Genomic DNA, 56616 nt, shown 5'->3' with positions numbered 1-56616 from the left:
GTCCTACTGGGTGCTGCTGGGCGAGGACTTCCCCGTCGGCCGGGACGACCTGCTGGCCGCGCTCTCCGGAGCCGGAGTCTCCGCCCGGCGCGGGATCATGGCGGCGCACCTGGAACCCGCCTACGCCGACCACCCCCGCGCGCCGCTTCCGGTCACCGAGCGGATCAGCCGTGACTCGCTGATCCTGCCGCTGTTCCACACGATGACCGAGGCCCAGCAGGACCGCGTCGTGACGGCGCTGCGCGAGCAGGCCCGAGGATGAACGGACTGCTGATCATCGGCGCCGGCGGCTTCGCCCGGGAGACCGCGCAGGCCGTACGGGACGCGGGCGGCACCGACCTGCTCGGGCACCTCGATGACGACGCCGCCCTGCACGGCACCGAAGTGGACGGCGTCCCCGTCCTCGGCGGCTGCGACCTGGTCCACGACCTGTCCCGGGCCCGCGTGGTCGTCTGCGTGGGCAACCCGAGGGACTACGCGGCCCGCGCCCGGCTGGTCCGCAGGCTCGGCCTGCCCGCGGACCGCTACGCCACCGTGGTCCACCCGACGGCCACGGTGTCGCGGACGTCCGAGATCGGCCCCGGCTCGGTCCTGCTGGCGCACTGCGCGCTGACCGCCGCCGTGCGGGTGGGCGCGCACGTCGCGGTGATGCCGCAGGTCGTCCTCACCCACGACGACGTGGTCGAGGACTGCGCCACCATCGCCTCGGGCGTCCGCCTGGGCGGGGGCGTACGGGTGGGGCGGGGCGCCTATCTGGGCTCCGGCGCCTTGATCAGAGAAGGCACGACGGTCGGCGCCTGGTCGCTGATCGGGATGGGGAGCGCCGTGCTCGGGGATGTGCCGCCGGGCGAGGTCTGGGTGGGGAGCCCGGCCCGGCGGCTGCGCGCGGCGGATGCGCCCGCGCTCGACCAACTCGCGTCGCGAGAGGACGACTTCGCGACGCACGCACTGGGGGGACCAGTCACATGAACCAGATTCCGCTCGTGGACCTCAAGGCGGCCCACGAGGAGGTCGCCGACGAGGTACGGGCCGGCTTCGAACGTGTCCTGGCGGGCACCGCGTTCATCGGCGGCGAGGAGGTCCGCCTGTTCGAGCGCGAGTACGCGGACTTCGGCGGCGTCGCGCACTGCGTGGGTGTCGCCAACGGCACGGACGCCGTCGAACTCGCCCTGCGCGCATGCGGGGTGGGGCCGGGCGACGAGGTCGTGGTGCCCGCCAACACCTTCATCGCCACCGCGGGCGCGGTGGCCCGCACCGGCGCCCGGCCGGTCCTCGCCGACTGCCTGCCCGACACCTACCTGCTCGACCCGCAGGCCGCGCTGGACGCGGTCGGCCCGGCCACCCGCGCGGTCGTACCGGTCCACCTCTACGGCCAGATGGCCGACGTGACGGCACTGACCGGCCAGCTGCCCGAACACGTGCCGGTGGTCGAGGACGCCGCACAGTGCCAGGGCGCCACCCGCGACGGCCGGTCGCCGGGCAGCGGCGGCATCGCGGCGACCAGCTTCTACCCGGGCAAGAACCTGGGTGCCTACGGTGACGCGGGCGCGGTGCTCACCGACGACGAGGAGCGGGCCGGCCTGGTGCGCGCCATCGCGAACCACGGCGGTGTCGCCAAGTACCGCCATGACGTGCCCGGTTTCAACAGCCGGCTGGACGGGCTGCAGGCCGTCGTCCTGCGCGCGAAGCTGAAGCGCCTCGCGGCCGGCAACGCGGCCCGGCGGGCGGCCGCGGCCCGCTACGACGAGCTGCTCGCCGGCCTCGCGGCGGCCGGACGGGTCGTGCTCCCGGTGACGGCACATGGCAACGTCCACGTATGGCACCTCTACGTCGTCCAGGTCGACGGGGCCGACCGCGACGACATCGTCGGCAAGCTCAACGCGGAAGGCATCGGCGCCGGGGTGCACTATCCGGCACCGGTCCACCTGACCCCGGCCTACCGCCATCTCAGCCACTCCCGGGGCGACTTCCCGAACGCGGAGCGGACGGCGGAGCGGATCCTGTCGCTCCCGCTCCACCCGCACATCACCCCCGACCAGCAGCAGCGCGTAGTGGACGCACTCGCCCACGCCCTGCGCGGCTGACCGGTCACGGCTTCACGGCTCCACCCCGACCGCACGGGTCGATCCTGCACAGCACCGTGAGAGGTACACATGAGCAAATGGAGCAGACGGATCCGGGGCAGCCGCCTCGCCGTCGTAGCAGCGTTGATCTGGGCGGTGCTCCCGCAGGCGGGGACCGCCCTGGCAGCCTCCGATCCGTGCGGAACGGGTTCGAACCCCGTCGTCTGCGAGAACTCCAAGCCGGGCAGCCCGAAGTCCGACTGGTTCTCGCCCAACGCCTACGGTGACATCAAGGGCTTCTCCACCAAGGAGAGCGTCCAGGCCGGTGACACCGTGCAGTTCAAGGTGCAGTCGAAGGTTTCGTACCACATCGAGATCTACCGTCTCGGCTGGTACGGCGGCGACGGCGCGCGCGAGATGTCCACCGCGGCCCAGGCCGCCGTCACCTACCCGGCCAACTACCTCACCAACCCCGCCGGCTGCACCAAGAAGAGCGGCACCGGCCTGGTCGACTGCGGCAACTGGCCGGTGACCGCCAACTGGACGGTGCCCAGCGACGCCGTCTCCGGCCTGTACATCGCGAACCTGACCCAGACGGACGGCGACGGCCTGATGCCGTACCCGTTCGTGGTCCGCAACGACTCCAGCACCTCCGACATCGTCGTGCAGACCAGCGACCAGACCTGGCAGGCCTACAACGACTACGGCGGCCAGGACCTCTACGGAGGCACCGGACCCGCTCCGGACGGCCGCGCCTACGAGGTCAGCTACAACCGTCCGCTGGACATCGGCGGCGACAACGGCATCTACGGCTCCGAGTACATGATGCTGTCCTGGCTGGAACGCAACGGCTACGACATCAGTTATCTGTCCGGCGTGGACGTGTCGGTCAACGGCGCCACCCTGCTGAAGAAGCACAAGGTGTACCTGTCCTCCGGCCATGACGAGTACTGGACGCAGAGCCAGTACTCCAACGTCCTCGCGGCCCGGAAGGCCGGCGTCCGGCAGGCCTTCTTCAGCGGCAACGAGGTCTTCTGGAAGACGCGGCTCACCCCGAGCATCGACGGCGCGAACACGGCCAACCGCACCATGGTCTGCTACAAGATGACCAAGATGGTGCAGAACAACGGCGTCGCCGACCCCAGCGGCACCTGGACCGGCACCTGGATGGACCCCGCCAGTACCCAGTACGGGCAGGACTACCAGCCGCCGAACATCCTCACCGGCTCCATGTTCACGGTGAACGGCTACCGCAGCGACGCCATCACCGTCCCAGGCGCGTACGGGAAGAACCGGATCTGGCGCAACACCTCCATCGCGAACCTGACGTCCAGCCAGACCGCCACCTTCCCGACGGGCACCCTCGGTTACGAGTGGGACAGCGACATCGACAACAGCACCCGGCCCGCCGGGGCGATCGACGTGTCGTCCACGACGGTGGACATCAACGACGCCAAGCTCCGCATGGACTGGGGCAACGTCTACGGCAACGGCACGGCGACCCACAACCTCGTCGAGTTCCGCGACCAGGACTCCGGCGCGCTGGTGTTCGGCGCGGCGACCGTGCAGTGGTCGTGGGGACTGACCAACATCCCGACGTACAACCCCGACGACACCGTGGTCACCGAGGACGCCCGCATGCAGCAGGCGACCGTGAACATCCTCGCCGACATGGGCGTCCAGCCACTGACCCGGCAGAGCAACCTCGTCGCCGCGACGGCCACCACCGACACCACCGGCCCGGCCGTCACCGTGACGGCCCCGGCCTCCGGAGTCACCGTCCCGGCGCTGAAGCCGGTCACCATCACGGGCACCGCCACCGACTCCGGCGGCGGCGTGGTGGCCCGGGTGGAGGTGTCCACGGACGGCGGCAAGACCTGGAACGCCGCCACCGGCCTCGCGTCCTGGAAGTACACCTGGACCCCGACCACCCCCGGCGCCGCTTCCGTCAAGGTCCGCGCGGTGGACGACAGCGTCAACATCGGCGCCGTCAACACCGTCCCGCTCACCGTCGGCCCGCAGGCCTGCCCCTGCACCGTCTGGCCGGCCTCGGCCGTGCCCGGCACCGTCAACGGCGGTGACGGCAGCTCGGTGGAGCTCGGCGTCAAGATCCGCACCACGGTGGCCGGTTCGATCACCGGTGTCCGCTTCTACAAGTCGCCCTTCAACACCGGCACCCACACCGGAAGCCTGTGGAGCGCCTCCGGCACCCGCCTGGCCACCGGCACCTTCACCGGCGAGACGGCCTCCGGCTGGCAGCAGCTGAACTTCTCCACCCCGGTCAGCGTCAAGGCCAACACCACATACGTCGCCTCGTACTTCGCCCCCAACGGCGGATACTCCTACGACGGCGGCTACCTCTCCGGCGGCGACGCGGGCCTCGCCCCGCTCACGGCCCTGAAGTCCGGTACCGACGGCGGCAACGGCGTCTACCACTACGGCTCGACCAGCGCCTTCCCGTCCTCGCAGTCCTCGGGCAGCAACTACTGGGTCGACGTGGTGCTGGACACCTCGACGGCCAGCACCACCCCGCCGACCGTCACCTCGACCTCTCCGACGTCCGGGGCGACCGGCGTGTCGATCACGTCACCGGTGTCGGCCGTCTTCAGCTCGGCCGTCGACGCCGACAGTCTGACCTTCACCCTCAAGGACCCGGACGGAGACACCGTGCCGGGTACCTGGACGCTTCCCGCGTCCAACAAGGCGACCTTCACCCCGTCGACGGAACTGGCGCTGCACACCACGTACACCGCCTCCGTCCAGGCCTCCGACCTGTGGGGCAATGCCATGGCGGACCCGGTGACCTGGGCCTTCGGTACCAGCACCACCCCGCCGGCGGTCACCTGCCCCTGCACGCTGTGGAGTTCCTCGGCCGTACCCGCCACCACCGACATGACCGGCGACACCAACTCCGTGGAGCTGGGAACCCGGTTCACGTCCTCGACGAGCGGCTGGGTCACCGGTGTCACCTTCTACAAGGGCACCGGCAACACCGGCACCCACACCGGCAGCCTGTGGTCCGACGACGGCACGCTGCTCGCCACCGGCACCTTCACCGGCGAGACTGCCTCGGGCTGGCAGCGGATGACCTTCGCCACTCCGGTGGCCATCAGCGCCGACACTTCGTACGTCGTCTCCTACCACGCGCCGAACGGCCACTACGCGGTCGACGGCGGCTACTTCGCCGCGGCCCACCAGTCCTATCCGCTGACCGGCACCGCCGACACCACCGCGCACCACAACGGGCTCTTCCGGTACGGCGCCGACCCGGCCTTCCCCAACGGTTCCTACGGATCCGCGAACTACTGGGTGGGCCCTGTCTTCACCGCCGACAACCCGAGCGGGTCCCTGGCGGCGCCCGGCGCCTCCGAGGACAACGCGTCCACGCTGACGCACACCGCCGACGCGGGCAGCCCGCTCGTCACCACCCTGCCCGCCAGGACCGCGGTGTCGTCCGTCAGGGCGACCGTGACCGTCCTGTCCGGCCCCCGGGCGGCCGCGGCCAGGAAGCTGCATGTCACGGCCGTCACCTCCTACGCCCGGGCGGGCCACAAGGTGTCCGTCCACCTGTCCGGCCCACTGCCGGACGGCACCCGGTTCAAGGTCACGGTCACGGCCCGGGACAAGCACCGCCACGCGGTGAAGTCCCACAGCTGGACCCTGACGGCCAAGACCGTCCACAAGAAGAAGAACTGACCCGTCACAGCGCACCGGTGGTGGCCCCCGGCGAACCCGGGGGCCGCCACCGGGGATTGGCATTCCCACCGATGAGCAGCGTCAGTGTTGTGATCCCCTGCTACAAGTACGGCCACTTCCTCGCCGACTGCGTGAGCAGCGTCCTGGACGAGCAGGACGGCGTCGACGTCCGGGTCCTCATCATCGACGACGCCTCGCCCGACGACTCGGCGGAGATCGCGCACAAGCTGGCCGCCTCCGACCCGCGGATCGAGGTCCGCGTCCACGAGACCAACAAGGGCCACATCGCCACCTACAACGAGGGCCTGCTGGAATGGGCCGACGGCACTTACGTCGCCCTGCTCTCCGCCGACGACCGGCTGGTCCCGGGCGCCCTGGTCCGGGCCGCCGCGCTCCTGGACGCCCACCCCGAGGCGGGGTTCGCCTACGGGCGCCCCCTGCGCTTCCAGCACGGCGGGCCGCTGCCGCCGGCCCGGACCCGCGGCACCGGCTCGGCCGTCTATCCCGGGCAGTGGTGGCTGGAGCGGCGCTTCCGTGAGGGCACCGGCTGCATCACCTCGCCGGAGGTCGTCGTCCGCACCAGCCTCCAGCGCGAGGTCGGCGGCTACGACCCGGCGCTGCCGCACGCCGGCGACATCGAGATGTGGATGCGGCTCGCGGCGCACGCCGACGTCGGCTACATACGCGGTGCCGACCAGGCCTTCTACCGTGTCCACGGCAAGAACATGTCCACGACGGACTTCGGCGGTCAGCTCGACGACCTGCGCCAGCGCCTCGTGGCCTTCGACTCGGTGCTCGCCAAATGCGCCGACCGGCTGCCCCACGCCGACCGCCTCGCCGACGAGGTCCACACCCGGCTGGCCCGCTTCGCGCTGCGCCGGGCCTACCGTGCCTACGACCGGGGACGCACGGAGGCCGTTCCGGTCGACGAGTGCGTGGCCTTCGCCGAGGAATGCCTGCCGGGGTACGCGGCGCTGCCGGAGTACCGCGCGCTGCGGCTCAGACGGCGGATCGGCCCGAAGGCGATGCCGTACCTCCAGCCGCTGGTGTGGTCGGCCGTGGCCGAACGCGGCCGGGAGTGGCTGTGGTGGGAGTCGTGGAAGCGCCGCGGTATCTGATGGGCGATCAGTTCGGTTCAGCCGGCCGTGGGGACGGGTCCGGCGTGCCGGCCGGGCGCGGCCTCACGACGGCTGATCACGTACCGGTCGAGCCACAGCGCGCCGAGAACGCCGCCGGCCAGGCCCAGCAGACCCGTGCCGGCCAGGCCCCGGCTCCGGTCGCCCCGCACCTCGGCGGCGCTCGGCGAGGTCAGTACGGAGGCGGTGATCCGCGAACCGGCGGGCACCCGCTGGGCCGTCTGCATCTCCTCGACGTGCCTGGTGTAGACGTCGATGACGCGGCGCACCGCCGTCACGGCGGCATCCGGCCCGGAGGCCTGCGACTGGATCTGCAGGGAGGGGATCAGATAGCGGGGCGTCGCGCTGGTGCCGCTGTTGCGGGGGACGAGATGGTAGGTCCCCTGGACTCCCGCCGCCTTCAACTCCCGTGCCCCGGCCGGGGATTCGAGCTGCTGCACGACCCCGTAGGAGACCAGGGCGAGCGGCGGCTGCAGATTGGTGTACTGGTTGGGCTGGTTCCGGGTCACCGGCGGTTTCAGGACGACGACCGCGGAGCCGGTGTACTGCGGCGCGGGACGCACCACCTGGTACGCCGCGGCGGCCGTCAGCAGCAGCGCGACCAGCACCACGTACCAGCGGCGGAGCAGTGCGTCGGCGACGTTCCCGGGCGACATACGAGATCCTTCCGTCAGCCCCGATACTGGCAGGACGCGTGGCGGGATGCCACCGAATGGGGGGATGGTTCATGAGTCTTGGTGAGATCTGGGCCATTCTGCGCAGACGTTGGTACTTCGTGGTGCCCCTCACCCTGCTCAGCCTGGTCTGCGGCGGATACCTGTACGTGACCGTCCCCGTCTCCTACCAGTCGCAGAGCTCGGTCACGCTGCTGGACTCCTCGGCGGTCTCCCGGCTGCCCCCCACCTTCGGCAACCCCATCTCGAACGCGGGCGGTTCGCTCATCGTCACGGCCGACGTGCTGATCAGGACCCTGGAGTCGAACGACGCCGCGAAGGAGCTGCGCGGCCGGGGCGTCACGGACCCCTACACGGCCGGCTTCGCGCCGACGGCCGACAGCCCGCTGCTCACGCTCAGCGTGACCGGGACCGACCGGGCGAAGGTGCTGGAGGAGACCAACACCCTGACCGAGTTCGCCGGCGAGCAACTCAAGGCCCTGCAGGCCGCGGCCAAGGTCCCGCCCGCGTACTTCGTGCAGACGGCGCCCGTCGTCCTGCCGCAGACCCCGGTGGCGAAGTCGAAGAACCGCTACCAGGACATCGCCGCCGTCGTCATCCTCGGTGTCGTCAGCGCCTTCCTGCTGTCGATCCTGATGGAGGGCGTCGCGGTGGTCCGCCGCCGGCGGCACGCCGCGAAGAGCGCCGCCCCGCCGGCCAGGGACACCCGCGTTCCCGGACGGGTCCGCGCAGGACTGCTCGGCCGGCGGGTCGACGCCACGGCGATCCTCACCGTCTACCTGGTGCTGGCCTTCTTCATCCCGTCGAACCTGGCCCTGCCCGCGCTCGGCGGCGTCGGCACCCCCGCCAACGTCTTCGCCCTGCTCGGCCTGCTGTGGTACCTCGCGACCTGGCTCGGCGGACGCGTCCTGCCCGCGCCGGCAACCAGGCTCGCGCGTGTCGCGATGTGCGTGCTGGGGCTGGCCGTCCTGGCGGCGTACATCTCGGACGCGGCGCGGGAGAGCTCGCACGCGGAGGTCCTCGGCGCCGATCGCGGGCTCATCGGGTTCCTGGTGTGGGTGTCGCTGGTCGTCCTGACCTCGGCGGGCGTGCAGGAGCGCGGCCGGCTCGACGTCCTGATGCGCCGGCTGGTGGTGATGGGCTCCGTCGTGGCCGCGATCGGCTTCTACGACTTCTTCTCGGGCACCAACATCGCCGACTCCATCCACATCCCCGGCCTGCAGACCAGCGTCGCCCAGGTGAGCGTCATGGACCGCGGTGCCTTCACCCGGCCCCGGGCCACCACCGCCCAGCCGCTCGAGTTCGGCGGCATGCTGGCGATCCTGCTGCCCTTCGCCATCCAGCAGGCCTTCGATCCGGTGCGCCGCCACCTCCACTGGACGCGCCGCTGGGGTCCGGTGCTGCTCATCGCCGGCGCGCTGCCCCTGACGGTGTCGCGGACCTCGATCATCGGCCTGCTGCTGGTCGCCGCGGTGATGGTGCCGCGCTGGAAGCCGGCCCGGCGATGGGCCGCGATCGGCGTGATGACGGCCTCCGTGGCCGTCTTCAAGGTGCTCGTCCCCGGGCTGATCGGCACGATCACCGGCCTGTTCGCGTCGTTCCTGTCCAACTCCGACAGCAGCACCCAGGCCCGCACGGTCAAGTACAGCGCGATCGTGCCCTATCTGAAGGAACATCCGCTGTTCGGGCGGGGCTTCGGCACCTTCACCCCGGACCGGTACTTCTTCACGGACAACCAGTACATGCTGACCCTGGCCGAGATGGGCGCGCTCGGAATCCTCGCGATGCTCGTCCTGTTCATCGCCGGCATCCACCAGGGCGGTGCCGTCCGGCGGCTGGCCCGTACCGAGGCCGACCGCGAACTGGGGCAGGCGTTCTTCGCCTCGTCGCTGGTCGCGCTCGTCGTCAGCGCCACCTTCGACTCGCTCAGCTTCCCGATGTTCGCCGGCCTGTTCTTCCTGCTGCTGGGGGCGGGGGCCAGCCTGCTGGGCTTCGTCCGGGGCGAGGCGGCCACCGCCGCCGTGCCGGCTCCCGTCAAGACGTCAGAACCCCAGCACCCTCAACTCGTGGAGTCCCGATGAGCCCCGTCGCCGTCATCGTCGTCACCTGGAACAGCGCGTCGGTGCTGCCCGGGTTCCTCGCCGCGCTGCCCGAGGGCATGGCCGGACTCGACTGGCGGCTCGTCGTCGCCGACAACGACTCCGCCGACGACACCGTCGAGGTGCTCCGGTCGCTGGCGCCCGACGCCACGGTCGTCCAGACCGGCCGCAACGCCGGGTACGCCGCCGGGGTCAACGCGGCACTGAAGGCCGCCGGTGAGTGGGAGGGCGGTTACCGGGCCGCGCTGGTCTGCAACCCGGACATCCGGATGCGGCAGGGCTGCGCCGAACGCCTCGTCGACACGCTCGGTGCGCGAGTGGGCATCGCCGTCCCCCTCCTGTACGAGGACGGCCGGGAGGCGCCCCTGCACTCGCTGCGCCGTGAGTCGAGCGTGACCCGGGCCCTCGGCGAGGCCCTCATCGGCAACCGCCGGGCCGGGCGCTTCCCGCGCCTGAGTGAACTGGTCACCGACCCCGCCGCCTACGCGCGGCCCACGCGCCCGGACTGGGCGACCGGCGCGCTCATGGCCCTCTCGGCCGACTGCCTGGCCGCCTGCGGGCCGTGGGACGAGTCCTTCTTCCTCTACTCGGAGGAGACCGAGTACTGCCTGCGCGCGCGGGATCACGGCTACGCCACCCAGCTCGAGCCGACGGCCGAGGCCGTTCACCTGGGCGGTGACTCCCGGGTCTCGGCCCGTCTGTGGACCCTGCTCACGCTCAACCGCGTGCGCCTGTACGGGCGGCGCCACGGGCCCGGCGCGACGGTGTGCTTCCGGGGCGCCGTGTTCCTGCGCGAGGCCTCCCGCGCGGTCCTCGGCAGGAGGGCCAGCCGGGCCGCGGCGGTCGCGCTGCTCAGGCCGGGCGCGCTGCGGGTCACGCCCGGGCCGTGAGGCGCGGCCGCCGGCACGCGCTCAGCCGGACCAAGTGGTGTAGAAACTCTCCGGGTTCACCAGGTACCGCACGGTCGCGTGCGGCACGTGGCGCACGGTGTGGCCACGGCTGTAGCGGTGGACCAGCTCCCAGTCCTCACGGGGCAGCACCTTCGGGGTCCGGCGCAGCCGGCTGAAGTGCAGGGTCCTGTCGCGCCGCGCGACGAAGGCGTTGGTGTCCAGGAAGGACTCGCGGGCGGCCCGGCGGCGGTCGAACGGCACGGACAGGACGTCCCGTTCGGTCCCGTCCGGCAGGACGCGGCGCAGCGCCGTGTAGACGCCGTCCGGCCCGCCGGGGGCCTCCAGCACCGCCAGCGCCCGTTCCAGATGGTCGGGCTCCCAGAGGTTGTCGTCGTCCAGGAAGGCCACGTACCGCGAGCGGGTCAGGCGGATGCCCACGTTGCGCACCACGCCGGCCACTTTGGTGTTGCGCGCCAGCGAGACGGCGAACAGCCGTGGGTCGTCGGGGAGTCCGGGGAGGCCGGCGCCGTCGTCGACGACGATGACGACCTGGTCGCGGACGGTCTGGTCCAGCGCCGAACGGACGGCCGCCCGCAGTTCGTCGGGGCGGCGGTGGGTGGCGATCACCGTCGCGACGAGGGCGGCGGGCGGGGGAGCGGTGGCGGCCGCGAGGCGGCGGGTCTCGGCGGTCTCGACGCGACGCAGCCGCAGCGCGGTGGGGGCGAGGAGGACCTTGTTGCGGAGCTCGAACAGGACGAGCCAGCCGAAGGCGCGCTTGAGCAGTTCCCAGGGGGCGCGGGCGATACGTCTCATGATCCTCTTCCTCAGCCGGCCGGCTCGGGGGCGATCGAGTGCCCGTGGGTGAACCGGTTGCCGCGCCAGACGTTGCCCGAACCGCCGGCGTTCCAGGCGGTGACGGCGCCGTAGTGGCCGGAGTTGCGGTGGTACCGGGTGGAGAAGACGTTGTCCGTGACCTTGATCCCGGTGGCGCCCTCACCGCCCCCGTACAGGGCGTAGGCGCCGCCGGCCAGCAGATTGCCGTCGATGACGGTGTTGGAGACGGGGCCGGTGTCGGCGAACAGGCCGATGGCGGCCGAGGCCCCCCGGTCGACGGGGACGGCGTTGAGCAGGGTGTTGTGCCGGATGATCAGGCTGCCCTTGTTGCTCCCGCCGCTGATCACCGCGTCGGTGTGCTGCCACTCGCCGCCGGCGTTGTGGAAGGGCACCAGGTCGTGGACGTAGTTGTCGTGGAGGTTGCCCTGTCCCATGGAGAGGGCGTTGCCGAAGACGGAGACGTCGCACCAGCCGACCTCGATGGAGCTGGTGCCCATGTTGGAGACGGCGTAGTCCACGCCCCCGTTGTCGGGGCCCTTGCCGGGGACGGCGGTGATGGTGCTGTGCAGGATCCTCAGACCACTGTGCCCTGGACGCAGGTTGACCCCCCACCAGTTGGTGGAGGTGATCCTCGAGTCGATGATGGTCACGTCGTTCGCGTAGACGTCGAGTGAGCCGGTGATGTCCCACCCTCTGATGACGGTGCCGTCGGTCTTGACGCTCATGTTCCCGGTGGAGTGCGGCTTGAGCGGGATGCGCGGGCCGGTGGAGCGGGTGTCGGGGAAACCCGCTTCGGCGCGTGCCGCCGGTGCCGCGGGCGGCGAGGATGCCCTGCGCGGCGAGGGGCTCCCGGGCGACGACCCGGCCGGGGACGGTGCGAGGACTTCCGGCGACGAGGGGGTCCCGGACGCCGGGGGAGGCGGGTGGGCCGTGCCGCGGGAGGGGCCCGGGGCGGACGGTGCGGCGTCGGCACCCGAGGAGCACGCGGCGCAGAGTAACAGGGCGAGTACGGCGAGCAGTCGGTGGAGCCTGGTCACGCGGCCTCCGGGATTCGGGCGCCGAGCAGGAAGCGGCGGCTGGGCAGGACGCACACCACATAACAGGCCAGGGCGGTGGCGCCGATGACGAAGAGGGCGACGGTGCCGTCGCCGAGGAGCCGCTTCGCGGCGAGCGTCACCAAGGTCATCACGGCTCCCCCCAGGAAGGGCCAGGTGCAGGCCCTGACGATGTGGGCGAGGCCGATCCCGGCCCGGCCGAGGGCGTACAGAAAAGCGGGGACGACAAGACCGGCCGCGACGATGACGTGTCCCTGGGAGACGCCGACGATGCCGCCCAGGCGGGCGCCGGCGATGAGGACGGGGACGAGGGCGACGACCCACAGGCCCTGGACGAGGATGAGGGAGCGCCGCTGTCCGGCGGCGACGAGGCAGTCGTAGGCGAGTTCGCAGCCGATGCGGACCAGGCCCAGGGCCATCAGCCAGGGCAGCGCCGAGGCGGCGGGCACCCACGTGCTCCCGTAGACGAGGTGGACGACCGGCGCCGCCAGCCCGCCGAGCAGCACGCACAGCGGGACGGTGCCGGTGACCAGCACGCCCAGGGCACGGCTGAAACCCTGCGCGAGGGCCTCCGGGGAGCCGGCCAAGCGGGAGAAGCCGGCGAAGGAGACGCGGCGGGCCGCCTCGGAGATGATGCGCACCGGCCAGCCCGACATGTTGAACGCCAGGACGTAGAAGCCGAGGGCGACCGAGCCGAGGGAGGAGCCGACGACCATGGTGTCCACGTTGACGACGGCGAGCGCGAGAAGGCTCGCGCCGGCCAGCGGAAGCCCGAACCTCAGCAGGGCGCGGGCCTGTTGGGAGTCCCAGCCGAACCGCAGCATGCCGGGGGCGGCGAGCGCGCAGCCGGCGAGCGCGGCGACGTTGCCGGCCACCGCTCCCCAGGCGAAGCTCATCGCGCCCCAGCCGGCGAAGGCCAGCACCAGCGTCACGGTGGTGCTGAGGACAAAGTTGAGCGCGTCGATCACCATCCGCCTGCCCTGGGCGAACTCCCGGGTCAGGAAGCCGGCGGGCACCTGGGCCACCCCGTCCAGCACCAGGCACAGGCACATCACCCGCAGCACGCCCGAGGCCCCGGGCGAGTCCAGCAGGCCGGCCACCGTCGGCGCCGAGACGAAGATGGCGGCGTACAGCAGGACGCTGGACGCGGTGCCCAGGGTCAGCACGGTCGGCGCGAAGCGGCGCGGGTCGCCGTCCCAGCGGACGATGGCCAGGCCGACACCCAGCTCGTTCGCGGAGAGCAGGACCAGGAGCACGGTCTGGGCGATGCCGTAGACGCCCCATTCGGCGGGGCCGAGGGCGAAGCGCGCCAGCAGGATGCCGGTGGCGAAGTTGCCGAGGCGCATGACCACGGTGTTGATCAGACTCCAGCGGGCCGCGGAACGGACCTTGCGCCCGAGGGAGGGGGAAGCGGGGGTGTCGCTCGGCTCAGCGGTCTCGCTGTCCGGTGTGCGAACGCTGTCCATGAGTCGACTCCTCGTCGAGCGGCTCGGCGGCGGGCGCCACGGCCACGGCGGGCCGTCCGGCCCCCGGCTCCGCGGCGGGCCTGTTCTCGGCGGACCGCGACCAGCTGGGCGGCGTCCTGAGGGCGATCGTCCGTTCCACGGCCGATTCCCCTGCTGATTCCCCGGTCGCGGGGTCGGCTGCGGGCGGCCCGGAGACGGCGGCAGGCCGCGCGGGTTCCTCCGCGCGAACCGGCGGGCGCGGCCGGCGGCGCGCCTCCACGTAGAAGGCGGCGACCAGGCTCAGCACCAGGCCCAGGCCCCCGGCCATGACCAGGTACTCCAGCCTGGTCTTGGTCTGCGCCACCGGGTTCTGCGGGGGCACGATCGTGGTCATGCGGATCATGGCCTTCGGGGCGACCGACTGCTGCTTCTGGAACTGGTCCAGCCGCTCCTTGGCGTACGCGGTCAGGATGCGGTCCGAGGCCAGGACGGCGGCCTTGTCGGTGCCGGTGACGGTGAGCCACATCAGCGGCCCCTGCGCGTTGTCGGCGAGCTTGGCCTCGAACGTGCCCTTGACGCCACGGGACTTGAGTTCCCGCAGGGAGCCGTCGGAGCTGAGGTTGCGGGCCAGGCTGTCGGCCATGCCGGTGAGCGAGGTCTGGGTGCTGAGGAACGGATTGCCGTCATAGGCCACGGTGGCCTTCTGAGAGTTCAGAAGGGCCACCGTGCTCTGCGACTGGTAGGTGACCGGAACCACCAGCGCCACGCCGACCGCCAGCGCGGCGGTCAGCAGCAGTCCGGGCAGCAGGACGTACCAGCGCCTGCGCATGACCCGGAAGATCTCAGCGAGATCCATGGTGGTCCCCCCTCACGCCCCGACCCCCGATGAGCATATGTTGCAAGCGGATCATATGGTGGATGTTTGGTCGGTGGGCCTCGGCCGGCTGCTCGCGGTCCCTCCCTCCAGCAGCACGCCGGCGATGCGGTCGCTCGCCCGGCCGTCCCACAGCTCGGGCAGGCGCGGCGCGGGCGGATCGTCCAGCACCCGGTTCACGGTGGACACGATGCGCGCCGGATCCCGGCCCGCCAGCACATTGGTGCCCTGCTCCACCGTGACGGGCCGCTCGGTGTTGTCCCGCAGGGTCACGCAGGGCACGCCGAGCGCGGTGGTCTCCTCCTGCACGCCGCCCGAGTCGGTCAGCACGAGGCGGGCGGAGTCCTGCAGCGCGATGAAGTCCAGGTACCCGGCGGGCGGCACCAGCCGGATGCCTCCTGGGACGCCGATGCCGGCCAGCCGTTCGGCGGCGCGCGGGTGCACGGGCAGCAGCAGCGGGCAGCGGCCGGCGATCTCGCCCAGGGCCTTCAGGAGCCCGGCGAGGACCTCGGGATCGTCCACGTTGGCGGGGCGGTGCAGGGTGACCAGACCGTACTCCCCCCTGGTCAGGCCGTACCGGTGGAGGACGTCCGAGGCGCGGGCCCGTTCCAGGTTGGCCAGCAGCGTGTCGATCATGACGTTGCCGACCAGGTGGATCTGGTCGTCCCGGTACCCCTCGGCGCGCAGGTTCCCGGCGGCGTCGGGGGAGGGGGCCAGCAGATAGTCGCTGACGCGGTCGGTGGCGACCCGGTTGACCTCCTCCGGCATGCTCCAGTCACGGCTGCGCAGTCCGGCCTCGACATGGGCCAGCAGCGGGCCCGCCTTGGCGGTGACCAGGGCGCAGGCCAGGGTGGAGTTGATGTCGCCGACCACCACGACGACGTCCGGGGACAGTTCGCCGAGCAGTGGCTCGAACGCGGTCATCACCCGTCCGGTCTGCTCGGCGTGGGTGCCGGAGCCGACCCCGAGGAAGTGGTCGGGCGGCCGGATGCCGAGGTCGGTGAAGAACACCTCGTTCATGGCCGGGTCGTAGTGCTGACCGGTGTGGACGAGGATCACCTCGGCGCCCCGGCGTTCCAGCGCGTCCATCACCGGTTTGATCTTCATGTAGTTGGGTCGCGCACCGGCGACGCAGACGATGCGGGGCATGGTTCAGAGCACCTCGATCGTGGGCCCGGCCGACAGCCGGCGGCGGCAGTCGAGGACGAAGCGGGCGTGTTCGGCGATGAGTTCGTAGTCGAAGCTGTCGTGGTCGGTGAGCAGGACCACCACGTCGGCGGCGGCCAGCTCGTCCGGCACCGGTTCGACCCGCACCAGCCGGGTGTCCACCGGGAGGCTCTCGACCACGTGCGGGTCCGCCGCCTTGACCTGGGCCCCCATGTCGAGCAGCAGCTGGGAGATGCGCAGGGCGGGCGACTCGCGGGCGTCACCGGTGTTCTTCTTGTACGCCAGGCCCAGCAGCAGGATGTTCGAGCCGTTCACGGACCGGCGTCTTTCGTTGAACAGGTCGCTGATGCGCCGTGCCACGTACTCGGGCATGTGGTTGTTGATGTCGTTGGCCAGCTCCACGAAGCGGAAGCTCTGCCCGAGTTCGCGCTGCACCCGCCAGGACAGGTACGAGGGGTCGATCGGCAGGCAGTGGCCGCCGACGCCCGGTCCGGGCGTGAACTTCATGAAGCCGAAGGGCTTGGTGGAGGCGGCGTCGATGGCCTGCCAGACGTCGATGTCCAGGTGGTGGGCGAACATCGCGATCTCGTTGACCAGCGCGATGTTGACGTGCCGGAAGGTGTTCTCCAGCAGCTTGGCGAGCTCGGCCTCCTTGGGCGAACGCACCGGCACGGTGGTGTCGACGAGCTGCCCGTAGAAGTCCCGCACGGCCTCCAGCGAAGCCGCGTCGACGCCGGACACGACCTTCGGGGTCTCCTTGAAGCCCCAGACGGCGTTTCCGGGGTCGATCCGCTCCGGGCTGTAGCCGAGGTGGAAGTCGGGGCCCGCGGCCAGACCCGAGCCGTCCTCCAGGATCGGGGCGAACAGCTCCTGGGTGGTGCCGGGATAGGTGGTCGACTCGAGGACGACGGTGGCGCCGGGGCGCAGATAGCGGGCGAGGGTGACCGCCGACTCCCTGATGTACCGCAGGTCGGGGGTGCCCTCGTGCAGCGGCGTCGGCACGGTCACCACGGCGACGTCGAAGCCGCCGCAGTCCCGGGCCGCGTCGCTGGGGCGGTAGCTGCCGTTGTCCAGTGCGGCGCGGATCCGCTCCGAGGAGACGTCCTCGACGAACGACTCCCCGGCGGCGAGGCTCTTGATCCGCCGGGAGTCCACGTCATAGCCGATCACCTCGTGACCGACCTCGGCGGCCCGGATGGCCAGTGGCAGGCCGACATATCCCTGTCCGACCACGACGACGCGCATCAGTGACTCCTGTTCGCGGAGGCGGGCGACGGGGTGAGCCGGATGAACTCGCGCGCCGTCATGAGGACGAAGGCAGCATTGGTGGTGAGGTAGCGCCGGCCCAGTCGGCGCGGCTCCTGCAGCGCCCGGTAGAGCCACTCGACGCCCCACCGCTGCCAGGACACCGGGGCCCGTCTGGTGACCCCGGCCAGGATGTCGAAGGAGCCGCCGACCCCGTGCACCACGCGGGCGCCGGTGCGCTCGCCGTACGCGGCGGTGAAGATCTCCTTCTTGGGCGAGGTCATGCCGAGGAACAGCATCTGGGCGCCGCTGCGGGCGATCGCGTCCGCGACGGCCTCCTGTTCAAAGTCGTCGAAGTAGCCGTTCCGGCTGCCGGCCAGCTTCAGGCCGGGGAAGCGGTCGGCCACCTCGCCCAGCATCCGCTCCAGCACCTCCTGCCGGGCGCCGAGGAAGTACACGGACATGCCCGCCGACTCCGCCTCCGCCAGCAGCCGCAGGAACAGGTCGATACCGGCCACCCGTTCCGGCAGCGGGGCGCGCAGGAGCCGGCCGGCCCAGACCACGGCCTGTCCGTCGGCGAGGACGAGATCACAGCCGGCCACGGCCTCGGCGAGCCGCTTGTCCCGCCGCATGTTCACCAGCTTCGCGGCGTTGACCACCCCGATCTCGAGCTGCCGGCCCTCCCGGACCGCGGCCAGGCAGCGCCGTACGGTCTCGTCCATGGTCAGTGGGTCCAGTTCGACCCCGAAAAGGGACTGACGCCCGCTCATACGTGGCCTCCCTGCCAGGCGTGGAGCATCCAGCCGAACTCGTACGGCCGGCATTCGCGGTCCACGGAGACCGGGCGGTACACCCGGTCCAGGGGCTTCAGCCGGAGGTTCGGAGCGACCCGGGTGCCCAGGCCCCGGGCGGCGCGTACGGCCTTCTTCGGGTCGCCCCGGAAGACCTTGCGCCAGGTGACGCCGAGCTCGTCGAGGATCAACGACTCCTGTTTCCGCGGGTGTTCCGCCAGTTCGGGTACGTCCGTCATCCAGCCGAGGCCCTTGCGGACCGACGCCGCGAAGTCGGTGCCGCCGGCGTCGGCGAGGTCGAACAGGGCGGTCGGTGCCATCGCGTGCTGGTGGACGCTGTAGACCGGGTAGCCCTCCACGACGCCGCCGGTGCGCGCGTCGTAGTGCCACCACCACTGCCCGCCGTCGCCCTGCAGCTCGCAGATGCGCGCGGCGCAGGCCTCGGCCGCGGCCAGTGCCTCCGGATCGCCGTCCCCGTCACCGCAGGCGTGCGCCCGGGCCAGGGCCTGGAGCGGGTACGTCTGGTCGGCGAAGCAGCTCACATGGGCCCGGTACCAGGGCACCAGGCCGGGGCCCGTGGCGTGCGGGAACAGCGGGCTGTTCCCGATCCGGGCCCGCAGCAGACGGTCGCGGGCCGAGCTGAGACGCCCCTCCACGTCGACCGTGCCGTGCGACGCCGCGAGGGCGGACAGCACCCACGCCGCCTCGACGGTGTACTGCGGCCGGCCCTCCTCGTCCAGGGCACCCATCCGGTCGAGGGCGTCGGACAGCTTGGGATGCCCGGTGTCGGCGGCGGCCCAGGCGATGAGCGCCGCGTCACCGAGGTTGGTCACCGCGGGCAGTGACTCGATCAGCAGACCCGTGAACTCCTGGGCGGTGCGGCCGCCGAGCACCGCGCGCTGGCGGTTCTCGGGCAGGAACCGGACCCCGAGCGCGGTGATGGCCGCGTACCGGGTGCTGGTCCCGCGCCGCTCCAGCGTCCAGGAGCCGTCGGGTGACTTGTGCCCGGCCATGGTGAAGGCGAAGGCCTCCTTGCCGGGAAGCAGCATCGACGGAAGCCCCGACTCGGCGACCGTGAGCAGTCGTTGGGCGAGCGTGAGCAGCGCCGGCTCCTCACGGCCGAGCGCCGCCAGACGTGTGATGGTCATCGTTCGGACACACCAACCCCCCTGTGGGTCCTGTTTTCGCGCAGACTTGAGAACGCCGCGGCGCGAACGGCCGGGCGGTGTAAAGGCAATGCGGATGTCAGGCGCCGGAGCGGCTGCCGCTCCTCGCTTCAGGCACAGATGTCCCCCACTCTGAAACCCCCCCCGGGCACTGCCGAATCGTGTGCTCCCTGTGCTGAGTCTGCACAGTTCGCACACATGTTATGCCTGCAGATGTTCGGCGTTCGGTGTTTTGGGAGAATCGACATCGGTACGTCGGCAGATCAACTCGTCATACGCGCGGGACGAGTTCGCCGTCCTTCTCGTCGTACCGCTCACCGGTCTCGGGGCACTCCCAGCAATCCGGCTCGCCCTCCCGCTCCACCAGCCGGACGCCGGCCCGGCCGACCCAGCCGATCCGGCGCGCGGGCACCCCCGCCACGAGGGCGAAGTCCGGCACGTCCCGGGTCACCACGGCACCCGCCGCGACCAGGGCCCAGCGGCCGACGCGCACCGGCGCCACACACACCGAGCGGGCCCCCAGCGACGCCCCCTCGCCCACCACCACGGCCACGGCCTCCCAGTCGCCGCCGCGCTTCAGCCGGCCCCGCGGGTCCACGGAACGGGGGAAGTGGTCGTTGGTGAGCACCGCCGCCGGGCCGACGAACACCCCGTCGCCGAGCACCGCGGGTTCGTAGACCAGTGCGTAGTTCTGGAGCTTCACGTGGTCGCCGATCCGCACCCCGGGACCGACGTACGCCCCCCGGCCCACGATGCACCCGCTGCCCAGCCGGGCGTCCTCCCGTATCTGGGCCAGATCCCAGACCGTCGTGCCGTCACCGATCGCGGCCGCCTCGTCGACCTGGGCGGTGGGCTGGATCCTGGTGTTCACCGGGTCGGTCTCCTCTTGTCGTCGGTGCGGCCGGCACGGCCGGTCACCGGGCTGCCGGTCGTCATGAAGAGATCTGCACCTTGCTGTGGTCGCCGAGGACGAACCGGTGGGCGGCGGGCTTGCGGGGGGAGGGGGTCACCTCGACGTTGCGGCCGATGAGGGAGGCCTCCACCCGCCGGACGCCGCTCACCGAGGAGTCGCGCAGCACGATCGAGTACTCGATCTCGCTGTCCTCGATCCGGCAGTCGCCGGCGATCGAGGTGAAGGGGCCGATGTAGGAGTCGGTGATCACGGTGTTCCTGCCGACGGTCACCGGGCCCACGATCCGGCTGCCGGTCACCTTCGCCCCGGGCTCGATCCGCACCCGACCGATGATCTCGCTGTCGTCGTCGACGGTGCCGTCGATCCGGCGCTCCAGGGTCTCCAGCACCGAGCGGTTGACCTCGAGCATGTCGGTGACGTTCCCGGTGTCCTTCCAGTACCCGGAGATCGTCGTGGAGCGCACGTCACGTCCGGCGTCGATCAGCCACTGGATGGCGTGCGTGATCTCCAGCTCGCCGCGCCAGGAGGGCTCGATGGAGCGCACGGCCTCATGGATCGCCGGGGTGAACAGATACACGCCCACCAGGGCCAGTTCGCTCTTGGGGTGCCTCGGCTTCTCCTCCAGGCCGATCACCCGCCCTGCGGCGTCGAGCTCGGCCACGCCGAACGCGGTCGGGTCCGGCACCCGCGTCAGCAGGATCTGGGCCTGGGGCCGCTCGGCGCGGAAGGCGTCCACCAGGTCCGTGATGCCGCCGACGATGAAGTTGTCGCCGAGGTACATCACGAAGTCGTCGTCGCCCAGGAACTCACGGGCTATCAGCACCGCGTGGGCCAGGCCCAGCGGGGCCTCCTGCGGGATGTAGGTGACGGCGAGCCCGAACGCGGAACCGTCGCCGACCGCCTCCCGGATCTCCTCGGCCGTGTCCCCGACGATGATCCCGACCTCGGTGATGCCGGCCTGGGCGATCGCCTCCAGGCCGTAGAACAGCACCGGTTTGTTCGCGACGGGTACGAGCTGCTTCGCCGAGGTGTGGGTTATGGGGCGCAAACGGGTACCTGAGCCACCAGACAACAAAAGTGCCTTCATGCGTATCAGCCTACTTACAGCGGACTTGCTGACGGAGGGATTCCGGGTACGGAACATCCCGTCCTCATGGACCGTCATGCCGCCGAGGCCGCACTACCGTTCGGCGGACGCGCGGGAGGGCAGGTTGATGCCGCCGGTCAGCCGGTCTTGTGCCCCCACCGCGGACCGAACAGGGCCCACTCCCGGTCCCATTCCCCGATGCGCCGCCGGTCGAGCCACCACCGCCCGGCGCACCGGACACCGAACGCCGCGCCGGTCAGGGCGAGCGCGGCCGAGGCGCCCAGCAGTGCCGACTCGGCGGCCGCCTCGCCGGCGGTCAGCGGCGCGCTGATCGGCCTGCCCTGGGCGTCGAGCCAGATCTCCACGGCGGCCCCGGCCCGCTGCCCGCCGGACACCAGCGTGCTGCCGCTGTGCGGGGTGCCGTCCGGAGCCGTCCAGCGGACCCGCGCCGAGGTCAGGTCGTTGCCCGTGCCCGCGATCGCCGAGCGCGGGGCGTCGGCGAGCAGCACGGCCCGGACCGGTGTCCGCTCGGCCCGCTGCCGGCCGAAGGAGTGGCCGGCGGCCTGGGCGGTCACCAAGCCGACGAGCGTGCCGCCCACCACGACGAGCACCCATACGGCGAGCAGGAACCATGCCTCGAGCACGTCGTCGCGGCGCCGGAGCGGATTGCTCCGCCACCGCCACAGCAGGACCCCCGGCCGTCCCCGCTTGCCGCTCATGAGGCCGCCCTCGCGCATCTGTCCGCACCTCCCGTCGTCACACTCAGAAGGTCGCAGCCCGGGCGGTGCCGTGGCATGGGCCGGCCAGGCGCGGTCGCTGGGCCGACCGGGGCACTCCTGGGGGGCGCCGATGGGCCGCCCGGCCCTCCCGCGGCGCCGTGCATCCACGGGCCGTTCTCCGGGGCCGGAGGGACCGGTGGCCCCTCCCATCGCGGCCGGGATCCGGCAGAGCATGGAGCGTGATCCGGTTCACCAGGCGAAACCGGTCCACCAGGCGAAAGACGGGCTGTCCGATGTACCCGAACGATGGTTTCCGTGAACTCGGCCGTCACGAGTGCATGCGCCTGCTGGCCACGGCACCCGTCGGCCGGATCGTGCACACGCGCCAGGCGCTGCCCGCCGTCGTGCCGGTGAACTTCTGTCTCGACGACGACGGGGCGGTGCTGCTGCGCACCTCGGCGGCCTCGGAGATGGCCCGCGCGGTCGACGGCTCGGTCGTGGCCTTCGAGGCGGACGCGGTCGACGCGGACAAGCAGTCCGGGTGGAGCGTCGTCGTCACCGGACGGGCCGGGGTCGTCACCGACCCGGCCGAGGTGGAGCGCCTGGACCGGATCGGCCCGCGCTCCTGGGTGCCCTCGCCCGAGGAGATCTTCGTGCGTATCGAGCCGGAGCTGGTCACCGGCCGGGAGCTGGTCGGCGGCCGCACGATGTACGGCGTGCATCTCTCGGCCGGAGGCGCGGCACACGGGGCGTGATCGCCCTCCTCCGGCACGTGGCCGGCCGCACGCCGTGGGTACCCGGCAGAGCGGACGTCACGCCGGGCACGGGCCCGTGACCGGCATGGCGCGGCGCCGCGCACACCAGGGCCGTTCGGCCCTGGCTGTCCGGCCCGGACGGGGCAAGGATCCGTAGGGAAGCCGCCGGCACCCACGGGCGGCCACGGAGAGCGCGAACAAGGAGCGGTCAATGGCGGACGGCGAGCGGGGCAGCCCGATCCGGGTCTTCCTGCTGGACGACCACGAAGTCGTTCGGCGCGGTGTGCGCGACCTGCTGACCGACGAGCCGGACATCGAGGTGATCGGCGAGGCCGGCACCGTGGAGCAGGCGCTGGTGCGGGTGCCCGCTCTTCGCCCCCAGGTGGCGGTGCTGGACGTCCGGCTGCCCGACGGCGACGGCGTGAGCGTGTGCCGGGAGCTGCGCTCGCGCATGCCCGAGCTGGCCTGCCTCATGCTGACCTCGTTCGACGACGAGGAGGCGCTGCTCGACTCGATCATGGCGGGGGCCTCCGGCTACGTCCTCAAGCAGATCCAGGGCTCGGACCTGGTGTCCGCCGTACGCACCGTGGCCCGCGGTCAGTCCCTGCTCGACCCCAGCGCCACCACCAAGCTGATGGCCCGGCTGCGCGGAGGCCCGCAGCAGCATGAGGAACCCGACGAGCTGCCCGGCCTGACCGACCGCGAACGGGAGATCCTGGCGCTCATCGGTGAAGGACTGACGAACCGTCAGATCGGCCAGCGGCTGTACCTCGCCGAGAAGACGGTGAAGAACCACATCTCCCGGCTGCTCGCCAAACTCGGCGTGGAGCGCCGCATCCAGGCCGCCGTGATCGCCACCCAGATCCAGGACAGGCGGGAGCGGGAGGGGCGCTGACCGGACAACGTCCCCTCAGGACAGGGACGTTCGGCCCGCGGGGGGAGACCTTCGGCATCCGGCGCGGCGCCACGCACCCGGCCAGAGTGAGTGGCACGACGCCGTGACGGCGTCCCCCGATCCACGAGAGGTGGACATCATGTCCCGCACCATCACCGTAGGCATCGACGGTTCGGCCGAGAGCCGCGCCGCCGCGGAGTGGGCCGCCCGTGAGGCGCTACTGCGCGGCCTGCCGGTGAAGCTGGTCCAGGTCTGGCAGCCGGTGCCGGAGCCCATGGCCGAGGCCCCACTGCTGGGCGCCGACACCCACCAGCACTGGACCGAGCGGATCCTCCGTGAGGCCGCCGACGCCCTGCGGTCGGGCCACCCCGGCCTCGAGGTGAGCACCGAGCAGCTCACCGGACAGCCGGCCGAGCTCCTGACCGCCGCGGCCGGCGAGGCCGAACTGCTCGTGCTCGGCTCGCGCGGCCTCAGCGGGCTCGGCGGCTTCCTGGTCGGCTCGGTGGGGCAGTCCGTCGTGGCGCACAGCGAGCGGCCCGTCATCCTGGTCCGCTGCGGCGAGCAGGCCGCCGGTGAGCACGGCACGGGCGCGGTGGGCGATCCGGTGGGCCCCGTCGTGCTGGGACTGGACGTCAGGGCGCCGGACGCGGCCCCGATCGAGTTCGCGTTCGAGGCGGCCGAGCGCGGCTCGGTGCCGCTGCGGGTGGTGCACGCCTGGAACCCGCCGTCGTACTACTACTCGTACGGCATGGCCATGGACCCCGAGGTCACCACGACGGTGGCGCACAGCCACGCCGCCGCCCTGGACGAGGCCCTGCGGCCCTGGCGGCAGAAGCACCCCGGCGTCGAGGTCGTCACGGAGTCCCGCTGGATCAGCCCCTCGCTCCTGCTGATCGAGGCCTCCCAGGACGCCTCCCTGGTCGTGGTCGGCCGGCGCGTCCGCCGCTCTCCGGTCGGCGCCCACATCGGCACCGTCGCCCACGCCGTCCTGCACCACGCCACCGCGCCCGTCGCCGTCGTGGCGCACGACTGACGCACGGCTCCGCCCACCCGGCCGCCGCCGCACCCCGGCGAGGGCGCGGCGGCGGCCGTCGTGCGGGGCGGCCCGTGGCATGGGCGGCCGTGGCGTGGGGCGGCCCGTGGCTTGGGCCCGGCCGCTCAGAGGCCGGCGGCGTGATCGGGCACGTAGGTCTGCAGATCGCGCGGCGGACGCTCGTATCCGGTCGACGGCGGCCTCGGCGGCAGCCGCAGCACCTGCGGCGGCACCTCGTGGTAGGGGACGGAGTCGAGCAGGTGGGCGATCATGTTCAGCCGCGCCCGCCGCTTGTCGTCGCTCTCCACGACGAACCACGGTGCCTCGGTGATGTCGGTGTGGACCAGCATCTCGTCCTTGGCCCGGGAGTAGGCCTCCCAGCGCGTGATCGACTCCAGGTCCATCGGGGACAGCTTCCACTGCCGCAGCGGATCCTCCAGCCGGCGCCGGAAGCGTTCCTGCTGCTCGGTGTCGCTCACCGAGAACCAGTACTTGCGCAGCAGGATCCCGTCTTCCACCAGCATCCGCTCGAAGAGCGGGCACTGGCGCAGGAAGAGCTGGTGCTCCTCCTTGGTGCAGAAGCCCATCACGTGCTCGACCCCGGCCCGGTTGTACCAGGACCGGTCGAACAGCACGATCTCCCCGGCGGCCGGCAGATGCTCCACGTACCGCTGGAAGTACCACTGCGTGCGCTCGCGCTCGGTCGGCTTCGGCAGCGCCGCGATCCGGGCGACCCGGGGGTTGAGATGCTCGGCGACCCGCTTGATGGTGCCGCCCTTGCCCGCCGCGTCCCGGCCCTCGAAGACCACGACCAGCCGGGCGCCCTCGACTCGCACCCACTCCTGCAGTTTCGCCAACTCGGCCTGCAGGCGCAGCAGTTCCCGCTCATACACCTCGCGCGGCAGCTTCGCTGCCTTCTTGCCGGCCATGCCGCCTCCACCACCGCCCGCCGGCCCGCCCGGTCGCTCACGCCCGGGGCCGGACACCAGGACGCCACCGTACTTTCCGCCGGAGACCGTCCGCCACCGCTGACCGCTCCCCGGCGGCCGTCCGCCACTGCTGACCGCTCTCCGGCGGCCGTCCGCCACCGCTCTCCGGCGGCCGTCCGCCACCGCTCACCCCCCGGAGGCGGGCCACCGTCCCGCCCGGCCGGCGGACCGGGGACGTACGGCCCCGTGCCGTGCCCGGACAGCCCATGGGAGCGGCGCCCGAACCGCTGGATGCTCGAGACATCGAGACGCCTTGAGGAGATCCGTGATGTCGGACGACGTGCTCAACCGCCCCCCGGTCCACGCGCTGCTCGCGGACGGCACCACCGCGTGCATCCGTCCCGTGACCCCGGCCGACCACGACGGCGTGCGGCGGTTCTACGAGGAGATGTCACCGGAGAACCTGCGACTGCGGTTCTTCTCCGTCAGCCGGCGGTCCGCCGGCCTCGCCGCCGACCGGGCCTGCGCCCCGGGCCGCCCCGGATATCGGGCCCTGCTGGCCCGGACCCAGGACCGGGTGCTCGGGCTCGCGGAGTACGACACGGCGGGGGAGAAGGACACGGCCGAGATCTCGATCGCCGTCGGCGACACCCTGCACCACCTCGGCGTGGGCACCCTGCTCGTGGAGCACCTGGTCTCGGCGGCCCGCGCCGACGGCGTCACCACCTTCACCGCCGACGCGCTCAGCGAGAACCGGGAGGTGCTCCGGCTCTTCTCCGACCTCGGCCTGCGTGTCACCCGCCGCTTCGAGGGGCCCGAGGTCCGGTGCACCATCAGGCTCGACCAGGACGACACATACCTGTCGGCCGTGGAGGCCCGGGGCCGGGCCGCCGACGTCGCCAGTCTCGTGCCGCTGCTGCGCCCCGACGCGGTCGCCGTCGTGGGCGCCGGACGCACCCCCGGCTCGGTCGGCCGGGCGGTCCTGCACCATCTGAGGGCCGGCGGATACACCCGCCGCCTGTTCGCGGTGAACCCGGGCGTCGACCACATCCTCGGCGTGCCCTCCTACCCGGCCGTCGGCGACCTGCCGCTCACCCCCGACCTGGTGGTCGTCGCCGTGCCCGCCGCGGCGGTCCCGGCCGTCGCCGAGGAGTGCGGCAAGGCCGGCGTCCGGGCCCTGGTGGTCGTGACCGCCGGCCTCGACGCCGACCAGGCACGGACCCTGCTGGCCGCCTGCCGCACCCACGGCATGCGGCTCGTCGGCCCGAACTGCCTCGGCGTCTCGAACACCGAGTCCGGCCTGCGCCTGGACGCCACCTTCGCCGCCGGGCATCCACGCCCCGGCACCGCCGGTGTCGCCGTGCAGTCCGGCGGCGTCGGCATCGCCCTGCTCGACGGCCTGTCCCGGCTGGGCATCGGCGTCTCCTCCTTCGCGGCCCTCGGCGACAAGTACGACGTCAGCGGCAACGACATGCTCCAGTGGTGGGAGAGCGACGGCCGCACCGACCTCGCCCTGCTGCACCTGGAGTCCTTCGGCGGCCCGCGCGCCTTCTCCCGCACCGCCCGCCGGGTCACCCGCCGCATGCCGGTGCTCACCGTGGACGCCGGCCGCACCGTCGCGGGCCGCCGCGCCGCCGCCTCGCACACCGCGGCCGCCGCCACCCGCACTATGACCCGGCAGGCCCTGTTCGACCAGGCGGGCATCACCGCGACCCGCTCGGTGGGCGAACTCCTCGGTACCGCCGCGCTGCTGCACTCCCAGCCGCTCCCCGCCGGCCCCCGCGTCGCGATCGTCACCAACGCGGGCGGCGCCGGCGTTCTCACGGCCGACGCCTGCGCCGAGGCGGGACTCGCCCTGCCGCCGCTCCCCCCGGAACTGATCGACGACCTGCTCGCCGTGCTCCCCGAGGGCGCCGCCGCCGGCAACCCGGTCGACGCCACCGCCGCCGTCACGGAGGAGCAGCTCACCGACTGCCTGGAGCGGCTGACGCGGCACCCGGGCGTCGACGCCGTCCTGGTCGCGCTCGTGCCCACCGCGGTCGCCGCCGCGACCGGCGACGACCTGGTCCGGGCCCTCACCGGCGCACCCGGGCACGGGGCCAAGCCGGTGGCCGCGGTGCGCCTCGAACAGGACCTGCCGGTCCGGTTGCTGCCCGCCGCCGGCGGCAGTGCTGTTCCGTCCTACGCCGAGCCGCAGGCGGCCGCCCGGGCGCTGGCCCACGCCGCCCGCCGCTCGTCCTGGCTCGCCCGCCCCGCGGGCACCGTCCCGGACCTGGACGGCGTCGAGACGGCGCGCGCCCGCGAGGTCGTGCGGACCTTCCTGGCCGCGCACCCCGACGGCGGCCGACTCGACCCGCGCACCTGCGCCGACCTGCTGGCCTGCTACGGCATTCCGCAGCTCCCCTGGGCGTGGGCGGAGACCGAGGACGAGGCCGTCATGGCCGCCGAACGGCTGCGCGGCCCGGACGGCCGGGTGGTCATGAAGGCGCACTGGCCGGGACTGGTCCACAAGAGCGAACAGCGCGCCGTCCACCTCGACCTCCAGGGCGACTCACAAGTGCGCGCCGCCTTCCGGGACTTCGAGAACAGGTTCGCGGGGCTGCTCACCGGAGCGGTCGTGCAGCCGCTGGCGGCGCGCGGCACCGAACTGTTCGCCGGTGTCGTCCAGGACGAGGTCTTCGGACCACTCGTGCTGTTCGGGCTCGGCGGCACCGCGACCGAGGTGCTCGGCGACCACGCCGCCCGGCTGGCCCCGCTCACCGACCACGACGTGCACGACCTGATCACCGCGCCGCGCTGCGCCCCGCTGCTGTTCGGCGCGCACGGCAGCGGCCCCGCGGACCTCGAGGGCCTCGAGCAGTTGCTGCACCGGCTGTCCCGCATGGCGGCCGACCTGCCGCAGCTCGCCGAGGCCGACTTCAACCCCGTGCTCGCCACCCCGGACCGGGTCTCCGTGCTCGACGCGCGGGTGCGCCTGGTCCCGCGCGATGCCCAGGACCCCTATCTGCGCCGGCTCCGCTGAGGCGGAACCGCGGACGGACCACGGTGGGGCCGGCGACCGGCCGCACCGGAAGTGAGAGGAGGTGGACCGCCATGACCGGCAGGGTTCTGGTGGCCTACGGTTCGACGAACGGATCGACGGCGCGGATCGCCGAGACCGTCGCCGGGGTGCTGCGCGAGGCGGGGCTCGCGGCCGATGCGCGGCCCGCCGGGTCGGTCCCGGGCGTCACCCCGTACGACGCCGTGGTGGTCGGCGGCGCGCTGTACGCCGGGCGCTGGCAGAAGGACGCACGCCGGTTCGTGCGCCGTCACCGCCGGGAGCTGGCCGGGCGCCCGGTCTGGTTCTTCAGCAGCGGGCCGCTCGACCCCTCCGCCTCGGAGCGCGACATCCCGCCCGAGGCCGGAGTGCGGCGCGCCATGAACCGGGTCGACGCCAGGGATCACATCACGTTCGGCGGCTGCCTGGAGGAGGGCGCCAAGGGCAGGATCGCCCGGATGATCCTCAGCGGCGGCAAGGGCGGCGACTTCCGGGACTTCCCCGCGATCGAGACGTGGGCGGCCGGGGTCGCGGCCGAGCTGACGGCCCGCTGACCGGCGACGGGGCGCCGTGGCACGCATGGTGACGCGGCGTCCGGGGACGATGGGCCCCGTCTCCCGGCCCGGTCGGCCCTCTCGTCCGGGGCGGTCCCGTCCTACGGTGGAGGGGTGATCGCCGGATGCGACCGAGGAGAACACGTGGAGATCGTTGCGTATGGCGTCCTCGCCGACGAGGAGCCACTGCTGAGGGAGGCGTTCGACAGCGCGTTCGCCGGCCGCCATGAGCTGCGCTGCCTGCGGCTGTTCCTGGACCGGGACACGACACCGACCGCCCTGGGGCACGAGATCGTGCTCAGCAGTGTCAACGACACCCTGGACGCCGGGGTGCTGCGCTCCCTCGCCGAGGGCGGCACGCGGATGATCGCGCAGCGCTCCACCGGGTACAACAACATAGACCTGACCGCCGCGAGGGAACTCGGGCTGACCGTGGCCCGGGTCTCGTACTACTCGCCTTACGCGGTCGCCGAGTTCGCCTGGACCCTGGCCCTGGCGGTCGACCGCCGGATCGTCCGGGCCGCCCAGCGCACCCGGGACTTCGACTTCCGGCTCGACGGACTCATGGGCCGCGACCTGCGCGGCCGCACGGCCGGGGTGGTGGGCACCGGGAAGATCGGCGCCGCGTTCGCCCGGATCGCCCACGGATTCGGCATGCGGCTGCTGGGCTGGGACGTCGCCGAGAACCCGGACTGCCTCGCCCTCGGCATGGAGTACGTCTCGCGCGAGCGGCTGTTCACCGAGGCGGACCTGGTCAGCCTGCACGTCCCGCTGCTGCCCGACACGCACCACCTCGTCGACGCCAAGTCCCTGGCCCTGATGAAGGAGGACGCCATTCTGGTCAACTCCAGCCGTGGCGGCCTGGTGGACACCGACGCCCTGCTGGAGACACTGCGCGCGGGCCGGCTGAGAGGTGTCGGCCTCGACGTGTACGAGGAGGAGGCCGGCGTGTTCTTCCTGGACAAGTCGCTGGAGGTGATGACCGACGAACGCCTCGCCAGGCTGATGACCTTCAGCAACGTCCTGGTCACCTCCCACCAGGCGTACTTCACCAGGGACGCCGTCGGCCAGATCGCCCGGACCACCGTGACCAACATCGAGGACTACGTCGTCGGCCGCTCCGGCGAGAACGTGCTCGTCCGTCCCGGTACGGCCTGAGACACACCCGGCACCGCAGGGCCCGCGGCGCCGTCCGGCCGGATACTGGAGACGGGGAGCCGAGGGGGCCCGATCCGCGAGGAGGGCGTGATGGACCCGCAGCAACTCGACGCGAAGGCCGCGGCCGCACTGGTCGCGGAAGCCGTGGTCGCCCCGTCCATGCACAACGCGCAGCCATGGCGCTTCCGCCTGCGGGAGGACGAGGGCGTGCTCGAGCTGCGCCCCGATCTCGACCGGGCCATGCCCCGCTCGGACCCCGGCAACCGGGCGCTGTACATCGGCTGCGGCGCGGCGCTGTTCAACCTGCGCGTCGCCGCCGCGCACGCCGGACTCGCCCGTGAGGTACGGCTGCTGCCGGATCCCGCGGAACCGCTGCTGCTCGCCGCCGTCCGGCCGGCCCCGGCGGAGGGCCGCGGCGTGCCGGACGAGGACGACCTGGCGCGGCTGCACCCGGCGATCCGCCGGCGGCACACCAGCCGGCACCCCTTCGACGAGAAGGACATCCCCGAGGACGCCCGGGCGGCCCTGCGGGCGGCGGCCGCGCGCGAGGGGGCGGAGCTGCTCTTCCCCGGCCCGTGGCACGTGGAGACCGTGCTCGACCTGGTCCACGACGCGGAGAGCCGGGACGCCGTGCGCCCCGAGGGCATGGAGGACCTGCGGCGCTGGACCAGGCTCGGACCCGAGGCGGACATCGCCACCGACGGCGTGCCCGAGTACGCGTTCGGACCCCGGATGCGGGACGGCCGCGCCCCGCTGCGGGACTTCGCCGGACGCCGGCCGGTGGCCGACCGCGGCACCACCGCCTTCGAGCACAACCCGCACCTCGCCCTGCTGAGCACACCCGGCGACGCCCCCGCCGACTGGCTGCGCGCGGGCCAGGCGCTGGAACGCGTCCTGCTGGAGGCCACCCTCGCGGGACTCGCCACCTCCCTGACCTCCCACGCACTGGAGAGCCCGGACCTGCGCCTGCTGGTCCGCGATCCGGTCGTCGGTCGGGGCCACGTCCAGATGGTGTTGCGGCTGGGCTACGGCCCCTTCGGCCCGGCCACTCCCCGGCGTCCCGTGCGAGAGGTTCTGGACATCGTCCAGACGGCTTGACCCCGTGACGGCCAGGGCCCGTGACGGCGAAGTCCCGTGGCCGCCAAGCCCCGTGACGGCGAAGTCCCGTGCCTGCCAGGGTCCGTGAAGGTGGCGTCCGTGCCTGCCAAGCCCCGTGACGGCGAAGTCCCGTAACGGCCGGGCCCTGTGTCGGCGAAGTCCCGTGCCTGCCAGGGGCCGCGACGGCGTAGTCCCGTGCCTGCCAAGCCCTGAGACGGCGATTCCCGTGACGGCCGGGCCGTGTGACGACCAAGTCCCGTGGCAGCCAAGCGCCGTGCAGGGCAGCGCCGCACCGAACTCCCACCCCGCCACCCTCCGCCGCGTGCCGTCCGGCCGCCCGAACCGGACCGACAGGCCCTGCGCACAGAGCGGTTCGGCCCCATGCGCCGTCACGGCCCCACCGAGATGATCGACACGCCGGTCCGATCCACACCCCGGATCCCGGCCGAGACGGTGAGTGCCGTCCCCAAGTGCCCGCATCCACGGAGGATCCCCATGCTTTCGCCCGAGTCGGCCGCCGTCGTCCGTGCCACCCTGCCCGCCGTCGGCGGTGCCCTGGACGAGATCACGGCACGGTTCTACGGCACCATGTTCGCCGAGCAGCCCGAACTGCTGGACGGCCTGTTCAACCGCGGCAACCAGGCCAGCGGCGAACAGCGCAGGGCGCTCGCCGGATCCATCGCGGCCTTCGCCCAGGCCCTGCTGGCCGCCCCCGACACCCGGCCGGACGCGATGCTGGCGCGCATCGCCCACAAGCACGCCGCGCTCGGTGTGACGGCCGACCAGTACACCATCGTGCACAAGTACCTGTTCGGCGCCATCGGCGAGGTCCTGGGCGAGGCGGTCACACCGGAGGTGTTCGGGGCCTGGGACGAGGTGTACTGGCTGATGGCCGGCGCGCTCATCGCCCAGGAGGCCAGGCTCTACCAGGAGGCGCGGATCGACCCGCGCGACCCGTGGCGGCAGTGGACCGTGGTGGAGCGGCGGGAGGAGACCCCCGGCGTGGCCTCCTTCCTGCTGCGCCCGGCCGACGACGGCCCGCTGCCCGCGGCCCGGGCCGGCCAGTACGTCAGCGTCCGGGTGCGGATGCCCGACGGCATCCACCAGACCCGCCAGTACAGTCTGTCGGGCGCCCCCGGCGACCGGCTGCGGCGCATCACCGTCAAGCGGGTGGCGGGCCTCGCCGACGCCCCCGAGGGCGAGGTCTCCAACCAGCTCCACCGCTCCGTGCGAGCCGGTGACGAACTCACCCTGTCGGCCCCGTTCGGGGACGTGGTCCTCGACGACGCCGGCACCCCGCTCGTGCTGGTCTCCGCCGGCATCGGCTGCACCCCGATGGTCGGCATGCTCGAGCACCTCGCCGCCACCGGCTCGGCGCGCCCGGTCAGGGTCCTGCACGCCGACCGCAGCCCGGTCGACCACGCCCTGCGGGCCGACACCCGGCGCCTGGTGGACCAACTGCCGGACGCGCGGGCGGACTTCTGGTACGAGCAGGACGCGCGGACGGAACCCGGGGCGCGCCCGGGGCTCATGGACCTCGACGGTCTCGACCTGCCCGCCGACGCCGACGTCTACCTGTGCGGCTCGCTCCCCTTCATGCGCGCCGTCCGCGCCCAGCTGCTCGGCGCCGGAGTCGCCGCCCGCCGTATCCGCTACGAGGTCTTCGGCCCCGACCTGTGGCTGGCCCACACCGGGGACTGAGCCCCGGCCCGGGACCCGGCGGCACGCCGCGGATCCGCCCCGCCTCAGTGGGCCTCTGGGCTGCCCGTCAGCTCCCGCCCGGTGACCAGCTCGGCCTCGATGCGGACGAAGACCCCGTCGTGCGTGACCACCCAGGAGCGCGGCCCGGTGCGTGACAGCCGTTCGTGCTCGGCGGGCCCGGTCACCACCGTCGCGCGACCGGTGACGACCACGCTCCACCCGGACCGGGCCCCGGCGTCGAAGTCGTCGGCCTCGAAGGCCACCACGACCCCGTCGATCGCCCGGACGAGGTCCGAGCCCGCCGAGGTGCGCAGCACGACGGAGGAGTCCGCGTCGACGGAGAAGTTGACCGGCAGCGCCGTGGGCAGCGCCCGTCGGGTGTACACGACACGGCCGACCGGCACCTTGGCCAGCAGGCGCAGGCACTCCTGCCGACCGAGTACACGGAAGCCGTCGGTGGGGTACATCCGTCCATGGTCCCTCCCGGGGGCCGGACACCGTTAGGGCCGGACGGCCCTTGGCGACGTGCCCCGGGGGGGCCGGGAGGGGCACCCACCGGGTGTCTCCGCCGGGCCCCCCGGGCAACCCGCCACCGGAGCAACCCGCCACCGGAGCAACCCGCCACCGGAGCAACCCGCCACCGGAGCAACCCGCCGCCGGAGCCGCCCGCCGCCGGACGGCCGGAAGCGGGACCGACGGGCCGGCCGCAGGGGCCGTTCGGCCCCCTCTTACGCGGGACCCGGGCACGGATAGTGGGATCAGGCCAGTGGCACGCACCGCGCGGCCGAAAGACCCGCGGCCCGTGCCGACCGCCCGGCCGCGACTGCCCACACGAAGGGGGACGGCATGCTTCAGCCGTCGAGGAAGCAGAGCGAGCGGCCGGAACGGACCGCGTCCGTGTCCGGCCGGGCGTGGCTGATGCTGGCACTGGCCACGGTGGGCTTCGCCGTCAACTTCTGGGCCTGGGCCCTGCTGAGCCCGCTCGGCCCGCGGTTCAAGGACAGCCTGGGCCTCTCCTCGTTCCAGCAGTCGCTGCTGGTGGCGGTGCCGGTGGTGGTCGGCTCGCTGGGACGGATCCCGGTGGGCGCGCTGACCGACCGGTTCGGCGGGCGCGTGATGTTCCCGCTGGTCTCGGCGGCCGCCATCGTGCCGGTGCTCTACCTGGGTCTGGCCGGGCACTCCTCGCTCGCCGCGCTGCTGGCCGGAGGGTTCTTCCTCGGTATCGGCGGCACCGCCTTCGCCGTCGGCGTGCCCTTCGTGAACGCCTGGTTCCCGCCGGAGCGGCGCGGCCTGGCCATCGGGATCTTCGGGGCCGGCATGGGCGGCACCGCGATCAGCGCGCTGACCACGGTCAACCTGGTCAAGGCGCACAGCATGGCCACCCCGTTCCTGATCACCGCCGGTGTGCTCGCCGTCTACGCGGTCGTGGCCGCCCTCGTGCTCCGCGACGCGCCCGGGCGCCCGGTGCCCACCGAGCCGCTGTCCCGACGTCTGACCGCCACCCTGAGGCTCCCGGTCACCTGGCAGGCGTCCGCGCTGTACGCGGTGGCCTTCGGCGGCTATGTCGCCTTCTCCGTCTACCTGCCCACCTACCTGAGGACCGGCTACGGCCTGACCCAGGCGGACGCGGCCAACCGGATGGCGGGGTTCGTACTGCTGGCGGTCGCGATGCGTCCGGTGGGCGGCTGGATGTCCGACCGGATCGGCCCGGTACGGGTGCTGGCCGGGTCCCTGGCCGCGGTGCTCGCCGGAGCCCTCGCCCAGTCGTTCACCCCGGCCCTGGCGCCGGCCGGCACGATCGCCTTCCTCGCGATGGCCGCCGCGCTCGGAGCGGCCAGCGGCGCCGTGTTCGCCCTGGTGGCACTGCTGGCCCCGGCGAACATGGTCGGCTCGGTCACCGGTGTCGTCGGCGCCGCCGGCGGCCTCGGAGGATTCATTCCGCCGCTGGTCATGGGAACGCTGTACGGCGCCTACGGCTCGTACGCCATCGGCCTGGCCCTGCTGGCGGTCGTGGCCGCCGCCGCTCTCACCTTCACCGGCACCGGTGTGCGCCACGCCCTCGGCCGGCGCGCCCCGGCCGACCGGGCCCACTGACGACGAGGAGAACCGCGAGATGTGCGAGTACTGCGGCTGCCAGGCGCTGGAATCAGTCGGCGAGTTGACCCTGGAGCACGAGACGGTGGTCGGCCTGATCAGCCGGGTGCGCGACGCCCACCGGGACGGGGACCTCGGGCGGATGGCGGAGGCCGCCCGGACGATCGCCGATGTGCTGGGCCCGCACACCGAGGTCGAGGAACACGGACTGTTCCCCGCGCTGGCCGGCGACTTCCCGGAGCAGCTGGCCGCCCTGGAGGACGAGCACCGCCGCATCGAGACCGTGCTGCGCGAGGCCGCCGGCGGAACACCGGCCGACCCCGCCTGGCCGGAACGGCTGATCGAGGTGCTGAACCTGCTGCGCGACCACATCCTCAAGGAACAGGACGATGTCTTCCCGGCCGCGCCGGCCTTCCTGGACACCGAGCAGTGGGAAGCCGTCGAGGCGGTACGCGCCCGGGCCGGCACCCGTATGCCGCAGCCGCGGCCGTCGACCTGACCCGGTGTCCGCACCGGGCCGGGGCCGGTCCGTGCAGAGGTATTGGCCCGACGCGTCGGTGCCGGGAATTGTGACAGCACGTGCGATGACGTTCCCTGGGACAGGGACCGAGGCGAGTATCCGAAGGGCCGTCAGGCCCGGGAAGGGGCGAAGCGGTGGCCACGGAGACGGAGCCGGCACCGGACGGGAAGCGCAGGCCGGGACCCCCGGGTCTGGACGGCGGGCTGTCGGAGGCGCTGGTGCGCTCCCGGCGGTACTTCACCCGGGCGGAGGTCTCCGAGGACCTGCGCACCCTGCACCGCAAGGGCGGCCGGCAGGCCGACGACTTCTACCGGGACCGCTGGTCGCATGACAAGGTGGTCCGCTCCACCCACGGAGTGAACTGCACCGGATCCTGCTCCTGGAAGGTGTACGTCAAGGACGGCATCATCACCTGGGAGGCCCAGCAGACCGACTACCCCTCGGTCGGCCCCGACCGCCCCGAGTACGAGCCGCGCGGCTGCCCGCGCGGCGCCGCCTTCTCCTGGTACACCTACTCGCCGACCCGGGTCCGCTACCCGTACGTGCGCGGTGTGCTGCTGCAGATGTACCGCGAGGCCAAGGCCCGGCTCGGCGACCCCGTCGTGGCCTGGGCGGACATCGTCTCCGACCCCGAGCGCTCCCGCCGCTACAAGTCGGTGCGCGGCAAGGGCGGCCTGGTACGGGCGAGTTGGGACGAGGCGGTGGAGATGGTCGCCGCCGCGCACGTGCACACCATCAAGGAGTACGGGCCCGACCGGCTGGCCGGATTCTCGCCGATCCCGGCGATGTCGATGGTCTCGCACGCCGCCGGTGCCCGCTTCTACTCGCTGCTCGGCGGCGTGATGCTCTCCTTCTACGACTGGTACGCCGACCTGCCGGTCGCCTCCCCGCAGGTCTTCGGCGACCAGACGGACGTACCGGAGTCGGGGGACTGGTGGGACGCCGGCTATCTGATCATGTGGGGCTCCAACCTGCCGGTGACCCGGACCCCGGACGCGCACTGGATGGCCGAGGCCCGCTACCGCGGCCAGAAGGTCGTAGCCGTCTCCCCGGACTACGCCGACAACGTGAAGTTCGCCGACGAGTGGCTGGCCGCCCAGCCCGGCACCGACGGCGCCCTGGCGATGGCCATGGGCCATGTGGTGCTCAAGGAGTTCTTCGCCGACCGCCGCACCTCGTACTTCGACGCCTACGTCAAGCGGTTCACCGACCTGCCGTTCCTGGTCGCCCTCGACGAGCGCGAGCCGGGGACGGGGACGTACACGCCGGGGAAGTTCCTGACCGCCGCCGATCTCGGCGGAGAGCACGCGGCCGCGGAGCACGCCGAGTTCCGCACGGTGCTGCTGGACGCCGAGGGTGTCCCCGTCGTGCCCAACGGCACCCTCGGCGACCGGTTCGGCGAGAGCGGGGCCGGCCGGTGGAACCTGAACCTCGGCGGCGTCGACCCGCTCCTGACGGCCGACGGCGGTGGCGAGGCGCCGGTGGCGGTCGAGCTGCCCCGGTTCGACGCCCCCGACGGCAGCGCCGGCGTGCTCAGGCGTGGCGTCCCGGTGCGGCGGATCGCCGGCCGGCTGGTGACCACGGTGTACGACCTGCTGCTCGCCCAGTACGGAGTTGCCCGCCCGGGCCTGCCCGGCCGCTGGCCCGCCTCGTACGACGACGCCACCGAGCCGTACACCCCCGCCTGGCAGGCCGCGATCACCGGGGTGGACGCCGGGCGGGCGGCCCGCATCGCCCGGGAGTTCGCCGCCAACGCCGAGGAGTCGCGCGGCCGTTCGATGATCATCATGGGTGCGGGCACCAACCACTGGTTCCACTCCGACACCATCTACCGTGCCTTCCTCACCCTGACCACGCTCACCGGGTGCCAGGGCGTCAACGGCGGCGGCTGGGCGCACTACGTCGGCCAGGAGAAGGTCCGCCCCATCACCGGCTACTCGGCGCTCGCCACCGCCGCCGACTGGAACCGGCCCGCGCGGACGATGATCCAGACCGCGTACTGGTACCTGCACAGCGACCAGTACCGCTACGACCCGTTCTCCGCCGACACCCTCGCGGCGGCCGGCGCCGGCGGCCCCTTCGCCGGGATGACCACCGCGGACGTGATCGCCGCCTCGGCCCGGATGGGCTGGATGCCCTCGTACCCGACCTTCGGCCGCAACCCGCTCGACCTCGCCGACGAGGCGGAGGCGGCCGGCCGGCCGGTCGCCGACCATGTGGTGGACGAACTGAAGGCCGGACGGCTCACGTTCGCCGGCGAGGACCCCGACGCGCCCCAGAACTTCCCGCGCGTGCTCACGATCTGGCGGGCCAACCTGCTCGGCTCCTCCGCCAAGGGCAACGAGTACTTCCTCAAGCACCTGCTGGGCACCGACTCCTCGGTGAACGCCACCGAGGCGCCGCCCGGGGCCCGCCCCCGGGACGTGGTGTGGCGGGAGGAGGCCCCCACCGGCAAGCTCGACCTGCTGCTCACCCTGGACTTCCGGATGACCAGCACCACCGTCTTCTCCGACGTGGTGCTCCCGGCCGCCACCTGGTACGAGAAGCACGACCTGTCCAGCACCGACATGCACCCCTACGTGCACGCCTTCAACCCGGCGATCGCCCCGCCCTGGCAGACCCGCACCGACTGGGACGCCTTCAACACCCTCGCCCGCGTGTTCAGCCGGCTCGCCGCCGGCCACCTGGGCGTGCGCAAGGACGTGATCGCCGCCCCGCTGCTGCACGACACCCCGGACGAACTGGCCACCCCGCACGGCCGGGTCCGGGACTGGAGGGCCGGCGAGTGCGACCCCGTGCCCGGCCGCACCATGCCGAGACTCGTCACCGTGGAACGGGACTACGGCGCCGTCGCCGAGAAGATGACCGCCCTCGGCCCCCTGCTCGACACCCTCGGCGCCACCACCAAGGGCGTCACCTTCAAGGTGGAGCGCGAACTCGACTACCTGCGGCACAAGAACGGCACCGTGCGCGGGGGAGTGGCGGACGGCCGGCCCCAGCTCGCCCGGGACGTGCACGCCTGCGAGGCGATCCTCGCCCTGTCCGGCACCACCAACGGCCAGCTGGCCACCCAGGGTTTCCGCACCCTGGAGGCCCGCACCGGCGCCCGGCTCGCCGACCTGGCCGCCGAACACGAGGGCAAGCAGGTCACCTTCGCCGACACCCAGGCGGCCCCCGTGCCCGTCATCACCAGCCCCGAGTGGTCCGGCTCGGAGACCGGCGGGCGCCGCTACTCCGCGTTCACCGTGAACGTCGAGCGCGGCAAACCCTGGCACACCCTCACCGGCCGCCAGCACTTCTACCTCGACCACGACTGGATGACCGCGCTCGGCGAACAACTGCCCGTCTACCGCCCGCCGTTGAACATGCACGCCCTGTTCGGAGAGCCACGGCTCGGGGACACCGGCGAACTCGGCGTGGCGGTGCGCTACCTCACCCCGCACAACAAGTGGTCCATCCACTCCGAGTACCAGGACAACCTGTTCATGCTGTCGCTGTCCCGGGGCGGGCCCACCATCTGGATGAGCACGAAGGACGCCGAGAAGATCGGCGTACGGGACAACGACTGGATCGAGGCGGTCAACCGCAACGGCGTCGTCGCCGCCCGCGCGGTCGTCTCCCACCGGATGCCCGAGGGCACCGTCTACATGCACCACGCCCAGGACCGCCTGATCGACGTGCCCCGCACCGAGACCACCGGCCGCCGCGGCGGCATCCACAACTCCCTCACCCGGCTGCTGGTCAAACCGAGCCATCTGATCGGCGGCTACGCCCAGCTCTCCTACGCCTTCAACTATCTCGGCCCCACCGGCAACCAGCGCGACGAGGTGACGGTCGTCCGCCGTCGCCGCGACCAGGAGGTGGAGTACTGACATGCCCCGCGGCGAAGCCACCATCGGACGCGTCATGGGCCAGATGGCGATGGTGATGAACCTCGACAAATGCATCGGCTGCCACACCTGTTCGGTCACCTGCAAACAGGCGTGGACCAACCGCACCGGCGTCGAGTACGTGTGGTTCAACAACGTCGAGACCCGCCCCGGCCAGGGCTACCCCCGGCGCTACGAGGACCAGGAGCGGTGGCGCGGCGGCTGGGAGCTGAACCGGCGCGGCCGGCTCTCGCTGAAGGCGGGCGGCCGGTTCAAGAAGCTGATCACCATCTTCTCCAACCCCGTGCTGCCGGCCCTGGACGACTACTACCAGCCCTGGACCTACGACTACGAGACGCTGACCAACGCCCCGCTGCAGGACCACACCCCCGTGGCCCGCCCCAAGTCCCTGATCACCGGCAAGGACATGAAGATCTCCTGGTCGGCCAACTGGGACGACGACCTGGGCGGTTCGGCCCAGCACGGCGAGAAGGACGTCCTGCTCGGCCAGGTCGCCGACAAGATCAAGCTGGAGTTCGAGCAGACGTTCATGTTCTATCTGCCGCGCATCTGCGAGCACTGCCTCAACCCCTCCTGCGCGGCCTCCTGCCCCTCCGGCGCGATCTACAAGCGCGAGGAGGACGGCATCGTCCTCGTCGACCAGGACCGCTGCCGGGGCTGGCGGATGTGCGTGACCGGATGCCCGTACAAGAAGGTCTACTTCAACCACCGCACCGGCAAGGCCGAGAAGTGCACCTTCTGCTTCCCGCGCGTCGAGGTCGGACTGCCCACCGTCTGCTCCGAGACCTGCGTCGGCCGGCTGCGCTACATCGGCCTGGTCCTCTACGACGCCGACAAGGTCCTGGAGGCCGCCTCCACCCCCGACGACACCGACCTGTACGAGGCACAGCGCTCCGTCCTCCTCGACCCGGAGGACCCCCGGGTGATCGCGGCGGCGGAGCGGTCGGGCATCCCCCGGGACTGGATCGAGGCCGCCCAGCGCTCCCCGGTGCACGCCCTGATCAACAAGTACAAGGTGGCCCTGCCGCTGCACCCGGAGTACCGCACCCTGCCCATGGTCTGGTACGTGCCCCCGCTCTCCCCGGTCGTCGACGCGGTCCGCGAGACCGGCCACGACGCCGAGGACCACCGCAACCTGTTCGCCGCCGTCGACGCGCTGCGCATCCCCGTCGACTACCTCGCCCAGCTCTTCACCGCCGGCGACCCCGCCCCTGTCGACGCCGTACTGCGCCGGCTCGCCGCCATGCGCTCCTACATGCGCGACATCAACCTCGGCCGGGAACCGGACGCCACCATCCCCGAAGGAGTCGGCATGGGCGAGGAGCAGATGTACGACATGTACCGGCTGCTGGCGCTGGCCAAGTACGACGAGCGGTACGTCATCCCGTCCGCGCACGCCGAACAGGCGCACAAGCTCGAAGAACTGGCCACCGAGTGCAGCCTGGACTACGAGGGCGGCCCCGGCATGGGAGGCAGCGGCCCCTTCGGGGAGACCTCCGGGGGCGCCGCACCCATCGCCGTGGAGAACTACCGGGCCCTGCGCGACCGGCAGACCTCCGACACCCCGGCCGCGCCCGTCGGCAAGGACACCCGCGTCAACCTCCTCAACTGGGACGGCAAGGGCTCCCCGCCCGGCCTCTTCCCGCCCCCGGCCTCCGGCGGCACCGCCGGTGACGGCGGCGACACCGGCGGGGAGGTCGAGCCCAGGCCATGAAGAGGAGACTCAGGCCGGCGGCCCGCACCGAGCCCTGGCACCCGTACGCCTGGCAGACGCAGTCCCTGCTCCTGGCCTACCCGGACGAGCAGCAGGAGCGGCGTCTGTCCCTGGCCCGCCGCGCCGCCGCCGCACTGCCCGGCCGGGTCCGCGACCCGCTCCTCGCGTTCACCGGGCACGCCGAACGCACCCCGGCCGCCGAGCTGGCCACCGCCTACGTCGCCACCTTCGACCACCGCAAGCGCTGCTGCCCGTACCTGACGTACTACGCCCACGGCGACACCCGCAAGCGCGGTATCGCCCTGCTCCGCCTCAAACAGGCCTACGCCGCCGCCGGCCTGAGCCTGTCCGAGGACGAACTGCCCGACCATCTCGCCGTCGTACTGGAGTTCGCCGGCACCGACCCGGCCGCCGGGCACCGGCTGCTCGCCGAGCACCGCGCCGGTCTCGAACTGCTGCGCCTGGCCCTGCGTGCGGAGGAGTCGCCCTGGGCCTGGGTGCTGGAGTCCGTCTCCGCCACCCTGCCGCCGCTCAAGGGCGACGATCAGGACGCCGTCGCCCGGCTCGCCGCCGAGGGGCCGCCCGAGGAGGAGGTCGGGCTCGCCCCCTACACGCCGTCGCCGTTCATGCCCGACCCCGCAGGAGGCCCGCGATGACCGCAGCCGTGCCGTCCGTCACGCCGTCCCTCACCACGGCCGCCGGGGCCGGACCCGGCGGCATCCTGCTCTGGGTGATCCTGCCCTACGTGTCCCTGGCCTTCTTCGTCCTCGGCCACCTCTGGCGCTACCGCTACGACAAGTTCGGCTGGACCACCCGCTCCTCGGAGCTGTACGAGAACCGGCTGCTGCGCATCGGCAGCCCGCTCTTCCACTTCGGCATCCTGATCGTGCTGGTCGGCCACGTCATCGGCCTGGTCCTGCCCGAGAGCTGGACGGCGGCCGCCGGCGTCTCGGAGACCGCGTACCACGTGATGGCCGTCGCCCTCGGCACCGTCGCCGGGGTGTGCACGCTGGGCGGACTGGCCATCCTGATCTACCGGCGCCGCACGGTCGGCCCGGTGTTCTCCGCCACCACCCGCAACGACAAGGCCATGTACGTCGCGCTCGCAGCGACCATCGTGCTGGGCCTGTCCGCCACCGTCGACGCCAACATCGTCGGCGGAGGCTACAACTACCGCGAGACCATCTCCGTCTGGTTCCGCTCGGTCTTCTACCTGGAACCGGACGGCAACCTCATGGCCGGCGCGCCACTGCTGTACAAGCTGCACGCGATCAGCGCGCTGCTGCTGTTCGCCTTCTGGCCCTTCACCCGCCTGGTCCACGTGCTCACCGCGCCGGTCGGCTATCTCACCCGCCCCTACATCGTCTACCGCAGCCGGGACACCCGCCTCGGCACCCGTGCGCCCCGCCGCGGCTGGGAACGCATCGGATGACGACCCACCCCCAGGGCCCAGGTCCCCGACCCGGTACGGAAAGGAACCCCGATGTCCGTCGACACCCAGCAGGCGCCCGACCGCCTCACGCAGGAGGAGCTGCGGTCGCTGGACGCCCACTGGCGCGCCGCGAACTACCTGGCCGTCGGCCAGATCTACCTCATGGCCAACCCGCTGCTGTCCGAGCCGCTGCGCCCGGAGCACATCAAGCCGCGGCTGCTCGGCCACTGGGGCACCTCACCCGGCCTCAACCTGGTGCACACCCACCTCAACCGCGTCATCAAGGCCCGCGACCTGAACGCCCTGTGCGTCTGGGGCCCCGGCCACGGCGGACCGGCCGTGCTCGCCAACTCCTGGCTCGAGGGCTCCTACTCCGAGACGTACCCCGACATCACGCGCGACGTGGCCGGCATGGCACGGCTCTTCAAGCAGTTCTCGTTCCCCGGCGGGGTGCCCAGCCACGTGGCTCCGGAGACGCCCGGCTCGATCCACGAGGGCGGCGAACTCGGCTACGCGCTCTCCCACGCCTACGGCGCCGCGCTCGACAACCCGGACCTCCTCGTCGCCTGTGTCATCGGCGACGGCGAGGCGGAGACCGGACCGCTGGCCGCCTCCTGGCACTCCAACAAGTTCCTCGACCCGGTCCACGACGGCGCCGTCCTGCCGATCCTGCACCTCAACGGCTACAAGATCGCCAACCCGACCGTGCTCGCCCGGCTCCCCGAGGCCGAACTCGACGACCTGCTCAAGGGCTACGGCCACGACCCGATCCACGTCACCGGCGACGACCCGGCCACCGTGCACCGCGCCATGGCCGCCGCCATGGACACCGCCCTGGACCGCATCGCCACCGCCCAGCGCGCCGCCCGCGAGAACGGCGCCACCGAACGGCCCCGCTGGCCGGTGATCGTGCTGCGCACCCCGAAGGGCTGGACCGGCCCGGCCGAGGTCGACGGAGTGCCCGTGGAGGGCACCTGGCGCGCCCACCAGGTCCCGCTGGCCGCCGTCCGGGACAACCCCGAGCACCTGCGGCAACTGGAGCGGTGGCTGCGCTCGTACCGGCCCGAGGAGCTCTTCGACGAGCGGGGCGCCCCGCGGCCGGAGGTCCTGGCCTGCGTGCCCGAGGGCCCCCGCCGGCTCGGCGCCACCCCACACGCCAACGGCGGCCTGCTGGCGCGCGAACTGCCGCTGCCGCCGCTGGAGCGGTACGCCGTCGGGGTCGACAAGCCCGGCGCCACGCTGCACGAACCGACCCGCCTCCTCGGCGACATGCTGGAGGACGTCATGCGGGCCACCACCGAGCGCCGCGACTTCCGCCTCGTCGGCCCGGACGAGACCGCCTCCAACCGCCTGCAGGCGGTCTACGCGGCCAGCGGCAAGGCCTGGCAGGCCAAGACCCTCGAAGTGGACGAACACCTCGACCGGCACGGCCGGGTGATGGAGATCCTGTCCGAACACACCTGCCAGGGCTGGCTGGAGGGCTACCTCCTCACCGGCCGGCACGGACTGTTCTCCTGCTACGAGGCCTTCGTCCACATCGTCGACTCGATGGTCAACCAGCACATCAAGTGGCTGCGCACCACCCGCCGGCTGCCCTGGCGGGCCCCCATCGCCTCCCTCAACTACCTGCTGACCTCGCATGTGTGGCGCCAGGACCACAACGGGTTCTCGCACCAGGACCCCGGCTTCGTCGACCACATCCTCAACAAGAGCCCGGAGGCGGTCCGGGTCTACTTCCCGCCGGACGCCAACACCCTGCTGTCCGTGGCCGACCACGCCCTGCGCAGCCGCGACTACGTCAACGTGATCGTCGCCGGCAAGCAGCCCTGCTTCGACTGGCTGCCGATGGAGCAGGCGAGCGTGCACTGCGCGCGCGGCGCCGGCGTCTGGGAGTGGGCGGGCACCGAGGACGGGTCACGGGACCCGGACGTGGTGCTGGGCTGCGCCGGCGACGTGCCCACCCAGGAGGTGCTGGCCGCCGCCCAGCTACTGCGCCGGCACCTGCCCGAGCTGGCCGTGCGGGTGGTCAACGTGGTGGACATCGCGCGGCTGCTGCCGAGCGAGGAACACCCGCACGGGATGAACGACTTCGAGTACGACGGGCTGTTCACCCCGGACAAGCCGGTCGTCTTCGCCTACCACGGCTACCCGTGGCTGATCCACCGCCTGGCCTACCGGCGCACCGGTCACCGCAACCTGCACGTGCGCGGCTACAAGGAGATCGGCACCACGACCACGCCGTTCGACATGGTGGTCAGCAACGACCTGGACCGCTACCGCCTCGTCATGGACGTCATCGACCGCGTCCCCGGACTGGCGGTGCGCGCGGCGGCCGTACGCCAGCACATGGAGGACACCCGCCAGCGTCACCACCTGTGGATCCGCGAGCACGGGACGGACCTGCCCGAGGTGGCCGACTGGACCTGGGACGGCTGAGCGCGCCCTGATGGTCACGGGGCCAGCGGCACGGCCCACTCGACGACCGTGCCGCTCGGCTCGTTCGCGGACAGGGCGAACGTGCCGTCCATCTCCTCCGCGCGCCGGCGCAGATTGACCAGACCGCTGCGCCGGGTGACCGCCGGATCGATGCCGCGGCCGTTGTCGGCCACCCGCAGCCGCAGGGCGGCGTCCGTGACCTCGACCCCGACGTCGACCGACGTGGCGTGCGCGTGCCGGGCCGCGTTGGACAGCGCCTCGCCCAGCACGGCGAGCAACTGCTCGCCCTGCTCGGCGGAGACGACGGTGTCCAGCAGCCCGGTCATGCGCAGCGCCGGGGCGAAGCCGAGCGACTCGATGGCCCGTTCGGTGGCCGCGACCAGCTGGGCGCGCAGCCCGCTGCCGCGTCGCGCCTGGTCACGCTCGCGCAGGGCGTAGATGGTGGAGCGGATGATCTTGATGGTGTCGTCCAGGTCGTCCACCACCCGCTGGATCCGCTCGCTCGCCTGCGGCCGGTCGGAGACCCGGCCCAGGGTCGACTGCAGCGACAGCGCCCCCGCGAACAGCCGCTGGATGACCAGGTCGTGCAGGTCCCGGGCGATCCGGTCACGGTCGTCGAGCACCACCATCCGCTCGGTGTCCCGCCGGTGCTCGGCGACGTCCAGGGCCAGCGCCGCCTGGTTGCCGAACCCGGTGACCATGTCGCTCACGGCGTCGGCGAAGAGGGCACCGCCGGGCAGGTTCGCCACCTGCAGCACCCCGCGGATGTGCTCCGGGGTGCCGAGCGGCACGAAGAAGGCCGGCCCCAGCTCCACCACCGAGGCGCTGCCGCCCTCCGCGCGCGGATCGGCGCTCAGGGCGTCGCTGGTGATCGTCTCACCCGAGATGAAGACCTTGGCGGCCAGTGCCGAGGGGGGCAGCACCAGGCCGCTGACCTTCTCGGCCCCCGCTCCCGAGGCCGCCTCGATGACCAGCTCACCGCGGTCGCCGACCGGCACCGCGAGGGTGACCAGGGCCGCGCCGGCCACCTCCCGCACCTTCGCGGTGAAGGACTCCAGCACCGCCCCCGGTTCGGCGCCGGACAGCAGGCTGCGGGTCAGGTCGTTGCTGGCCGCCAGCCACCGCTGCCGGCGCTGCGCGTCCTCGTACAGCCGGGCGTTGTCGATCGCCACGCCGGCCGCCGCCGCCAGGGTGCGCAGCACCGCCTCGTCGTCGGTGTCGAACTCCGCGCCGCTGCGCTTGTTCGTCAGGTACAGGTTGCCGAAGATCTGCTCGCGGACCCGGACGGGGGCGCCGAGGAAGCTGTTCATCGGCGGATGCCCGGCCGGGAAGCCCACGGATGCCGCGTGCCGGTGGAGGTCCGCCAGCCGCAGCGGCTCCGGGTGACGGATGAGCAGGCCCAGGATGCCCTCGCCGCGCGGATAGTGCCCGATGCGGGCGATGGTCTCCTCGTCCATGCCGACCGTGACGAACTGCTTGATCGTGCCCTCGTCACCCACCACGCCGAGCGCGCCGTACTGGGCGTCGACCAGGGTGACGGCCGACTCCACGATGCGGTGCAGCACCACTTCCAGGTCCAGGTCCGAACCGACGGCCAGGACGGCTTCGAGCAGCGTGTGCACCCGGTCCCGTGCCGCCCGTACCTGCGCCACCTGAGTCTGAAGATCGTCCAGCAGCGCGTCCAGACGCAACTGCGGGGACATCCCGGATGCCTCCGCCTCACGCCCGTCCTGCGCGCGCTCGTCCACTACGGCTCCCCTCACCGTTTCACCGACTCACCCCCCAGGATGCCCGACCGGCCGGGGGCGTTCCACGGCAGCCCGGGGCTCCGCCGGGCGGGGCGGCGCCCTCAGCCGAACAGGCTCGGTACGCGGATCGTCCGGACGTGCCGCCATGTGCCGCCGGGCAGCAGCATCCACTCACCCGACGCGCCCCGGGACCCCCGGGTGACGTGACCGCCCTTGGCGCGCACGGCCTCGGAGCGTGCGGTTCCACGGGACGGCAGCCGGGCGCCGCAGCGCTCGGACTCGATACGCGGCAGGGTTCGGACACGCTTGCTCACTGTTCCTCCCGGGGTGTGCGGCGGACCGTGTCACCCGCCCGCGCTCCTTCGCGGGCCGCTGTGCCGTGCCGACCGGCGGGGCATCGGGGTCCGCGGCCGTCCACGGACCCGTCCGCCCCGGTTCACGCCGGCGGCGACGGAACGACCAGGACGGGGCAGCGGGCGTGGCGCAGCAGGCCCTGACTGACCGAGCCCAGCATCATGCCCGTGAAACCGCCGTGCCCCCGGGTACCCACCACCAGCCCCAGCGCGTGGGCCGAGGCGTCGGCGAGCACCGGCACGGGATGCCCGGTCAGCAGCTCGTGGCGCAGGTCCACCTCCGGATAGCGGGCCCGACGGCCGGCCACCGTCTCGGAGAGCAGCCGCCGGCACTCCTGCTGCGCCGCGTACTCGTCGAAGATCCGCAGCGGCCCCGGCTGCCAGACGTACAGCGCCCGCAGCTGGGCTCCGCGCAGCGCGGCCTCCTCGAACGCCAGGTCGACGGCGACGGCGGAACGCTCGCTGCCGTCGACGCCGACGACGAAGTACGCGGGCTCCTGGGTGACGTGCTCCGGCTCGGGCACGACGACCACCGGGCAATGCGCGTGGGCCGCCACCGGCAGGGCGACGGCGGCGGAACCGAACACCTCCTGGGTCCGGTTCAGATGCCGCGAGCCCAGCACCACCGCCGTGGCGTCGCGGCTCTGTTCGCACAGCACCCACACCGGGTCGCCCTCCGCGAGCAGCGGATCGACGGCGGCGTCCGGGCAGCGCGCGGTGACGAAGTCCACGGCGTCGTCGAGCACCTGCTTGCCGGCCCGGTGCAGCGCGTCGTTCCACTGCTCCCAGGACGACGGGACATCCGGCGCCTGGGTGCCCCTGGTCGGCACGCCCTCGACGTGCACCGGGCGCAACGGGACCCGCCGCCGGCCCGCCTCGTCGGCCGCCCAGGCCAGGGCCATCCGCCGGCCCGGGTCCGGATCGACGCCCACCACGACCGGCCGGCGGTCAGCGGAGCCGGCCATGGCCGCGTCCCTCCTCCGCGGTGGCCGGGGCCGGGGGCCGGGGCAGCACGTTCATCGTCCTCGCCTCCTCGCGACGGTGGCACGGGGGGAGAACCACCGCTCCTTCCATGGAAGTCCCGGTACGGCCGGACTGCCAGTGCCAGGAGTCCCCGGCCACCGGCGCCGACGTCGGAAAGGACCCAGGGGCCCGGAAGAAGGGCTGTTCGGCCTACGCGCGACGGGGCCGCACGCGCTGCACTGGAGGTGTCGGCAGACCCGACGACCGCCGAGGAGGTCACGGCGATGGCCACATTGACACGCAGGCAGAAATTCCCGTTCCCGGACATGCCCGACTGGTTCGAGACGATTCCCAGCAAGTTCACGATGCCCGCGGTGCGCATCGAGGACTACACGGAGAGCGGCCGCTATGTCATGCGCGCCGAGCTTCCGGGCATGGCCCCCGAGGACATCGACGTCGTCGTCGGCGAAGGGGTCCTGACGGTCCAGGCCGAGCGCACCGAACGGGACGTGGACAAGAACCACAGCGAGTTCCGGTACGGCGCCGTGAGCCGCAGTGTGACGCTGCCGCGCGGCGCCGACGAGGACGACGTCACGGCCGACTACACCGACGGCGTGCTCACCGTCAGTGTGGGCCTGGGCGCCGAGAAGGCGGAGGCCCGGCACGTCGAGATCCAGCACAAGCACTGACGGGCGATCCGTCCCCGGCCGGCGGGCCCCGCGCGGGCCCGCCGGCGCCTGCCCGCTCCTCTCGCGTCACCGGACGGCGTGCGTCGCGGCCCAGCGGCGCCGCACCGCCTCCTCGTGCTCCGCCTCCTCCAGGGCCAGCTCCACCGCCGCCAGCTCCCGACGCAGCCGGGGGATCCAGTGCCGGCGCAGGGCCCGGACCCGCTGCCGGGTCCGGGCGGCCTCCGCGGCGAGCAGATCGGCGGCGGCCCGGTGGACGGCGTGTTCGGCGGCGGCCCGCACGGCGGCCCGGTAGGCCGTCTCGGCGTGCGCCAGCGCGGTGTTCGGCGGCGCCGGCTCCTCCGGGGCGCGCACCGGGTCCGTCCAGGACAGGGCCGCCGGATGCCGTACGCCCATCAGCGCGTCCCACCGCACGCCGACCCGCGCCCGGTCCGCCGGAGCCGCCTCGGCCGGCGCCCGTTCACCGCCGAGCAGCAGCCCGCGCACCAGCCAGGTGTCCGCCTCGGCCAGCCGCTCCCGCCAGACGCGGCCCGCCTCCCCGGCCGCCGCGCGCGCCGCACCCTCCCGGTCCAGCAGCAGCCGGAGCTTGCGTTCCAGCAGGTCGGCCCCGCGCTCGGCGGTCGCGAGGCCGCGGCGCAACCGCAACCGGCCGGCCCGCCCCACCGGCACCCGGCCCCCGCGCCCGCTCACGGCGTCCCCGCCCCGTCCGCGCCGCCGGCGGGCGGGGGCCGCCGGGCGTCGAGCAGGTCGGCCGGGAGCATGCCGAGCTGGCTGCGCGGCAGCGTCAGCAGCACCTCCCAGGCCCGGTCCAGGGACTCGTCCAGCGAGCGGCTCTCGGTCATGTCCTGGGCGAGGAACCGCTCCCGGAAGGCGTCCTCCAGGTCCAGATGGCGCAGATCGGTCGGGGAGAGCGCCGGCCGCCCGATCAGGTCGGCCAGCTCCCGCACCTGCCGCGACCGGGCGAGCGCGGCGATCAGCTGCGCCGCGACATCCGGATGGTCGGCGCGGGTCCGTCCCGCCCCGGCGCCCTTGCGCATCATCCGCGACAAGGAGGCCAGCGGGTCGACCGGGGGATAGGTGCCGGCCGCGTGCGCCTCGGCGGACAGCACGATCTGGCCCTCCGTGATGTAACCGGTGAGGTCCGGCACCGGATGGGTGATGTCCCCCGCCGGCATGGTCAGCACCGGCAGGACCGTCACCGAACCCGGTCGGCCCCTGATCCGGCCGCACCGCTCGTAGAGGGACGCCAGGTCGCTGTACAGGTACCCCGGATAGGCCCGGCGGGCGGGTATCTCGCCGCGCGCGGCGGACACCTCGCGCAGCGCCTCCGAGTAGGCCGTCATGTCGGTCATCACCACCAGCACATGGCGGCCCTCCGTGAACCCCAGGTGCTCGGCCACCGTCAGGGCGATGCGCGGTGTCAGCAGCCGCTCGATCACCGGGTCGTCGGCGGTGTTGAGCAGCAGCACCAGGTCCCGCGCCGCCGAACGCTCCGCCAGCCCGGCCCGGACGAACGCCGCGTCGGCGTGGGTGAGCCCCATGCCGGCGAAGACGACGGCGAACGGCTCGCCCCCGCAGGCGGCCTGGGCCGCGATCTGCACGGCCAGTTCCAGGTGCGGCAGCCCGGCAGCGGAGAACACCGGCAGCTTCTGTCCCCGCACCAGGGTGGTGAGCACGTCCACGGCGGCCACGCCGGTGAGCACCGGCTCGTTCGGCGGCTCCCGGCGCACCGGGTTGATCGGGGTGCCGCCCACCGCCGCGTCGGTGGCGCCCAGCACCGGCGGGCCGCCGTCGGCGGGCTCGCCCCGCCCGTCGCAGACCCGGCCCAGCCAGCCGGCGCCGACCGGGACGCGCAGGGGCGCGCCCGAGAAGGCCACCCGGGTACGGGTCCGGTCCATGCCCGCCGTGTCCTCCAGCACCTGCACCACGGCGAGGTCCCGGTCCACCTCCAGGACCAGCCCGTGCCGTCGCTCACCCGAGCCGACCGCGATCGTGGCGAACTCGTCCCAGCCCACCCCGCTCACCCCCTCCACGACCACCAGCGGGCCGCGCAGTTCCCGCACCCCCGTGTACTCGACGTCCGGGGACCCGCTCATGGCGCCGCCCGCCCGAGCCGGTCCAGCACGGTGTCGCGGGCCCGGTCCACCGGAGCGGTCTCGGCGGGCCCGGCGGTCTCCCGGGCCCGCAGCAACGGGGTGAAGTCGACCGCCTCGACCGCGTCCGCCCCCGTACCGCCGTCGACCAGCTCAAGACAGCGGTCGATCACCGACAGCGCGGCCTCCACGAGCGCCGCGGTCTTCCCGGGCGCGCTGTAGGCGTCCGCCGGTGACAGCGCGCTCTGCTGGATCACCGCCTCGCGCAGCAGCCGTCCGGCGAGCACGCTGATCCGCTCACGGGGCGGCAGGGCCGTGACGCCGACCAGCCCGACGAGGTCGGCCAGCCGGTCCGCCTCGGCGAGCAGACCGGCCACCCGGGCCCGCCGGCCCGCCCACCCGGGATCGCCGGCCCGAGCGTGCGCGGCGGCCAGCGCGGCCGCGTCCCGGGAGAAGGAGTCCACCCAGGAGACGGCCGGGTAGTGGCGGGCGTAGGCGAGGTCCCGGTCCAGGCTCCACAGGCACCGTACGAACCGCTCGGTGTGCGCGGTGACCGGCTCGGTGCGGTCACCGCCCGGCGGGGACACGGCACCGATCACCGTGACGGAACCGGAGGCGCCGCCGAGGGTGCGCACCGGGCCGGCCCGCTCGTAGAACGCCGCCAGCCGGGAGGCGAGCCCCGCCGGATAGCCCTCCTCGGCCGGGAGTTCGCCCATCCGGGAGGCGAACTCGCGCAGCGCCTCCGCCCAGCGGGAGGTGGAGTCGGCGATGACGACGACGTCCAGGCCCATGTCGCGGAAGTACTCGGCGACCGTCGCGCCCGTGTGCACGCTCGCCTCGCGGGCCATCATCGGCATGTTGGAGGTGTTCGCGATCGTCACGGTGCGCTCCGACAGCCGTCCTCCGGTGCGCGGATCGGCCAGCTCGGACAGTTCCTCGATGACGTCCGCCATCTCGTTGCCGCGCTCGCCGCAGCCGACGTAGACGATCACGTCGGCGTCGCACCACTTGGCGATCTGCTGCAGCAGCATGGTCTTGCCGGTGCCGAAGCCGCCCGGCACGGCGACCGTACTGCCCCGGGCCACCGGGAACAGCAGGTCGACCGCGCGCTGCCCGGTGTGCAGCGGCTGGTCGGCGGGCAGCCGCCCGGCGGCCGGCCGGGGTCTGCGGACCGGCCAGCTCTGCGCCATGCGCACGCCGTGCCCGTCCACCTCGGCGAGCACGGCGTCCGCGCGGTACTCGCCCGCCGCCGCGACGCCGGTCACCGTCCCGGCCCGGTCGGCCGGCACGAGCAGGCTCAGGCGCACCCGCGCCCCGATCTCCCCCAGGACGTCACCCGCCGCCACCCGGGCGCCCGCGGCCACGCGGGGCACGAACGGCCAGGCGCGCCGGTCCGGCGCGCCGCCCTCGGCACCGGGCCGCAGCAGGTCACCGGCGCCGGACAGGGGCCGCAACAGGCCGTCGAACACCCCGCCGAGCAGGCCGGGGCCGAGCACGACCGACAGCGGGCGGCCCAGCGGTTCGGCGGGCTGTCCGGGTGCCAGGCCGCCCGTGTACTCGTACGCCTGGACGGTGGCCGTGTCGCCGTGGACGGCGACCACCTCACCCGGCAGCCCGGCGGTGCCCAGCGAGGCGAGATCGTGCATGGCGACCGCGGCGGGGCACTCCATCTCGACCAGCGGCCCGGCGACCCGCAGGACGCGGGGCCCGCCGCCGCGCCGGTCTGGGGCCGGGGCACCGGGCGGGTCCGGAGTGCCGCCCGCGCCTCGGTCCGGGGCATCGGTTGGGCCTGGGGCCGGGGTGCTGGGCGTGCCCGATCCTGGAGCGACAGGTGTGCCCGGGTCCGGAGTGCCGGGTGCGGTGCCGGGCCGTCCGCGTGTGCCGTCGCCGACCGGAGTCCGCCCGCCGCCCGGGCCGGTCACGGCCGCTCCCACAGGCGCTCGGCCAGTGCGCCCGTACGGTCCAGGGCCCGGTCGGCGAGGGCGTCCGCCGACAGGTCGACGCGGCGTCCGGGCACCTCGGCTACCACCCCGCCGCCCGGTGCGTCCGTGATGCGCGCCCGCGCCCCCAGCAGGGCCCGCGCCGCCGCCACCAGCCGGTTTCGCGCGAGGGCGTCCTCGGTCAGTGCCCGCCGCACACCAGCGCGGACCCCGGCCCGCAGGTCCGCGTAGACCTCGGCGCGGGCGGCGAGTTCGGCGGCCCAAGCGTCCTCGGCCGCCCGTATCCGCTCACCCGCGGCCGAGGCGGCCCCGTCCGCCGCGCCGGCCTCGCGGGCCGCCGCGAGCACCCGGTCCGCCGTGCCGTGTGCGAGACGCAACGTCTCCTCCGCGTCGGCCCGCGCCCGGTCCAGCGCCGCCCCGGCCTCGGCGCGCGCCGCTCGCAGCAGTTCGGCGCGCACCGGTTCCAGCGCGTCCACGGGCGCCGCCATCACGGCATCACCACGGTCAGCGGCCGGGACGGATCCGGCTCCGTCACCCCGGCCCCCAGTGCCTCGGCGGCCGGTGCCGTGAGGATCACCAGGGCGACGGTGCGCGGGAGTCGCCGCCAGGCCCGGCGGACGTCGTCCGGATCCTCCGCGACCAGCACGTCGACCCCGGCAAGGGCCAGCCCGCCCACGTCCGTGCGCGCCCCGATGGCGGCCACGGTGCCCATCGTCAGGCCTTTCCGATCAGCAGGATCGCGACCACCAGCCCGTATACGGCGATGCCCTCCGCCAGGCCGACGATCACCATCGCCCGGCCGAACATCTCCGGGCGTTCGCTGAGCGCGGCCAGCGCGGCGGCACCCGTGTAGGCGACGGCGATGGCGGCCCCGATCGAGGCCCCGGCCACCGCGATGGCCGCCCCGATCAGGGCGGCGCCGCCCACGCCGCCCGGCGCCGCCGCCTGCGGCGAGGCCTGCGCGGGTGACGTGAGCGCCGTGACCAGGACGGCACAGGCGCCCACCAGCAGGGCGAGGTTGGTGGCCAGCAGCCAGCGCACCGCGTGTCCGGGCCGGCGCCGGCGCAGCAGTCCCACGGCACCGAGCACCGCGAGGAGGACCGGCAGGACGATCAGCCAGGTGAGCATGGGATCACCTTCGTAGCAGCGCCTCGGCACGTTGCGCCGCAGGGACGTGCCAGGGACGGAACGGACGGCCCTCCGTCTCGAAGAGCCGGGAGAAGAGCTCGTAGAACGCGAGCCGCAGCGCCTGCACCCCGGCCACCAGCGCCTCCAGGCCCAGGGAGACGGCCGTGCCCACGGTGAACAGCACCACCGCGCCCGCCACCCCGCCCACCCCGCGGCCGGCCAGCGCGGTGGTGCCGCGCCACACCAGGTCGGCGAGCGCGGCGTGCGTGAGGCCGAAGGCCGCGAGCCGCGCGAACGACAGGGTGTTGGTCCCCGCGCGCACGACCACGTCGAAGAGCCGCACGGCCGTCTCGGCCACCCCCGCGCCACCGCCCGCCGTGGCCCGGAACAGGCCCGACGCCAGCAGCGCCAGCCCGGTCGCGGAGAGCGCGGCTCCGGCCACCACCGGCACCCACGCGTCCAGCACCAGGCCCGCCGCGGCCGGCGCCAGCCCCAGGTAGAACAGCAGCCCGGCACACCCGGACGCCGCGTACAGCCCGGTCGCCCAGCCGTCCTCACGCACCCGGTTCACCGCGCCGGCGGCGTGCGCGAGGGCCAGCAGCCCCGCCCCGAGCACCACGGCGGCGGTCAGCAGCCGGGCGGGGCTCTCCAGCGGGGCCAGCCACAGCACGGGCAGCAGGCCCGTCGGCCCGAAGAACTCCCCGTAGGCGGCGCCCGCCAGCATCGAGGCCAGCCCGGCGCCGGCGAGGAACGGCCACAGCCGGCGCAGCGGTACGAGCCGCCGGGGCCGGCCGAGGCGCAGCGCCATCGCCGCGAGCAGCAGCAGCGCCCCGTGCCCGACGTCGCCGAACATGATCCCGAACATCGCGACATAGGCGAGGCCCGCGGGCCACGAGGGATCGAGATCCACGTACCGCGGTGTGCCGTACGTCGTCACCAGCGGTGTGAACGACACCCGTCCGGCCTGCCGCAGCAGGGTCGGGGGATCGGTGCCGCGCGGCGTCGGCAACGGCACCAGGGCACCGCCCGCCGCGGCCAGCCGCCCCGCCACACCGGGCACCTCGGCCGCCGGGCACCACCCGGCGAGCGCGGCCACCTCACCCCGCCGTACGGCGCTCCCGGCGCGTTCCTCCAACTGGGCCTCGCCGGCCAGCAGCCCCACGCCGTCCCGCTGTTCCAGCCGGTCCAGGTCGGGCGCGGCGACGGCCAGAACGGCCGTGTCACCGGTCTCCGGAGCGGCCGGCCCGGCGCGCCCCCGCAGCCGCCGCAGCCGCAGCGCCGCGGGGCCCGGGGCCGCGTCCTCGGCGTGGTCCAGCTCCACACAGCCCGCCTCGGCGATCCGCACCAGCGCGTCCCGCAGCGCCGCCCGGGGCACGACCACCGCCACCCGGCGCATCCGGACCGGTGTCATCGGCTCAGGCCAGGGCATCGAACGCCTCCCCGACCCGGCCTCCGCGCGCCGCCGACTCCAGCGCGGCCCGGACCCGCCATGCGTCCACGGACAGCACGGCGACCGCGCCGACGACCGCGCGGGGACCGTACCGGACGTCGCGCAGCATGGCGGCACCGTCGTCCCGGAGCGTGCGCCACCAGCGCACCTCGGCCCGCCACAACGCGCCCGGCTCCCCGGCATCGGCCAGGAGCCGGCGGGCCGGGGCGGGCAGCAGGTCGCGGAACCGCGGATACGAGGCGGCGTCCGCCGCCCGCGTCCCCAGCAGCCGGGCCGCGTCGCGCCGCACCGGCTCCGTCAGCGGCCGCTCGTGCACGAACAGCTCACGCGCCGTCAGCAGCGCCGCGCGCCCCACCGCCCAGCCGCGCGCCTGGGGCACCGTGAGGGCGGTGCGCCGCGCCGCGGCCATCCGCATGCCGGTGAGCACGGCACCGACGGAGTCGCCCCCCGGATCGCCCCAGGCGGAGGCGGCCAGTACGGCACGCAGGTCCGCGCCGGTCCCCGCGCGTTCCAGCCGCCGCCAGGCGGTCTCCAGGGCGCCGAGCCGGTACGGCTCGGCGGGGCCCGGGCCGCGACCGTCAGCGGCCAGCCGGGCGGCCACGTTGGCGACCTCGAAGCCGCAGGCCAGCGGCACGAGCAGGCGGGCCCCGCCGCGCGGCAGCCAGCCCGCCAGCACCCGCAGATGCCACAGCAGCGTGGCGGACACCGCCCGCTGGGCCTCGGGCAGCCCGGCCGCCGGCGGCGCGTACCTCCCGTAGGGCGTCACGGCCAGCTGCCGCAACGCCTCGTCGAGGCCGGTGCCGGCCGCGAGCTCCCGCGCCCCGGCGGTGCCCGCGCAACGTTCGGCTAGGGCCCGGGCCCGGACCGTTCCGGCGACCCATGCGGCGCTCATGGCGCTCGGCCCGCCCCGGTCGCGTCGGCCACCGTCGGATGCACCAGTTCGGGCAGCGGCGGCGCGGGCTTCCGGTGCGGCGTTCCGGCCGGCTGCCGCAGGGCTTCGTCGAGGCCGGTGCCGGCCGCGAGCTCCCGCGCCCCGGCGGTGCCCGCGCAGCGTTCGGCGAGGGCCCGGGCCCGGACCGTTCCGGCGACCCATGCGGCGCTCATGGCGCTCGGCCCGCCCCGGTCGCGTCGGCCACCGTCGGATGCACCAGTTCG

Annotated in this window: 49 protein-coding genes (1 of these 49 cut by a window edge); 23 read left to right on the top strand and 26 right to left on the bottom strand. The window is 73.3% G+C overall.

The window, feature by feature from the left end:
* The 5 genes from ACFVVO_RS08110 to ACFVVO_RS08090 all read left to right on the top strand — a co-directional run.
* A protein-coding gene (locus tag ACFVVO_RS08110) for a DegT/DnrJ/EryC1/StrS family aminotransferase (protein ID WP_390052781.1) crosses the window boundary here: on the top strand, nucleotides 1-262 show its final stretch. Its footprint begins 878 nt before the window's first position; the window shows 262 of its 1140 coding nt (coding positions 879-1140); its start codon lies beyond the left edge, outside the window; the stop codon is at nucleotides 260-262.
* A complete protein-coding gene (locus ACFVVO_RS08105; RefSeq protein ID WP_390052779.1) occupies nucleotides 259-969 on the top strand; it encodes a NeuD/PglB/VioB family sugar acetyltransferase in 711 nt (236 codons plus the stop codon). Before ACFVVO_RS08110 ends, ACFVVO_RS08105 begins: the two co-directional genes overlap by 4 nt.
* Complete coding sequence (locus ACFVVO_RS08100) at nucleotides 966-2084, top strand: DegT/DnrJ/EryC1/StrS family aminotransferase (RefSeq protein ID WP_390052778.1); 1119 nt, start codon at nucleotides 966-968, stop codon at nucleotides 2082-2084. Before ACFVVO_RS08105 ends, ACFVVO_RS08100 begins: the two co-directional genes overlap by 4 nt.
* 69 nt (nucleotides 2085-2153) lie before the next feature.
* Nucleotides 2154-5759 (top strand): DUF4082 domain-containing protein, encoded by a 3606-nt coding sequence (locus ACFVVO_RS08095; protein ID WP_390052776.1) that lies wholly within the window; start codon nucleotides 2154-2156, stop codon nucleotides 5757-5759.
* Between the two features lie 71 nt (nucleotides 5760-5830).
* Nucleotides 5831-6877 (top strand): glycosyltransferase family 2 protein, encoded by a 1047-nt coding sequence (locus tag ACFVVO_RS08090; RefSeq protein ID WP_390052775.1) that lies wholly within the window; start codon nucleotides 5831-5833, stop codon nucleotides 6875-6877.
* A 17-nt stretch (nucleotides 6878-6894) separates the two neighbouring features.
* Here the strand turns inward: ACFVVO_RS08090 and ACFVVO_RS08085 are convergent, their stop codons facing one another.
* A complete protein-coding gene (locus tag ACFVVO_RS08085) occupies nucleotides 6895-7551 on the bottom strand; it encodes a hypothetical protein (RefSeq protein ID WP_390052773.1) in 657 nt (218 codons plus the stop codon).
* A gap of 71 nt (nucleotides 7552-7622) precedes the next feature.
* Between ACFVVO_RS08085 and ACFVVO_RS08080 the strand changes: the two genes are divergently transcribed.
* Together ACFVVO_RS08080 and ACFVVO_RS08075 are read left to right on the top strand one after the other, a co-directional pair.
* On the top strand, nucleotides 7623-9650 hold the full coding sequence (locus ACFVVO_RS08080) for an O-antigen ligase family protein (protein ID WP_390052772.1): 2028 nt from the start codon (nucleotides 7623-7625) through the stop codon (nucleotides 9648-9650).
* Nucleotides 9647-10558, top strand: a complete 912-nt coding sequence (locus ACFVVO_RS08075; RefSeq protein WP_390052770.1) for a glycosyltransferase family 2 protein — start codon at nucleotides 9647-9649, stop codon at nucleotides 10556-10558. The genes ACFVVO_RS08080 and ACFVVO_RS08075 overlap by 4 nt, the downstream gene beginning before the upstream one ends.
* A 21-nt stretch (nucleotides 10559-10579) precedes the next feature.
* Here the strand turns inward: ACFVVO_RS08075 and ACFVVO_RS08070 are convergent, their stop codons facing one another.
* From ACFVVO_RS08070 to ACFVVO_RS08020, 11 genes are all read right to left on the bottom strand, one after another.
* Nucleotides 10580-11371, bottom strand: a complete 792-nt coding sequence (locus tag ACFVVO_RS08070; RefSeq protein ID WP_390052769.1) for a glycosyltransferase family 2 protein — start codon at nucleotides 11369-11371, stop codon at nucleotides 10580-10582.
* Nucleotides 11372-11382: 11 nt separating this feature from the next.
* Entirely contained in the window at nucleotides 11383-12117 is a 735-nt protein-coding gene (locus tag ACFVVO_RS08065; RefSeq protein ID WP_390052767.1) for a hypothetical protein, read from the bottom strand.
* A gap of 308 nt (nucleotides 12118-12425) precedes the next feature.
* Nucleotides 12426-13913: an oligosaccharide flippase family protein gene (locus ACFVVO_RS08060; protein WP_390052765.1), complete on the bottom strand. Its 1488-nt coding sequence runs from the start codon at nucleotides 13911-13913 to the stop codon at nucleotides 12426-12428.
* The gene (locus tag ACFVVO_RS08055) at nucleotides 13876-14748 is read right to left on the bottom strand and encodes a Wzz/FepE/Etk N-terminal domain-containing protein (protein WP_390052763.1); all 873 of its coding nucleotides are present in this window, start codon (nucleotides 14746-14748) and stop codon (nucleotides 13876-13878) included. The genes ACFVVO_RS08060 and ACFVVO_RS08055 overlap by 38 nt, the downstream gene beginning before the upstream one ends.
* Before the next feature lie 51 nt (nucleotides 14749-14799).
* Entirely contained in the window at nucleotides 14800-15915 is a 1116-nt protein-coding gene (gene wecB, locus ACFVVO_RS08050; protein WP_390052761.1) for a non-hydrolyzing UDP-N-acetylglucosamine 2-epimerase, read from the bottom strand.
* Nucleotides 15916-15918: 3 nt separating this feature from the next.
* Complete coding sequence (locus ACFVVO_RS08045; protein ID WP_390052759.1) at nucleotides 15919-17178, bottom strand: nucleotide sugar dehydrogenase; 1260 nt, start codon at nucleotides 17176-17178, stop codon at nucleotides 15919-15921.
* On the bottom strand, nucleotides 17178-17948 hold the full coding sequence (locus tag ACFVVO_RS08040; RefSeq protein WP_390052757.1) for a WecB/TagA/CpsF family glycosyltransferase: 771 nt from the start codon (nucleotides 17946-17948) through the stop codon (nucleotides 17178-17180). Before ACFVVO_RS08040 ends, ACFVVO_RS08045 begins: the two co-directional genes overlap by 1 nt.
* The gene (locus ACFVVO_RS08035; protein WP_390052755.1) at nucleotides 17945-19117 is read right to left on the bottom strand and encodes a hypothetical protein; all 1173 of its coding nucleotides are present in this window, start codon (nucleotides 19115-19117) and stop codon (nucleotides 17945-17947) included. The genes ACFVVO_RS08040 and ACFVVO_RS08035 overlap by 4 nt, the downstream gene beginning before the upstream one ends.
* Nucleotides 19118-19406: 289 nt before the next feature.
* On the bottom strand, nucleotides 19407-20006 hold the full coding sequence (locus ACFVVO_RS08030; protein ID WP_390052754.1) for a DapH/DapD/GlmU-related protein: 600 nt from the start codon (nucleotides 20004-20006) through the stop codon (nucleotides 19407-19409).
* Between the two features lie 61 nt (nucleotides 20007-20067).
* A complete protein-coding gene (locus ACFVVO_RS08025) occupies nucleotides 20068-21135 on the bottom strand; it encodes a glucose-1-phosphate thymidylyltransferase (protein WP_390052752.1) in 1068 nt (355 codons plus the stop codon).
* A gap of 137 nt (nucleotides 21136-21272) precedes the next feature.
* The gene (locus tag ACFVVO_RS08020) at nucleotides 21273-21872 is read right to left on the bottom strand and encodes a hypothetical protein (RefSeq protein ID WP_390052751.1); all 600 of its coding nucleotides are present in this window, start codon (nucleotides 21870-21872) and stop codon (nucleotides 21273-21275) included.
* A 275-nt stretch (nucleotides 21873-22147) separates the two neighbouring features.
* Here ACFVVO_RS08020 and ACFVVO_RS08015 point away from each other — a divergent pair, with 275 nt between their 5' ends.
* From ACFVVO_RS08015 to ACFVVO_RS08005, 3 genes are all read left to right on the top strand, one after another.
* Nucleotides 22148-22609, top strand: a complete 462-nt coding sequence (locus ACFVVO_RS08015; protein WP_390052749.1) for a pyridoxamine 5'-phosphate oxidase family protein — start codon at nucleotides 22148-22150, stop codon at nucleotides 22607-22609.
* Nucleotides 22610-22820: 211 nt separating this feature from the next.
* Nucleotides 22821-23504, top strand: a complete 684-nt coding sequence (locus ACFVVO_RS08010; protein ID WP_390052747.1) for a response regulator — start codon at nucleotides 22821-22823, stop codon at nucleotides 23502-23504.
* 139 nt (nucleotides 23505-23643) lie between these two features.
* A complete protein-coding gene (locus ACFVVO_RS08005; protein ID WP_390052745.1) occupies nucleotides 23644-24537 on the top strand; it encodes a universal stress protein in 894 nt (297 codons plus the stop codon).
* Nucleotides 24538-24662: 125 nt separating this feature from the next.
* Here ACFVVO_RS08005 and ppk2 read toward each other — a convergent pair whose 3' ends face one another.
* Nucleotides 24663-25466, bottom strand: a complete 804-nt coding sequence (gene ppk2 / locus ACFVVO_RS08000; protein ID WP_390052743.1) for a polyphosphate kinase 2 — start codon at nucleotides 25464-25466, stop codon at nucleotides 24663-24665.
* Nucleotides 25467-25794: 328 nt separating this feature from the next.
* Here ppk2 and ACFVVO_RS07995 point away from each other — a divergent pair, with 328 nt between their 5' ends.
* The 5 genes from ACFVVO_RS07995 to ACFVVO_RS07975 all read left to right on the top strand — a co-directional run bounded on the left by ACFVVO_RS07995 (nucleotide 25795) and on the right by ACFVVO_RS07975 (nucleotide 33014).
* Nucleotides 25795-28488, top strand: coding sequence for a GNAT family N-acetyltransferase (locus tag ACFVVO_RS07995; protein WP_390052741.1), 2694 nt, complete (start codon nucleotides 25795-25797; stop codon nucleotides 28486-28488).
* A 71-nt stretch (nucleotides 28489-28559) separates the two neighbouring features.
* Nucleotides 28560-29057: a flavodoxin domain-containing protein gene (locus tag ACFVVO_RS07990; RefSeq protein WP_390052739.1), complete on the top strand. Its 498-nt coding sequence runs from the start codon at nucleotides 28560-28562 to the stop codon at nucleotides 29055-29057.
* A 144-nt stretch (nucleotides 29058-29201) separates the two neighbouring features.
* Entirely contained in the window at nucleotides 29202-30215 is a 1014-nt protein-coding gene (locus tag ACFVVO_RS07985) for a 2-hydroxyacid dehydrogenase (protein ID WP_390052737.1), read from the top strand.
* A gap of 90 nt (nucleotides 30216-30305) precedes the next feature.
* Entirely contained in the window at nucleotides 30306-31313 is a 1008-nt protein-coding gene (locus tag ACFVVO_RS07980; RefSeq protein ID WP_390052735.1) for an Acg family FMN-binding oxidoreductase, read from the top strand.
* A gap of 495 nt (nucleotides 31314-31808) precedes the next feature.
* A complete protein-coding gene (locus tag ACFVVO_RS07975; RefSeq protein ID WP_390052733.1) occupies nucleotides 31809-33014 on the top strand; it encodes a globin domain-containing protein in 1206 nt (401 codons plus the stop codon).
* Nucleotides 33015-33058: 44 nt separating this feature from the next.
* Here ACFVVO_RS07975 and ACFVVO_RS07970 read toward each other — a convergent pair whose 3' ends face one another.
* A complete protein-coding gene (locus ACFVVO_RS07970; RefSeq protein ID WP_390052731.1) occupies nucleotides 33059-33481 on the bottom strand; it encodes a pyridoxamine 5'-phosphate oxidase family protein in 423 nt (140 codons plus the stop codon).
* A gap of 379 nt (nucleotides 33482-33860) precedes the next feature.
* On the opposite strand from ACFVVO_RS07970, the gene ACFVVO_RS07965 reads away from it, so the two are divergent.
* From ACFVVO_RS07965 to ACFVVO_RS07935, 7 genes are all read left to right on the top strand, one after another.
* The gene (locus ACFVVO_RS07965; protein WP_390052729.1) at nucleotides 33861-35108 is read left to right on the top strand and encodes an MFS transporter; all 1248 of its coding nucleotides are present in this window, start codon (nucleotides 33861-33863) and stop codon (nucleotides 35106-35108) included.
* A 19-nt stretch (nucleotides 35109-35127) separates the two neighbouring features.
* Nucleotides 35128-35607: a hemerythrin domain-containing protein gene (locus tag ACFVVO_RS07960; RefSeq protein WP_390052728.1), complete on the top strand. Its 480-nt coding sequence runs from the start codon at nucleotides 35128-35130 to the stop codon at nucleotides 35605-35607.
* A gap of 155 nt (nucleotides 35608-35762) precedes the next feature.
* Nucleotides 35763-39500 (top strand): nitrate reductase subunit alpha, encoded by a 3738-nt coding sequence (locus ACFVVO_RS07955; RefSeq protein WP_390052726.1) that lies wholly within the window; start codon nucleotides 35763-35765, stop codon nucleotides 39498-39500.
* 1 nt (nucleotide 39501) lies between these two features.
* The gene (gene narH / locus ACFVVO_RS07950; RefSeq protein ID WP_390052725.1) at nucleotides 39502-41232 is read left to right on the top strand and encodes a nitrate reductase subunit beta; all 1731 of its coding nucleotides are present in this window, start codon (nucleotides 39502-39504) and stop codon (nucleotides 41230-41232) included.
* A complete protein-coding gene (narJ, locus tag ACFVVO_RS07945) occupies nucleotides 41229-41888 on the top strand; it encodes a nitrate reductase molybdenum cofactor assembly chaperone (protein WP_390052723.1) in 660 nt (219 codons plus the stop codon). The genes narH and narJ overlap by 4 nt, the downstream gene beginning before the upstream one ends.
* The gene (gene narI / locus ACFVVO_RS07940) at nucleotides 41885-42664 is read left to right on the top strand and encodes a respiratory nitrate reductase subunit gamma (protein ID WP_390052722.1); all 780 of its coding nucleotides are present in this window, start codon (nucleotides 41885-41887) and stop codon (nucleotides 42662-42664) included. Before narJ ends, narI begins: the two co-directional genes overlap by 4 nt.
* A 51-nt stretch (nucleotides 42665-42715) precedes the next feature.
* Nucleotides 42716-45100 (top strand): phosphoketolase, encoded by a 2385-nt coding sequence (locus tag ACFVVO_RS07935; protein WP_390052720.1) that lies wholly within the window; start codon nucleotides 42716-42718, stop codon nucleotides 45098-45100.
* Between the two features lie 14 nt (nucleotides 45101-45114).
* Here the strand turns inward: ACFVVO_RS07935 and ACFVVO_RS07930 are convergent, their stop codons facing one another.
* From ACFVVO_RS07930 to ACFVVO_RS07920, 3 genes are all read right to left on the bottom strand, one after another.
* Nucleotides 45115-46803, bottom strand: coding sequence for a GAF domain-containing protein (locus tag ACFVVO_RS07930; RefSeq protein ID WP_390053358.1), 1689 nt, complete (start codon nucleotides 46801-46803; stop codon nucleotides 45115-45117).
* Nucleotides 46804-46949: 146 nt separating this feature from the next.
* Nucleotides 46950-47162, bottom strand: a complete 213-nt coding sequence (locus ACFVVO_RS07925; protein WP_390052718.1) for a hypothetical protein — start codon at nucleotides 47160-47162, stop codon at nucleotides 46950-46952.
* A gap of 122 nt (nucleotides 47163-47284) precedes the next feature.
* Nucleotides 47285-48166: a universal stress protein gene (locus ACFVVO_RS07920; RefSeq protein WP_390052717.1), complete on the bottom strand. Its 882-nt coding sequence runs from the start codon at nucleotides 48164-48166 to the stop codon at nucleotides 47285-47287.
* A 282-nt stretch (nucleotides 48167-48448) separates the two neighbouring features.
* On the opposite strand from ACFVVO_RS07920, the gene ACFVVO_RS07915 reads away from it, so the two are divergent.
* Nucleotides 48449-48853 (top strand): Hsp20/alpha crystallin family protein, encoded by a 405-nt coding sequence (locus tag ACFVVO_RS07915; protein WP_390052715.1) that lies wholly within the window; start codon nucleotides 48449-48451, stop codon nucleotides 48851-48853.
* Nucleotides 48854-48919: 66 nt separating this feature from the next.
* Here the strand turns inward: ACFVVO_RS07915 and ACFVVO_RS07910 are convergent, their stop codons facing one another.
* From ACFVVO_RS07910 to ACFVVO_RS07870, 9 genes are all read right to left on the bottom strand, one after another.
* Nucleotides 48920-49540, bottom strand: a complete 621-nt coding sequence (locus ACFVVO_RS07910) for a V-type ATP synthase subunit D (protein ID WP_390052713.1) — start codon at nucleotides 49538-49540, stop codon at nucleotides 48920-48922.
* Nucleotides 49537-50946 carry a V-type ATP synthase subunit B gene (locus ACFVVO_RS07905; protein ID WP_390052712.1) on the bottom strand — a complete coding sequence of 470 codons (1410 nt, stop codon included), beginning with the start codon at nucleotides 50944-50946 and terminating at the stop codon, nucleotides 49537-49539. The genes ACFVVO_RS07910 and ACFVVO_RS07905 overlap by 4 nt, the downstream gene beginning before the upstream one ends.
* Nucleotides 50943-52640, bottom strand: a complete 1698-nt coding sequence (locus ACFVVO_RS07900) for a V-type ATP synthase subunit A (protein WP_390053356.1) — start codon at nucleotides 52638-52640, stop codon at nucleotides 50943-50945. The genes ACFVVO_RS07905 and ACFVVO_RS07900 overlap by 4 nt, the downstream gene beginning before the upstream one ends.
* 221 nt (nucleotides 52641-52861) lie before the next feature.
* Complete coding sequence (locus ACFVVO_RS07895) at nucleotides 52862-53371, bottom strand: hypothetical protein (RefSeq protein ID WP_390052710.1); 510 nt, start codon at nucleotides 53369-53371, stop codon at nucleotides 52862-52864.
* On the bottom strand, nucleotides 53371-53595 hold the full coding sequence (locus tag ACFVVO_RS07890) for a V-type ATP synthase subunit F (RefSeq protein ID WP_390052708.1): 225 nt from the start codon (nucleotides 53593-53595) through the stop codon (nucleotides 53371-53373). The genes ACFVVO_RS07895 and ACFVVO_RS07890 overlap by 1 nt, the downstream gene beginning before the upstream one ends.
* Nucleotides 53596-53597: 2 nt before the next feature.
* Nucleotides 53598-54011 (bottom strand): ATP synthase subunit C, encoded by a 414-nt coding sequence (locus ACFVVO_RS07885; protein WP_390052706.1) that lies wholly within the window; start codon nucleotides 54009-54011, stop codon nucleotides 53598-53600.
* A gap of 4 nt (nucleotides 54012-54015) precedes the next feature.
* The gene (locus tag ACFVVO_RS07880) at nucleotides 54016-55440 is read right to left on the bottom strand and encodes a V-type ATPase 116kDa subunit family protein (RefSeq protein ID WP_390052704.1); all 1425 of its coding nucleotides are present in this window, start codon (nucleotides 55438-55440) and stop codon (nucleotides 54016-54018) included.
* Nucleotides 55427-56353 (bottom strand): hypothetical protein, encoded by a 927-nt coding sequence (locus ACFVVO_RS07875; RefSeq protein ID WP_390052702.1) that lies wholly within the window; start codon nucleotides 56351-56353, stop codon nucleotides 55427-55429. Before ACFVVO_RS07875 ends, ACFVVO_RS07880 begins: the two co-directional genes overlap by 14 nt.
* Entirely contained in the window at nucleotides 56350-56565 is a 216-nt protein-coding gene (locus tag ACFVVO_RS07870; RefSeq protein ID WP_390052701.1) for a hypothetical protein, read from the bottom strand. The genes ACFVVO_RS07875 and ACFVVO_RS07870 overlap by 4 nt, the downstream gene beginning before the upstream one ends.
* Nucleotides 56566-56616: the final 51 nt, after the last annotated feature.

Source organism: Streptomyces sp. NPDC058145, assembly GCF_042884245.1.
Taxonomy (GTDB): Bacteria; Actinomycetota; Actinomycetes; order Streptomycetales; family Streptomycetaceae; genus Streptomyces.
This window is presented reverse-complemented; position numbering and strand designations above follow the sequence as displayed.

What these genes read in the sequence shown, in the direction of transcription:
- ACFVVO_RS08080 (WP_390052772.1), top strand. Translation starts at nt 7,623, where the DNA reads ATGAGTCTTGGTGAGATCTGGGCCATTCTGCGCAGACGTTGGTACTTC.
- ACFVVO_RS08105 (WP_390052779.1), top strand. Translation starts at nt 259, where the DNA reads ATGAACGGACTGCTGATCATCGGCGCCGGCGGCTTCGCCCGGGAGACC.
- narJ (WP_390052723.1), top strand. Translation starts at nt 41,229, where the DNA reads ATGAAGAGGAGACTCAGGCCGGCGGCCCGCACCGAGCCCTGGCACCCG.
- narI (WP_390052722.1), top strand. Translation starts at nt 41,885, where the DNA reads ATGACCGCAGCCGTGCCGTCCGTCACGCCGTCCCTCACCACGGCCGCC.
- ACFVVO_RS07980 (WP_390052735.1), top strand. Translation starts at nt 30,306, where the DNA reads ATGGACCCGCAGCAACTCGACGCGAAGGCCGCGGCCGCACTGGTCGCG.
- ACFVVO_RS08045 (WP_390052759.1), bottom strand. Translation starts at nt 17,178, where the DNA reads ATGCGCGTCGTCGTGGTCGGACAGGGATATGTCGGCCTGCCACTGGCC.
- ACFVVO_RS08065 (WP_390052767.1), bottom strand. Translation starts at nt 12,117, where the DNA reads ATGAGCGTCAAGACCGACGGCACCGTCATCAGAGGGTGGGACATCACC.
- ACFVVO_RS07870 (WP_390052701.1), bottom strand. Translation starts at nt 56,565, where the DNA reads ATGAGCGCCGCATGGGTCGCCGGAACGGTCCGGGCCCGGGCCCTCGCC.
- ACFVVO_RS07895 (WP_390052710.1), bottom strand. Translation starts at nt 53,371, where the DNA reads ATGGCGGCGCCCGTGGACGCGCTGGAACCGGTGCGCGCCGAACTGCTG.
- ACFVVO_RS07975 (WP_390052733.1), top strand. Translation starts at nt 31,809, where the DNA reads ATGCTTTCGCCCGAGTCGGCCGCCGTCGTCCGTGCCACCCTGCCCGCC.
- ACFVVO_RS08090 (WP_390052775.1), top strand. Translation starts at nt 5,831, where the DNA reads ATGAGCAGCGTCAGTGTTGTGATCCCCTGCTACAAGTACGGCCACTTC.
- ACFVVO_RS07905 (WP_390052712.1), bottom strand. Translation starts at nt 50,946, where the DNA reads ATGAGCGGGTCCCCGGACGTCGAGTACACGGGGGTGCGGGAACTGCGC.
- ACFVVO_RS07875 (WP_390052702.1), bottom strand. Translation starts at nt 56,353, where the DNA reads ATGAGCGCCGCATGGGTCGCCGGAACGGTCCGGGCCCGGGCCCTAGCC.
- ACFVVO_RS08085 (WP_390052773.1), bottom strand. Translation starts at nt 7,551, where the DNA reads ATGTCGCCCGGGAACGTCGCCGACGCACTGCTCCGCCGCTGGTACGTG.
- narH (WP_390052725.1), top strand. Translation starts at nt 39,502, where the DNA reads ATGCCCCGCGGCGAAGCCACCATCGGACGCGTCATGGGCCAGATGGCG.
- ACFVVO_RS08100 (WP_390052778.1), top strand. Translation starts at nt 966, where the DNA reads ATGAACCAGATTCCGCTCGTGGACCTCAAGGCGGCCCACGAGGAGGTC.
- ACFVVO_RS08015 (WP_390052749.1), top strand. Translation starts at nt 22,148, where the DNA reads ATGTACCCGAACGATGGTTTCCGTGAACTCGGCCGTCACGAGTGCATG.
- ACFVVO_RS08010 (WP_390052747.1), top strand. Translation starts at nt 22,821, where the DNA reads ATGGCGGACGGCGAGCGGGGCAGCCCGATCCGGGTCTTCCTGCTGGAC.
- ppk2 (WP_390052743.1), bottom strand. Translation starts at nt 25,466, where the DNA reads ATGGCCGGCAAGAAGGCAGCGAAGCTGCCGCGCGAGGTGTATGAGCGG.
- ACFVVO_RS08040 (WP_390052757.1), bottom strand. Translation starts at nt 17,948, where the DNA reads ATGAGCGGGCGTCAGTCCCTTTTCGGGGTCGAACTGGACCCACTGACC.
- ACFVVO_RS08070 (WP_390052769.1), bottom strand. Translation starts at nt 11,371, where the DNA reads ATGAGACGTATCGCCCGCGCCCCCTGGGAACTGCTCAAGCGCGCCTTC.
- ACFVVO_RS08055 (WP_390052763.1), bottom strand. Translation starts at nt 14,748, where the DNA reads ATGGATCTCGCTGAGATCTTCCGGGTCATGCGCAGGCGCTGGTACGTC.
- ACFVVO_RS08005 (WP_390052745.1), top strand. Translation starts at nt 23,644, where the DNA reads ATGTCCCGCACCATCACCGTAGGCATCGACGGTTCGGCCGAGAGCCGC.
- wecB (WP_390052761.1), bottom strand. Translation starts at nt 15,915, where the DNA reads ATGCCCCGCATCGTCTGCGTCGCCGGTGCGCGACCCAACTACATGAAG.
- ACFVVO_RS07990 (WP_390052739.1), top strand. Translation starts at nt 28,560, where the DNA reads ATGACCGGCAGGGTTCTGGTGGCCTACGGTTCGACGAACGGATCGACG.
- ACFVVO_RS08035 (WP_390052755.1), bottom strand. Translation starts at nt 19,117, where the DNA reads ATGACCATCACACGTCTGGCGGCGCTCGGCCGTGAGGAGCCGGCGCTG.
- ACFVVO_RS08075 (WP_390052770.1), top strand. Translation starts at nt 9,647, where the DNA reads ATGAGCCCCGTCGCCGTCATCGTCGTCACCTGGAACAGCGCGTCGGTG.
- ACFVVO_RS07885 (WP_390052706.1), bottom strand. Translation starts at nt 54,011, where the DNA reads ATGCTCACCTGGCTGATCGTCCTGCCGGTCCTCCTCGCGGTGCTCGGT.
- ACFVVO_RS08060 (WP_390052765.1), bottom strand. Translation starts at nt 13,913, where the DNA reads ATGGACAGCGTTCGCACACCGGACAGCGAGACCGCTGAGCCGAGCGAC.
- ACFVVO_RS07995 (WP_390052741.1), top strand. Translation starts at nt 25,795, where the DNA reads ATGTCGGACGACGTGCTCAACCGCCCCCCGGTCCACGCGCTGCTCGCG.
- ACFVVO_RS07880 (WP_390052704.1), bottom strand. Translation starts at nt 55,440, where the DNA reads ATGCCCTGGCCTGAGCCGATGACACCGGTCCGGATGCGCCGGGTGGCG.
- ACFVVO_RS07920 (WP_390052717.1), bottom strand. Translation starts at nt 48,166, where the DNA reads ATGGCCGGCTCCGCTGACCGCCGGCCGGTCGTGGTGGGCGTCGATCCG.
- ACFVVO_RS07935 (WP_390052720.1), top strand. Translation starts at nt 42,716, where the DNA reads ATGTCCGTCGACACCCAGCAGGCGCCCGACCGCCTCACGCAGGAGGAG.
- ACFVVO_RS08025 (WP_390052752.1), bottom strand. Translation starts at nt 21,135, where the DNA reads ATGAAGGCACTTTTGTTGTCTGGTGGCTCAGGTACCCGTTTGCGCCCC.
- ACFVVO_RS08095 (WP_390052776.1), top strand. Translation starts at nt 2,154, where the DNA reads ATGAGCAAATGGAGCAGACGGATCCGGGGCAGCCGCCTCGCCGTCGTA.
- ACFVVO_RS07965 (WP_390052729.1), top strand. Translation starts at nt 33,861, where the DNA reads ATGCTTCAGCCGTCGAGGAAGCAGAGCGAGCGGCCGGAACGGACCGCG.
- ACFVVO_RS07890 (WP_390052708.1), bottom strand. Translation starts at nt 53,595, where the DNA reads ATGGGCACCGTGGCCGCCATCGGGGCGCGCACGGACGTGGGCGGGCTG.
- ACFVVO_RS07970 (WP_390052731.1), bottom strand. Translation starts at nt 33,481, where the DNA reads ATGTACCCCACCGACGGCTTCCGTGTACTCGGTCGGCAGGAGTGCCTG.
- ACFVVO_RS07915 (WP_390052715.1), top strand. Translation starts at nt 48,449, where the DNA reads ATGGCCACATTGACACGCAGGCAGAAATTCCCGTTCCCGGACATGCCC.
- ACFVVO_RS07960 (WP_390052728.1), top strand. Translation starts at nt 35,128, where the DNA reads ATGTGCGAGTACTGCGGCTGCCAGGCGCTGGAATCAGTCGGCGAGTTG.
- ACFVVO_RS08020 (WP_390052751.1), bottom strand. Translation starts at nt 21,872, where the DNA reads ATGCGCGAGGGCGGCCTCATGAGCGGCAAGCGGGGACGGCCGGGGGTC.
- ACFVVO_RS07930 (WP_390053358.1), bottom strand. Translation starts at nt 46,803, where the DNA reads ATGTCCCCGCAGTTGCGTCTGGACGCGCTGCTGGACGATCTTCAGACT.